This is a genomic window from Catenulispora sp. GP43, from assembly GCF_041260665.1.
GTDB lineage: Bacteria > Actinomycetota > Actinomycetes > Streptomycetales > Catenulisporaceae > Catenulispora.
On record NZ_JBGCCT010000042.1, the window covers coordinates 55,746 to 100,527 of the forward strand.

48 protein-coding genes and 1 pseudogene (1 of these 49 running past the window's edge) are annotated in these 44,782 nt (G+C 70.2%); 20 read left to right on the forward strand and 29 right to left on the reverse strand.

Annotation, left to right across the window (positions count from 1 at the left end):
* Positions 1-613 carry the 3' portion of a helix-turn-helix domain-containing protein gene (locus ABH926_RS48245; RefSeq protein WP_370374139.1) on the forward strand. The gene continues 239 nt to the left of window position 1, outside the view, so only the last 613 of its 852 coding nucleotides appear in the window; the start codon falls outside the window, past its left edge; its stop codon occupies positions 611-613.
* A gap of 129 nt (positions 614-742) precedes the next feature.
* Positions 743-2,278 carry a sugar porter family MFS transporter gene (locus tag ABH926_RS48250; RefSeq protein ID WP_370374140.1) on the forward strand — a complete coding sequence of 512 codons (1,536 nt, stop codon included), beginning with the start codon at positions 743-745 and terminating at the stop codon, positions 2,276-2,278.
* A 135-nt stretch (positions 2,279-2,413) separates the two neighbouring features.
* Here the strand turns inward: ABH926_RS48250 and ABH926_RS48255 are convergent.
* From ABH926_RS48255 to ABH926_RS48270, 4 genes and pseudogenes are all read right to left on the reverse strand, one after another.
* Positions 2,414-2,542: pseudogene (locus tag ABH926_RS48255) on the reverse strand (ion channel); the annotation flags it as partial.
* 88 nt (positions 2,543-2,630) lie between these two features.
* Positions 2,631-4,130 carry a glucose-6-phosphate dehydrogenase gene (gene zwf / locus ABH926_RS48260; RefSeq protein WP_370374141.1) on the reverse strand — a complete coding sequence of 500 codons (1,500 nt, stop codon included), beginning with the start codon at positions 4,128-4,130 and terminating at the stop codon, positions 2,631-2,633.
* A 48-nt stretch (positions 4,131-4,178) separates the two neighbouring features.
* The gene (locus tag ABH926_RS48265) at positions 4,179-5,090 is read right to left on the reverse strand and encodes an aldose 1-epimerase family protein (protein ID WP_370374142.1); all 912 of its coding nucleotides are present in this window, start codon (positions 5,088-5,090) and stop codon (positions 4,179-4,181) included.
* Between the two features lie 78 nt (positions 5,091-5,168).
* Positions 5,169-5,999, reverse strand: a complete 831-nt coding sequence (locus ABH926_RS48270) for an NAD(P)H-binding protein (protein WP_370374143.1) — start codon at positions 5,997-5,999, stop codon at positions 5,169-5,171.
* A gap of 91 nt (positions 6,000-6,090) precedes the next feature.
* On the opposite strand from ABH926_RS48270, the gene ABH926_RS48275 reads away from it, so the two are divergent.
* Positions 6,091-7,083 carry a cupin domain-containing protein gene (locus ABH926_RS48275; protein WP_370374144.1) on the forward strand — a complete coding sequence of 331 codons (993 nt, stop codon included), beginning with the start codon at positions 6,091-6,093 and terminating at the stop codon, positions 7,081-7,083.
* Here ABH926_RS48275 and ABH926_RS48280 read toward each other — a convergent pair.
* A complete protein-coding gene (locus ABH926_RS48280; RefSeq protein ID WP_370374145.1) occupies positions 7,058-7,888 on the reverse strand; it encodes a hypothetical protein in 831 nt (276 codons plus the stop codon). The genes ABH926_RS48275 and ABH926_RS48280 overlap by 26 nt on opposite strands.
* 68 nt (positions 7,889-7,956) lie before the next feature.
* Positions 7,957-8,646: a TetR/AcrR family transcriptional regulator gene (locus ABH926_RS48285; protein ID WP_370374146.1), complete on the reverse strand. Its 690-nt coding sequence runs from the start codon at positions 8,644-8,646 to the stop codon at positions 7,957-7,959.
* A 138-nt stretch (positions 8,647-8,784) separates the two neighbouring features.
* On the opposite strand from ABH926_RS48285, the gene ABH926_RS48290 reads away from it, so the two are divergent.
* Positions 8,785-10,386, forward strand: a complete 1,602-nt coding sequence (locus ABH926_RS48290; protein WP_370374147.1) for a CocE/NonD family hydrolase — start codon at positions 8,785-8,787, stop codon at positions 10,384-10,386.
* A gap of 2 nt (positions 10,387-10,388) precedes the next feature.
* Here the strand turns inward: ABH926_RS48290 and ABH926_RS48295 are convergent, their stop codons facing one another.
* Together ABH926_RS48295 and ABH926_RS48300 are read right to left on the reverse strand one after the other, a co-directional pair.
* Positions 10,389-10,979, reverse strand: a complete 591-nt coding sequence (locus tag ABH926_RS48295; protein ID WP_370374148.1) for an ArsR/SmtB family transcription factor — start codon at positions 10,977-10,979, stop codon at positions 10,389-10,391.
* Positions 10,980-11,077: 98 nt separating this feature from the next.
* Positions 11,078-11,608 carry a TetR/AcrR family transcriptional regulator gene (locus ABH926_RS48300; RefSeq protein ID WP_370374149.1) on the reverse strand — a complete coding sequence of 177 codons (531 nt, stop codon included), beginning with the start codon at positions 11,606-11,608 and terminating at the stop codon, positions 11,078-11,080.
* A 99-nt stretch (positions 11,609-11,707) separates the two neighbouring features.
* Here ABH926_RS48300 and ABH926_RS48305 point away from each other — a divergent pair, with 99 nt between their 5' ends.
* Positions 11,708-12,121: an organic hydroperoxide resistance protein gene (locus ABH926_RS48305; protein ID WP_370336351.1), complete on the forward strand. Its 414-nt coding sequence runs from the start codon at positions 11,708-11,710 to the stop codon at positions 12,119-12,121.
* Positions 12,122-12,141: 20 nt separating this feature from the next.
* Here the strand turns inward: ABH926_RS48305 and ABH926_RS48310 are convergent, their stop codons facing one another.
* Together ABH926_RS48310 and ABH926_RS48315 are read right to left on the reverse strand one after the other, a co-directional pair.
* Entirely contained in the window at positions 12,142-12,546 is a 405-nt protein-coding gene (locus ABH926_RS48310; protein WP_370374150.1) for a hypothetical protein, read from the reverse strand.
* Between the two features lie 156 nt (positions 12,547-12,702).
* Complete coding sequence (locus ABH926_RS48315; protein WP_370374151.1) at positions 12,703-14,226, reverse strand: MFS transporter; 1,524 nt, start codon at positions 14,224-14,226, stop codon at positions 12,703-12,705.
* A 117-nt stretch (positions 14,227-14,343) separates the two neighbouring features.
* On the opposite strand from ABH926_RS48315, the gene ABH926_RS48320 reads away from it, so the two are divergent.
* Together ABH926_RS48320 and ABH926_RS48325 are read left to right on the forward strand one after the other, a co-directional pair.
* The gene (locus ABH926_RS48320; RefSeq protein WP_370374152.1) at positions 14,344-14,811 is read left to right on the forward strand and encodes a MarR family transcriptional regulator; all 468 of its coding nucleotides are present in this window, start codon (positions 14,344-14,346) and stop codon (positions 14,809-14,811) included.
* Between the two features lie 173 nt (positions 14,812-14,984).
* Positions 14,985-15,527 carry a YbaK/EbsC family protein gene (locus tag ABH926_RS48325; protein ID WP_370374153.1) on the forward strand — a complete coding sequence of 181 codons (543 nt, stop codon included), beginning with the start codon at positions 14,985-14,987 and terminating at the stop codon, positions 15,525-15,527.
* 271 nt (positions 15,528-15,798) lie between these two features.
* On the opposite strand, the gene ABH926_RS48330 is transcribed toward ABH926_RS48325, so the two are convergent.
* Complete coding sequence (locus ABH926_RS48330) at positions 15,799-16,020, reverse strand: hypothetical protein (protein WP_370374154.1); 222 nt, start codon at positions 16,018-16,020, stop codon at positions 15,799-15,801.
* Between the two features lie 68 nt (positions 16,021-16,088).
* On the opposite strand from ABH926_RS48330, the gene ABH926_RS48335 reads away from it, so the two are divergent.
* Positions 16,089-16,688, forward strand: a complete 600-nt coding sequence (locus tag ABH926_RS48335; RefSeq protein ID WP_370374155.1) for a TetR/AcrR family transcriptional regulator — start codon at positions 16,089-16,091, stop codon at positions 16,686-16,688.
* Positions 16,689-16,701: 13 nt separating this feature from the next.
* Here the strand turns inward: ABH926_RS48335 and ABH926_RS48340 are convergent, their stop codons facing one another.
* From ABH926_RS48340 to ABH926_RS48350, 3 genes are all read right to left on the reverse strand, one after another.
* On the reverse strand, positions 16,702-17,409 hold the full coding sequence (locus ABH926_RS48340; protein WP_370374156.1) for a hypothetical protein: 708 nt from the start codon (positions 17,407-17,409) through the stop codon (positions 16,702-16,704).
* Between the two features lie 136 nt (positions 17,410-17,545).
* Complete coding sequence (locus tag ABH926_RS48345; RefSeq protein ID WP_370374157.1) at positions 17,546-17,833, reverse strand: type VII secretion target; 288 nt, start codon at positions 17,831-17,833, stop codon at positions 17,546-17,548.
* 95 nt (positions 17,834-17,928) lie between these two features.
* Positions 17,929-19,212: an amidohydrolase family protein gene (locus ABH926_RS48350; RefSeq protein WP_370374158.1), complete on the reverse strand. Its 1,284-nt coding sequence runs from the start codon at positions 19,210-19,212 to the stop codon at positions 17,929-17,931.
* Positions 19,213-19,275: 63 nt separating this feature from the next.
* Here ABH926_RS48350 and ABH926_RS48355 point away from each other — a divergent pair, with 63 nt between their 5' ends.
* From ABH926_RS48355 to ABH926_RS48365, 3 genes are all read left to right on the forward strand, one after another.
* Complete coding sequence (locus tag ABH926_RS48355) at positions 19,276-19,824, forward strand: MarR family winged helix-turn-helix transcriptional regulator (protein WP_370374159.1); 549 nt, start codon at positions 19,276-19,278, stop codon at positions 19,822-19,824.
* 127 nt (positions 19,825-19,951) lie between these two features.
* Positions 19,952-20,365 (forward strand): DUF6542 domain-containing protein, encoded by a 414-nt coding sequence (locus ABH926_RS48360; protein WP_370374160.1) that lies wholly within the window; start codon positions 19,952-19,954, stop codon positions 20,363-20,365.
* Positions 20,358-22,058 (forward strand): LCP family protein, encoded by a 1,701-nt coding sequence (locus tag ABH926_RS48365; protein WP_370374161.1) that lies wholly within the window; start codon positions 20,358-20,360, stop codon positions 22,056-22,058. The genes ABH926_RS48360 and ABH926_RS48365 overlap by 8 nt, the downstream gene beginning before the upstream one ends.
* Before the next feature lie 7 nt (positions 22,059-22,065).
* Here ABH926_RS48365 and ABH926_RS48370 read toward each other — a convergent pair whose 3' ends face one another.
* The gene (locus ABH926_RS48370; protein ID WP_370374162.1) at positions 22,066-22,713 is read right to left on the reverse strand and encodes a class I SAM-dependent methyltransferase; all 648 of its coding nucleotides are present in this window, start codon (positions 22,711-22,713) and stop codon (positions 22,066-22,068) included.
* Positions 22,714-22,810: 97 nt separating this feature from the next.
* On the opposite strand from ABH926_RS48370, the gene ABH926_RS48375 reads away from it, so the two are divergent.
* A complete protein-coding gene (locus ABH926_RS48375; RefSeq protein ID WP_370374163.1) occupies positions 22,811-23,383 on the forward strand; it encodes an XRE family transcriptional regulator in 573 nt (190 codons plus the stop codon).
* A gap of 265 nt (positions 23,384-23,648) precedes the next feature.
* On the opposite strand, the gene ABH926_RS48380 is transcribed toward ABH926_RS48375, so the two are convergent.
* On the reverse strand, positions 23,649-24,320 hold the full coding sequence (locus tag ABH926_RS48380; RefSeq protein ID WP_370374164.1) for a helix-turn-helix domain-containing protein: 672 nt from the start codon (positions 24,318-24,320) through the stop codon (positions 23,649-23,651).
* An 87-nt stretch (positions 24,321-24,407) separates the two neighbouring features.
* Here ABH926_RS48380 and ABH926_RS48385 point away from each other — a divergent pair, with 87 nt between their 5' ends.
* Positions 24,408-25,961 (forward strand): MFS transporter, encoded by a 1,554-nt coding sequence (locus tag ABH926_RS48385; RefSeq protein WP_370374165.1) that lies wholly within the window; start codon positions 24,408-24,410, stop codon positions 25,959-25,961.
* Here the strand turns inward: ABH926_RS48385 and ABH926_RS48390 are convergent.
* Positions 25,948-26,526 (reverse strand): TetR/AcrR family transcriptional regulator, encoded by a 579-nt coding sequence (locus ABH926_RS48390; protein WP_370374166.1) that lies wholly within the window; start codon positions 26,524-26,526, stop codon positions 25,948-25,950. The two genes, ABH926_RS48385 and ABH926_RS48390, sit on opposite strands and share 14 nt — an antisense overlap.
* A gap of 89 nt (positions 26,527-26,615) precedes the next feature.
* Here ABH926_RS48390 and ABH926_RS48395 point away from each other — a divergent pair, with 89 nt between their 5' ends.
* A complete protein-coding gene (locus ABH926_RS48395) occupies positions 26,616-27,062 on the forward strand; it encodes an anthrone oxygenase family protein (RefSeq protein WP_370374167.1) in 447 nt (148 codons plus the stop codon).
* An 85-nt stretch (positions 27,063-27,147) separates the two neighbouring features.
* Positions 27,148-27,534, forward strand: a complete 387-nt coding sequence (locus ABH926_RS48400; protein ID WP_370374168.1) for a VOC family protein — start codon at positions 27,148-27,150, stop codon at positions 27,532-27,534.
* A gap of 482 nt (positions 27,535-28,016) precedes the next feature.
* On the opposite strand, the gene ABH926_RS48405 is transcribed toward ABH926_RS48400, so the two are convergent.
* Complete coding sequence (locus tag ABH926_RS48405; RefSeq protein ID WP_370374169.1) at positions 28,017-28,889, reverse strand: universal stress protein; 873 nt, start codon at positions 28,887-28,889, stop codon at positions 28,017-28,019.
* A 201-nt stretch (positions 28,890-29,090) separates the two neighbouring features.
* Positions 29,091-29,345 carry a hypothetical protein gene (locus tag ABH926_RS48410; RefSeq protein ID WP_370374170.1) on the reverse strand — a complete coding sequence of 85 codons (255 nt, stop codon included), beginning with the start codon at positions 29,343-29,345 and terminating at the stop codon, positions 29,091-29,093.
* Between the two features lie 349 nt (positions 29,346-29,694).
* Between ABH926_RS48410 and ABH926_RS48415 the strand changes: the two genes are divergently transcribed.
* From ABH926_RS48415 to ABH926_RS48425, 3 genes are all read left to right on the forward strand, one after another.
* Positions 29,695-30,543 (forward strand): slipin family protein, encoded by an 849-nt coding sequence (locus tag ABH926_RS48415; RefSeq protein WP_370374171.1) that lies wholly within the window; start codon positions 29,695-29,697, stop codon positions 30,541-30,543.
* Between the two features lie 188 nt (positions 30,544-30,731).
* A complete protein-coding gene (locus ABH926_RS48420) occupies positions 30,732-31,016 on the forward strand; it encodes a hypothetical protein (protein WP_370374172.1) in 285 nt (94 codons plus the stop codon).
* Entirely contained in the window at positions 30,958-31,284 is a 327-nt protein-coding gene (locus ABH926_RS48425) for a hypothetical protein (RefSeq protein WP_370374173.1), read from the forward strand. The genes ABH926_RS48420 and ABH926_RS48425 overlap by 59 nt, the downstream gene beginning before the upstream one ends.
* Positions 31,285-31,908: 624 nt before the next feature.
* On the opposite strand, the gene ABH926_RS48430 is transcribed toward ABH926_RS48425, so the two are convergent.
* Positions 31,909-33,498, reverse strand: a complete 1,590-nt coding sequence (locus tag ABH926_RS48430) for an oleate hydratase (RefSeq protein WP_370374174.1) — start codon at positions 33,496-33,498, stop codon at positions 31,909-31,911.
* A gap of 309 nt (positions 33,499-33,807) precedes the next feature.
* Here ABH926_RS48430 and ABH926_RS48435 point away from each other — a divergent pair, with 309 nt between their 5' ends.
* Together ABH926_RS48435 and ABH926_RS48440 are read left to right on the forward strand one after the other, a co-directional pair.
* Positions 33,808-34,038, forward strand: coding sequence for an IS3 family transposase (locus tag ABH926_RS48435; protein ID WP_370374175.1), 231 nt, complete (start codon positions 33,808-33,810; stop codon positions 34,036-34,038).
* A 170-nt stretch (positions 34,039-34,208) separates the two neighbouring features.
* Positions 34,209-34,331, forward strand: coding sequence for a hypothetical protein (locus ABH926_RS48440; RefSeq protein ID WP_370374176.1), 123 nt, complete (start codon positions 34,209-34,211; stop codon positions 34,329-34,331).
* On the opposite strand, the gene ABH926_RS48445 is transcribed toward ABH926_RS48440, so the two are convergent.
* The 9 genes from ABH926_RS48445 to ABH926_RS48485 all read right to left on the reverse strand — a co-directional run bounded on the left by ABH926_RS48445 (position 34,325) and on the right by ABH926_RS48485 (position 44,168).
* Complete coding sequence (locus ABH926_RS48445; RefSeq protein ID WP_370374177.1) at positions 34,325-35,311, reverse strand: glutamate ABC transporter substrate-binding protein; 987 nt, start codon at positions 35,309-35,311, stop codon at positions 34,325-34,327. The two genes, ABH926_RS48440 and ABH926_RS48445, sit on opposite strands and share 7 nt — an antisense overlap.
* A 68-nt stretch (positions 35,312-35,379) precedes the next feature.
* Positions 35,380-36,690, reverse strand: coding sequence for a hypothetical protein (locus ABH926_RS48450; RefSeq protein ID WP_370374178.1), 1,311 nt, complete (start codon positions 36,688-36,690; stop codon positions 35,380-35,382).
* Positions 36,690-37,955: an MFS transporter gene (locus tag ABH926_RS48455; RefSeq protein WP_370374179.1), complete on the reverse strand. Its 1,266-nt coding sequence runs from the start codon at positions 37,953-37,955 to the stop codon at positions 36,690-36,692. The genes ABH926_RS48450 and ABH926_RS48455 overlap by 1 nt, the downstream gene beginning before the upstream one ends.
* Before the next feature lie 203 nt (positions 37,956-38,158).
* Positions 38,159-38,974, reverse strand: coding sequence for a putative hydro-lyase (locus ABH926_RS48460; protein WP_370374180.1), 816 nt, complete (start codon positions 38,972-38,974; stop codon positions 38,159-38,161).
* A gap of 278 nt (positions 38,975-39,252) precedes the next feature.
* Positions 39,253-40,002: a GntR family transcriptional regulator gene (locus ABH926_RS48465; RefSeq protein ID WP_370374181.1), complete on the reverse strand. Its 750-nt coding sequence runs from the start codon at positions 40,000-40,002 to the stop codon at positions 39,253-39,255.
* A gap of 61 nt (positions 40,003-40,063) precedes the next feature.
* Positions 40,064-40,924, reverse strand: coding sequence for a biotin-dependent carboxyltransferase family protein (locus tag ABH926_RS48470; protein ID WP_370374182.1), 861 nt, complete (start codon positions 40,922-40,924; stop codon positions 40,064-40,066).
* Complete coding sequence (locus ABH926_RS48475; RefSeq protein WP_370374183.1) at positions 40,921-41,577, reverse strand: allophanate hydrolase subunit 1; 657 nt, start codon at positions 41,575-41,577, stop codon at positions 40,921-40,923. Before ABH926_RS48475 ends, ABH926_RS48470 begins: the two co-directional genes overlap by 4 nt.
* Positions 41,578-41,821: 244 nt before the next feature.
* Positions 41,822-42,355, reverse strand: coding sequence for a tyrosine-type recombinase/integrase (locus ABH926_RS48480; RefSeq protein ID WP_370374184.1), 534 nt, complete (start codon positions 42,353-42,355; stop codon positions 41,822-41,824).
* Between the two features lie 751 nt (positions 42,356-43,106).
* Complete coding sequence (locus tag ABH926_RS48485) at positions 43,107-44,168, reverse strand: methyltransferase domain-containing protein (protein ID WP_370374187.1); 1,062 nt, start codon at positions 44,166-44,168, stop codon at positions 43,107-43,109.
* Positions 44,169-44,782 lie beyond the last annotated feature (614 nt).

Sequence of the window (44,782 nt, forward strand, 5' to 3'; positions counted from 1 at the left end):
GTTCACGGCCGGCTACGCCCCGGCGTACGAGGAGACCCGCTACGACGCGCCGGAGTTCGCTCCGGTGCGGGAGGCGATGGAGCGGGTGATCGAGGGGCACCTGCCGTATCCGGCGTTGGTGCTGCGGCGGCCGGGACGGGTGATCACGGCGAACCGGGCGTTCTCCGTGTTCTTGGAAGGCTGCGCCCCGCATCTGCTTGAGCCGCCGATCGACCTGCTGCGCGTCATGCTGCACCCGGACGGCATCGCGCCGCGGATCGGCAACCTCGCGCAGTGGGGCCGGCACGTGCTCGACAACCTGCGGCTGCTGGCGTCACAGAGTCCTGACCGCGGGTTGGACTCGCTGGTGGAGGAGCTGGCCGGCTATGTCCCGGAGGCTCCCATGGACCAGACGTATCTCGGGTTCGCGGTGCCGATGCGGCTGCGCGCGCCTGAGGGCGAACTGCGGCTGATGACGGCGCTGACCTCGTTCGCCACGGCGGTGGACGTCACGGTCGCGGAGTCGGTGCTCGAATCGTTCCTGCCGGCGGACGCCGAGAGCGCCGAGATCCTGGCGGCCCGGGACCGGCTGGCCGCCGGGCGGGACGAGCCGCGGCTGCTCGCGGGACTCTGAACCCGGATCCCCCATCCGGCCGCTCGCGACCACCATTCGGGTCACCACGCGTGCCGTCGCTCCCGGGCCCGCCCACCATGGCAGAGGCGACCGCCGCCCCGCCCTGGGCACGCGAGAATGCGAGCGACGATGCAAGGCTTCTCCCGGGAACCCGGCACCACCGGCCCGATCACCATCACCCTGCCCAAGGCCGGGGAGCGGCGGGTCTGGGGCTGGGCGGTCATCATCGCCGTCGGCGGCTTCCTGTTCGGGTACGACACCGGTGTGGTGTCCGGCGCGCTGCTGTACATCACGCAGGACTTCCACCTGTCGAGCTCCGAGAAGAGCAGCGTGGTCAGCGTCCTGCTGATCGGCGCGATGATCGGCGCGCTGGCGGCCGGCCGGATCTCCGACGGTCTGGGCCGCAAGAAGGCGGTCACCATCTTCGGCCTGGTGTTCGCGCTCGGGACGCTGATCGCGGTCGTCGCACAGAACTACGGGACGCTGCTGGTCGCCCGCTTCGTCCTCGGTCTGGCCGTCGGCGGCGCCTCGGCGCAGGTCCCGGTCTACCTCGGCGAGATCTCGCCGGCGAACATCCGGGGCCGCATCCTGTCGCTGAACCAGCTGCTGATCACCGTCGGCATCCTGTGCTCGTACCTGATCGACCTGGCGTTCTCGCACAGCGGGAACTGGCGGGCGATGTTCGCCTTCGGCGCGATCCCGGCGCTGGTCCTGAGCCTGGGCGTGTGGTTCGTGGTGCCGGAGTCGCCGACCTGGCTGTACACGCGGGGACGCGTCGAACAGCTCCGCGAGGGCCTGCTGATGGTCACCGACGCCGAACAGGCCGACGAGATCATCGAGGTCTACGGGGAGCGCCAGAAGCAGGCGGCGCGGATGGAGGCGACGCGCGGCGCGGACGAGAAGGGCTGGCGCATCCTGCTCACCCCGGCCGTGCGCCCGGCCATGATCGTCGGCCTGACGATGGCCGCGCTGCAGCAGTTCGGCGGTATCAACACGATCATCTACTACGCCCCGACGATCATCGAGCAGACCGGCCGCAGCGCCAGCAACTCGATCGTCTACTCGGTCTACATCGGCATCATCAACTTCGTGATGACGGTCCTCGCCATCAACACCATCGACCGCCTGGGCCGGCGCCAGCTGCTGCTGATCTCGCTGGCCGGGATGGCGGGCTTCGTGGCGCTGCTGGGCTTCAGCTTCATCTGGAGCTGGAACTCCAACCTGACGCTGCTGTTCATGGTCGCCTACATCGCGGCCTTCGCCGGCGGCCTGGGCCCGGTCTTCTGGGTGCTGGTCGGCGAGATCTTCCCGACCCGGGCCAAGGCCGACGGCTCCAGCGCGGCGACCACCGTGAACTGGCTGTCGAACTTCATCGTCAGCCAGTCCTTCCTGACCGTGGCCAACGGCATCGGCCAGGGCCAGACGTTCCTGATCTTCGCCGGGGTCTGCGTCGCCGGGCTGGCGTTCGTCGGACGCTTCGTGCCGGAGACCAAGAACCGCGACACGAACGAGGTCCAGAAGGCGCTGTTCGAGCGGTTCGGGAAGAAGCCGATTCCGGAGGCGCGGACGTCCACCGGGGCCTACGACGCCGGGCGCGCCGACGCGGGGCACACCGACGCCGGCTCGGCGGTCAAGCCTGCGGATCGTCGACGGGATCGCCGGTGAACCGCAGCCGCCGCAGCCGCCGTCCACCACCCGCAGGTCCAGTCCGCCGGAGAGCATGTCCTCCATCACCACGCCGGCCATCGGGTTCAGCGCGGCCGTCCCGACCAGCTGCCCGGCCACCTCCGAGGAGCGGAACAGCAGCGCGTCCACCGCCGCCCGGCCCTTGGTGCCGTAGCCGATGACCAGGGTGTTGACCAGGCGCGCGGTGTTGCCGACCGGGACCACGTCGCCGTAACCGATCGTGGTCAGAGTGACCGTCGAGTACGGCGCCCGCCACGGACGGGTATCAGGGAGCGAACCGCCGCGCACCGGCTGCGGGCTCGCGGCGGCCGCGCGCTCCCTCCGAGCCTCGCTACTTCTCCTCTGCCGCGTCCTTCGTGGTGGGGTTGTGCTTGGGCTCGGGCGTTCCCTTGCCGATGTACGTCACGTAGAACAGCTCCTCGGCAGGGTTGTGCCACCCGTCCGCACCGACCAGCTCCGCCGCCGCCTCCGGTCCCCAGGTACCGGTCTTGTAGACGGTCGGGTTGGAGCTCTCCAGGATGTCGCCGACGATGCGCCAGCTCTCCTCGATGGCCGGGAAGAACGCGAAGCCGCTGGAGTCGCCGACGATCGCCGCGTGCAGGATGTTCTCGTAGGGCTTGGCCTGGCCGCCGAGCACCTTCTCGAAGTCGATGCCCATCGGGAAGGCCACCGGCAGCTGACCGCGATCCCCCCTCCGCGCCATCAGCTCGAAGGCGATCCCGGCGCCGGGCTCCAGCCGGATCCGGATCAGGTTCGGCGGGACGTCCGCGGCCAGGCCCCGGAAGAGCTCCGACGGCGGGCGCCGCAGCTGCACGCACACCTCGGTCGCGGTCACCGCGAGCGCCTTGCCGCTGCGGATGTAGAAGGGCACCCCGGCCCAGCGCCAGTTGTCGATCCACAGCCGCAGCGCGATGAAGGTCTCGGTCTGCGAGTCCTTCTTCACGCCCTTCACCTCTTGGTAGCCCTCGTACTGCCCGCGCACGACGTCGGCCGGGTCGACGGTGCGCACGGCGTGCAGCAGCCGCCACTTCTCCAACGACAGCGCCTGCGGGTCGCCGACGTTCGGCGGGTCCATCGCCAGCAGCGTCATGACCTGGAACAGGTGGTTCTGGACGACGTCGCGCAGCGCCCCGACGGCGTCGTAGAACGAGCCGCGGTCGGCGACGTCGAAGTCCTCGGCCAGGGTGATCTGCACGTTGTCGATGGAGGAGCGGTCCCACACCGGGGCCAGCAGGGTGTTGGCGAACCGGAAGGTGCCCAGGCCCTCGACCGACTCGTCACCCAGGAAGTGGTCGACGCGCAGCAGGTGGTCGCGGTCGAAGTACTGCTCCAGCACCGCCTCCAGCTCGCGCGCCGAGGCCAGGTCGTGGCCGAAGGGCTTCTCCACCACCAGCCGCGCGTTCTTGTTCAGGCCGGCCTCGGCCAGGCCCGCGGCGACCTTGTCGAACAGCGAGGGCGGGATGGCCAGGTAGTGAGCGGCGAAGCCCTTCCCGGCGACCGCCTTCCCGATCTTCGCGTAGATCGCCGGGTCGGTGAAGTCGCCGGTGACGATGCTCAGCCCGTCGGCGAACTCCGTGAACACCTTCTCGTCGATGGGGTAGCCGGCCTCGATCACCGACTGCCGGGCGTGTGCGCGCAGCGCCGCGTCGTCGAAATCGGAGTAGGCCACGCCGACCACCGGGACGGTGAGCAGGCCGCGCTCGGTGAGCTTGTACAGCGCCGGCAGCAGCATCTTCTTGGCCAGGTCGCCGGTGATGCCGTAGAGGACCAGGACGTCGGCGCCCTCCAGGTCGGTGTTGTGGGTCGAGGTCACGCTGGAGGACAGCGGCATGGTGCGGGCTCCCTTGCTGATGGTGTCGGCGCGCGGTCGGGTGGCCGGTCAGCCGGCCGCGATCCCCCACGATCCCCGGTACTCGGCCCCCGGTTCCAGGCGGGTGAGGTCGACGCCGCTGGCGAAGGCGTTCGGCGGGCCGGTCATGGGCTCGCAGCCCAGGCCGAGGCGCCGGGATTGAGCAGGGACGTTGTCGGCCGTGTAGACCTCCAGCCAGGGCTGCGCCCCGTCGAGCCAGAACGACGTGCTGCGCCGGCTGCCGGCCAGCCGGACCCGCGCCAGGCCGTCGGCGCCCCGCCGCAGACCGGTGTAGGCGATGTCGATCTTCTGCGGGCCCAGCACCCGGCCGTCGCGCAGGTCGTACTCACTGCCCGCGACGTCCTTCGGGCCGCCGACCGGGATCATCCGGTCGTCCACCGGCTGGTAGAGGCTGCCGGGGATTCGGACGGTGCAGGCGTCGAGCGGCTCGCCCACCGTGATGTAGGGGTGCATGCCGTGCGCGTAGGGCAGCGCGCGGGTGCCGGGGTTGGCGGCCGAGAGGGTGACCGTCAGGCCGCTCTCGACGTCCAGGCGGTACTCGGCCTGGACGTCGAGGCGGAAGGGGTAGCCGGTCGAGCCGTGCAGCGAGCAGGCCAGCACGACGGTGTCCGGCCGCTGCTCCACCGGCGACCAGGCGGCCCAGCGCGTCAGGCCGTGGATGGCGTTGTCCAGCTCCGGCTCGGACAGGTCGAGCTGGTACTCGCGGCCGTCGAAGGTGTAACGGCCGCGGTCCACCCGGTTCGGCCACGGGATCAGGAGCTGCCCGAACGCCGCCGGCGCCGGCTCGTCGGCGTCATAGGACAGGACGAGGGGCTCCCCGTCGTGGGTCAGCTCTCTGAGCCCGGCGCCTTCTTCCGTGATCACCGCGCGGTAGGGACCGGCGGTGAGCTCGTACTGCTCGCCGGTGAGGAAGTCGGACATGCGTCCTTCGTAGCCGGGGTGTGGCGTGAGCGCGCCCCGGACGGCGCGGGCTGCCGCCATCCGGTCAACGGCGCGCGGTCAGCTCCAGCACCCGGTTGCCGCGGCGGCGACGACGAAGTCCTCGAACCGGCGCGGGGACCGGCCGAGCGCCTTCTCGACGCCGTCGCTCAGACCTTCGACGGAGCCGTCGGCGCCGCGCGCCACCAGACCGGCCATGCGCTCAGCCGTCGTCCGCGGGACACCATGGGCGAGTTGCTGCTCCACGAAGGCCTCCGGGGTGACCGCCAGGTACTGGAGCGGCCTCCCGGACGCCGCGGCGATCAGCTCGGCCGCCTCGCCGAAGCCGAGCGCCCGCGGGCCGGTGAGCTCGTAGACCTGGCCGGCGTGCCGGTCCTCGGTGAGCGCGGCGGCCGCCACGTCGGCGATGTCCTCGGCGTCGATGAAGGGGATCTTGCCTTCGCCCGCGGGCAGGGCCAGGGTCCCGCTGCGGACCGCCGGGAGCCAGAAGTCCTCGCTGAAGTTCTGTGAGAACCAGCCCGGGCGCACGACGGTCCATTCGAGACCTGACCCGCGGACCGCCTGCTCGGTGGCGTGGAGCGGATGGTGCTCGCTGTCCGCGCCGGGGGCGGAGAGCAGTACCAGGCGACGGACTCCGGCCGCCACCGCCGCGTCGACCAGGGCGGCCATGCGCGGCGGGTTGTTGTCGCCGGAGACGCTCCCCGGTTCGATGAGGTAGGCGGCGGTGATCCCGGCCAGGGCCGGGGTGTGGGTCGCGGGGTCGTCGAGATCGAGGCGGACGTCACCGCCGGTGCGGCTGGCGGTGCGGACCTGGTGGCCGGCGGCGGTGAGGCGGGAAGCGATACGGCGGCCGGTCTTGCCGGTGCCGCCGAGGATGAGGAAGTTCTCCATGACTCGAGGGAACCGTGATCGACCTGGACTCTCCATGGGAGAACGTCGCCGAAACCTTTGTGATCGTCTGGCACTCGTCTAACCTGGATCTATGGACACGCTCAGCGACCTGCTCCGCCGCGCCGGGGCGGGGGACGCGCAGGTCCGGCAGCTGATCCAGCGGCCGCCGTGGTCGATGACCTACGCCGACGCCCCTGCGCTCACGCTGTTCGCCACCCTCGGCGGGCACGCGGCGCTGCGGCTGGAGGACGTGCCCTCGGCGGCACCGGCCCACCTCGCCGCCGGGGCCATCGCGCTGGTCGCGCACAGCACCCGGCACACCATCTCCGACGACCTGGCGACCCCGCCGCAGGTGGTGATCAGCGGCGGCCGCAAACAGTTTCTCGGCGATCCGGACAAGCACGCCGAGCTGGCGGCGCACCTGGCGCCGCGCACCTGGGGCGACGGCCTGCCGGGCGCGACCACCGTCCTGCGCGGCATGTTCAAGCTCCGCGGCGAGGCCGGCCGCCGACTGCTGGCGATCCTCCCGCCGCTGGTCGTGATCCCGGCCGGGCCGCGTACCGGCGCCGCCTTGGACCTGCTGGCCTCCGAGGCCGCGCGCGACGAACCCGGCCAGGAGGCCGTCCTGCACCGCTCGCTGGACCTGGTGCTGGTCCTCGCGATGCGGTCGTGGTGCGCGGGCTTCGGCCCGGCCGACCCGTCCTGGTACAGCGCCCTCGCCGACCCCGCGATCGGCACCGCCCTGGACCACCTGCACACCGATCCGGCGCGGCGCTGGACGGTCGCCGGCCTCGCGGCCACCGCCGGCCTGTCCCGCGCCGCCTTCGCGGCCCGCTTCACGCAGCTGGTCGGGCAGCCGCCGATGGCATACCTGGCCGGATGGCGGATGACGCTGGCCGCCGACCTGCTGCGCGAGGACAGCGGGACGACGGTCGCCGCGGCCGCGCAGGCGGTCGGGTATCAGGACGCGTTCGCGTTCAGCGTGGCGTTCAAGCGGGCGAAGGGGGTGAGCCCTTCGCAGTGGGGGCGGGAGGGCGCCGACGAACCCGACGCGCAGCTCAGCGCGACCCCGCGTACAAGGTAGCCAGCTTCCCGGCGGCGACCTTCACATCATGCTGCACCGAGCTCACCCCCGGGTCCTGCGACGTGGACGGCCCGGACACGTTCACCACGGTCAGGCTGTTGCCGCGCAGGATGACCGCCATGTAGTCGATGCCCTGGGCGCCCGCGGCCGAGGCCGGCGCGCCCGGTGCGCTGATGGCGACCCGGATGCCGTAGCTGTTGGCCACGCCGTTGGGCGCCATGTTCGAGATCGAATACGTCGCCGGCGCGTCGGTCCACTGGAAGCGGCTCGCGCAGCCCGCGATCCAGCCGCGGTGCTTGGCGAAGTCCGCACTGGCGGCGGCAGCGGTCGCGTAAGTGATCACCGTCTCGCCGACCTGTGAATTGCTCGGGGCCGACCATGACATGTTGCGCGTCTTCACCCAGGCGGGATTGCGCGGGTAGGCGGGGTCGACGAACTGCGGACGCACGACGGGGTCGCAGTTGTCCGGGTCGACGCTCTGGGAGGCGGCGACGGCCGGATTGCTGTACTGCTTCCACGCTCCGGTCGACGACGGCGCCAGGTCGACCAGCGAGAGCATCGCGATGTCGGGGATGTCGGGCTGGGCCGAGGTCTGCCTCGTGGGCGCGGCCGGGTTCGACGGGGAGGCCGGCGTGGCCGGATCCGAGGAGGAGGTCGTCGCCGGCGAAGCCGCGGTCGTCGATGCCGGTCCGGCGGCCTCGCCCGACCCCGCCGCCCCGGCCTTGGAAGCCGAAGACGCGCAGGCGCTGAGCCCGACCGTCGCCGCAGCCAGGACGACCGCGGCGACCGATGCCTTGATGTTCATGCGTTTCCTCCCCGGAATCACGTGCCTCTCGACCACAAAGACGTCCCATCCACGGGGAGGTTGCGTCTCTATCCCAGCCCGCTGATCACCCGGGCCAGCATCCGTTCGAAGGTCTCGTCGGCGTCCGGGGGCTCCACCCCGTCGCTCATCGCGAACGCCTGCGCGAGGTGCGGATAGGCGCCGGACCCGACAGCGGCGGCCAGATACCGCGCGTTCGAGGCGACGAACTCGTGCACGTCGTCGGTCCGGCCAAGCGCCTGCTGCTGCGCCACCTCGTAGCCGACGTGGCTCGCCACGAACCCGCTGACCAGCGCGAAGGCCTCCGTGCAGGCCCGCGGCGCCAGGCCCGAGGGCGCGAGCAGGGCCAGCGCGTGGTCCAGGGCCCGCAGGGTGTTGGGCCCCAGCGTGCGGCGGCCGGTGAGGGCGACCGGCAGCCAGGGGTGGCGGTGCATCAGGGCCCGCTGTTCACGGGCGAAGGCGGCCAGGTCGGCGCGCCAGTCGCCGGTCGGCGGGGGCAGCGGCTGCTCGCCGGTCACGGCGTCGATCATCAGCTCCAGGAGCGCGTCGCGCTCGGACACGTACGTGTAGAGCGACATCGTGCCCGAGCCGAGCGCGGTGGCCACCCGGCGCATGGTCAGCGCCGACAGGCCTTCGGCGTCCGCCACGCCGACGGCGGTGGCGACCACCGCCTCCCGGGTGTGCGCGGGCGGGCGGCCCCGGTGGTGGCGGCGCTCGGACCACAGTGTTTCGGGATCCACGCCTTGATTCCCCTGGTTCCTTCGGCTTCTGACATAGCGATCTGCCAGATCGGTTGCGCAGTCAATCTTGCCAGTCCTATTCTCGTACACAGTACGATAACTCTTCAAGAACAGCCTCGAGAACAAGGAGCCACCACGATGAAGCCGCCGCTCAGCACCCGTATCGCGCGCCGGACCCTCGGCGGACTGCCCGCGCCGCGGTTCGCCGTGTCCTATGAACCCCGCCTCCCGGTGCCGATGGCCGACGGCGTGGAGCTGCTGGCCGACCACTACTTCCCGGAAGCCGCCGAGCCGCAGGACTTCCCGACCCTGCTCGTGCGCTCGCCGTACGGCCGCGGCTTCCCGTGGGCCGCGCTGTACGGCACCGCCCTCGCCGAGCAGGGATTCCATGTCCTGATCCAGAGCGCCCGGGGCACCGCCGGCTCGGGCGGGGTCTTCCAGCCCTGGCGCGACGACGGTCCCGACGGCCGCGCGACGCTGGTCTGGCTGCGCCGCCAGGCCTGGTTCGACGGCCGGCTCGGCCTGGTCGGGCCCAGCGCGATGGCCTACGCGCAGTGGGCCCTGGCCGCGGATCCGCCGCCGGAGCTGAAGGCAATGGTCGTGCACGTCCCGCTCCACAACCCGCACGGCTTCTTCCACCGGAACGGCTTGTTCGCCCTCGAAGACGCGCTGATCGCGACCACGGCGGTGCAGACCCAGCACCTCGGGGCGCGCCGGTTCCTCGGCGCCACGCTGCGGCTGGCCAGGGCGATGAAGGGCATCGTCCGGTCCGGGGCGCCGCTCGAGGCGTACGCGCGGGCCATGGGCGGCAGCCCCACCTTCCTGACCGGCGCCGCAGCCCATCCCGATCCTGGCGACGGCTACTGGCAGGGCACGGACCTGCTGGACGCGGCCGACGGCCTCACGGTCCCGACCCTGGTGGTCAGCGGCTGGGCCGATGTGGCTCTGGACCAGGCGCTCCAGCAGTACGGCAGGCTGCCCGCCGGGCACCGCTCGCTGCTGGTCGGGCCGTGGACCCACACCACGGCGTTCCAGCGGGGCGTCGCCATGGTCCTCGCCGAGTCAGCGGCCTGGCTGCGCGGACACCTCGCCGATCCTGTCCCGCCGAAGGAACGGGTCCAGGTGGCCCTCGGCGGGACCGGAGAGTGGCGCGACCTGTCGGCCTGGCCGCCTGCCGCCGTGCCGGTGTCCTGGTATCCGCATCCCGACGGCAGCCTGGTCCGTGAGCCGCCGCCCACGGACACCACGGCCGACTCCACGGCCGGGACGGTGCGTCACGACCCGGCCGATCCGACCCCGTCGATCGGCGGCAGCGGTCTGGGACACAAGGCCGGGGTCCGCGACAACACGGCGCTGGAACGACGCGACGACGTCCTCGTCTTCACCGGTGCGCCGTTGACCGAGGCGGTCGAGGTGATCGGATCGGTGGCGGCCGAGATGCTGGTCGATCCCGGTGCCGGGGCGGCTTGCGCGACGCTGTTCGTCCGGCTCTGCGACGTCGACGAACGCGGTCGCTCCTGGAACGTGTGCGACGGCGTCACGCGCGTCACCGGCGCCGACGCGGCACACCGGCCGGTCGCCGTCACCGTCGCGATGTCCTCGACGGCCCACCGCTTCCTGCCCGGCCACCGAATACGCGTCCAGATCAGCGGCGGCGCGCATCCGCGCTTCGCCGCCACCCAAGAAGCCTTCCGCGTCGAGGTCCGTTCCGGATCCGCGATCGTCCTGCCCGTGGTCTGATCTCACGCCGCCGGCGGTTCCTCCGGCGGTTCCGGGACCACGAACACCCGCAAGGCCATCATCCGTGCGCCCTCCGGCGCCTCGTGCTGATCAACGTGCCCGTACTTCCACTGCAGTTCTTTGTACTCGCGGAGGAAGCCCGCCAGTTCTTCCTTGCTCATCCAGAACCCGCCGCGGAACGTTTGAGCCCACCCTTCGGGCCCCTCGTATTGCGTGAGCACCCGGTAGTACAGGTCGATGTCGTGCTTCGCCTGCTCCTTCACCCGATCGGCGAGCGCGGCGAACTCGGCGGGATCCATCGTCGCCGGATCCGGCGCCTCGACCTGGATCGGCAGCGCCCGCCACCAGCGCTCGCGGCCGGCGGAGCGCTCCGGGATCTCCTCGACGAACCGCAGCTCGGCGAGCTTGCGCAGGTGGTAGCTGGTGGTGCCGGTGCTCTCGCCGAGCGCCTTGGCCAGGCTCGTGGAGTTGGCCTCCTGGTGCTGCTGCAGGTAGGCGAGCATCCGGCGGCGCAGCGGATTGGCCAGCACGCGGAAGATGGTGGAGCGGTCGCCGTCCGGGCCGCCGACCGGTTCCGGAGGGGTTTGGGGCACGGCGTCACCCTACCTCGGGGGCGCCGGACTGCCGAGGGTTCTGCAAAGGGGTTTGCAGAGTCGGTCTGCAAGGTGGCCGCGCACGCTGCGCGGAACCGTCACACCACAGCGAGCGCGGTCCGCACCCCGGCCTGCACGGCGTCCTGGTCCCCCAGGCCGCCGGCCACGGCGATGCCGTCGCGCACCAGCAGGAGCAGGTCGGCCTTCCGGTCGGCGTCCGGGCGGTCGGCCGCGACGAGGCTGTCGCGCATCAGGCCGCGGTACCAGGCGCGGTAGTCGTCGACCACGTGCCGCACCGGGTGGCCGGGGTCGGAGAACTCGGCGGCCGCGTTCAGGAACGGGCAGCCGCGGAACCCGGGGCCGGCGCTGACCTCGGCCAGCTTGGCCAGGATCGCCTCGATGCGCTCGACGCCGCTGCCGGGGGCGCCCTCCAGCAGCGCCCGCTGACGCTCGTACTCGGTCGTCAGGTAGGCCAGGACCAGGTCTTCCTTGGACTTGAAGTGGTGGTAGAAGGTCGCCTTCGCGACGGCGGCCTCGGCGATCACCCGGTCGACGCCGACCGTGTGGATGCCCTCGGCGTAGAAGAGCCGGGTGGCGGTTTCGAGGATGCGGGCACGGGCTTGACTCACGCACTTGACGGTACCAGACAGATCTGTCTACTGTAAGCAGCGAACCAGACAGACAGATCTGTCTAGTCGCCCGATCGTCCCGTGCCTTGGAGGCCCGCCATGAAGCCCATCTACACCGCCGTCGCCACCTCCGTCGGCCGCGAAGGCCGTTCCTTCACCGACGACGGCAAGCTCGACCTGAACATGTCGTTCCCGGAGTCGCTGGGCGGCAACGGCCAGGGCACCAACCCCGAGCAGCTGTTCGCCGCGGGCTACTCCGCGTGCTTCGCCAGCGCCATGCAGCTGGTCGCCAAGCAGCAGGGGCTGGACGTCTCCGAGGCGTCGGTGACCGCCGAGGTCACGCTGAACTCCCTGGACGGCGGCGCCTTCGGCCTGTCGGTGGTGCTGCGCGCCGAGCTCCCGGAGGCGCTGCACGGCGAGAAGGGCCAGGCCCTGCTGGAGGCCACCCACCAGGTCTGCCCGTACTCCAACGCCACCCGCGGCAACATCCCGGTCGAGATCGTCGTCGAGTAACGTCCCGCGGCGACCGCGCGTCAGTTCTTGGTGCCGCCCTTGAACGGTTCCTCGCCCGGCTTGTCCGCGCGGAACCGCAGGGCGGACCAGACCTCGTCGATCGCCACCTGGCCGTTCGGCCGCATGCCGAAGGCCACGACGATCGGCCAGAGGCTGTCGCGGTTGATGTCGGTCCGGTTCGCCTTCGGGTAGGCGATCCAGACCACCGGCGGCTTGGTGATGTCGTCCTGGTTCGCGGTCAGCAGGGCCCGCACGGAATCGGCGTCGTCGGCGTAGAGGACCGCGACGTCGGCCGAGGCCAGGTCGTCGGTGCGGTCCGCACCCGCCGGGAGCTCGCCGACCTCGGCGAACCGGTCGGGGTGCGAGGTCCACACGGAACGGCCCGGCTTGATGGCGAGCTTCTCGGCGACGGTCTTGGCAGGCATGGGTTCCTCCGGCGGTTCTGTCGAGTCCTCGGTGAGCGGCGTTCGCGCTCTCAGCACAACAGACGACGCCGCTCCGCGAAACTCATCGGCGCCGGCCCCCTTGTCGGGGACCGGCGCCGATGAGCGCTCAGGCGTCCGTGACGCCGGCTGGTGACCTCAGCCGACCATCATGTCCTTCTCCCGCAGGACCAGGACGTCGAGCTCGTCTTCGAGTTCCTCGGCGAGCGTGGACTCCACCGCGGTGCGGCGCCCGCGCAGCAGCCCGCCGGCCAGGATCAGAAGTCCGCCGACCGTGGCCACGGCCACGAACACCAGGACCGGCCGGTAGCTGGCGAGCACCTGCGCGTTGGTGTGGGCGGCGTTCCCGCCGTTGGCGGCGATGATCGCGGTCGAGGCGGCCAGCACCACCGTGATGCCGACCTGCAGGGCGGTGTTCAGCAGCCCGGAGACCAGGCCCTGCTCCTCGTCGGCGATGCCGGAGGCGGCCTGCACGTTGATCGCCGGGAAGGCCATCCCGAAGCCCAGGCCCAGCAGCACGATCGAGGGCAGGATCACCCACCAGCTCGGGGTCTGGCCGATGCGCAGGAACTGCAGGTAGCCCAGCGACAGGGCGGCGAAGCCGGCGACGCCGACCCGGGCCGTGCCGTACTTGTTGAGCACGTCGGCGATCTTGAAACTGGCGACCAGGACGATCAGGCCGGCCGGCAGGAACGCCAGGGCCGTGTGCAGCGCGCTCCACTTGGACAGCGTCTGCAGGTACTGCGTCACCACGAACTGGAACGAGGCGTACCCGCCGAACATCAGGCCGCCGCCGATCAGGGCCCGGATCAGCGACGGGGAGCGCAGCACACCCAGCCGCACCAGCGGATTGGGCACCCGCTGCTCGGTCGCCACGAAGCCCGCCGCCAGCACGGCCGCGCCCAGGAAGGTCCCGATCGTGACCGGCGCGAGCCAGCCGACCTGCGGGGCCCGGACGATGCCGAAGACCAGCAGCAGCACCGAGCCGGTACTGGTCACCGCGCCCAGGATGTCGTACCCGCCGCGTTGCTCCCGGGCGACCGGCTGGTCGCGGTGGATCAGCTTCGCGCCGACGGCCAGGATCAGCGCCGCCACCGGCGCCGGCACCAGCAGCGTCCAGCGCCAGCCGGCCTCGGTGAGCAGGCCGGACAGCACCAGGCCGAGCGAGAACCCGGCGGCACCGCAGGTGGTGTAGATGCTCAGGGCCCGGTTGCGGTCCGGCCCCTCGGCGAAGGTGGTGGTGATGATGGACAGACCCGCCGGGGCGGTGAACGCGGCGCTGATCCCCTTCACGAACCGGGTCGCGATCAGCAGGCTGCCGTCGTCGACCAGGCCGGACAGCAGCGAGGCCACGGCGAAGACGGCCAGCGCGGTCAGGAACACCCGCCGCCGGCCGAGCAGGTCCGCCGCACGTCCGCCGAGCAGCAGGAATCCGCCGTAGCCGAGGACGTAACCGCTGACGACCCACTGCAACGACGAGGTGGACAGGTTCAGGGACTCACGGATCGACGGCAGCGCCACGCCGACCATCGAGGTGTCGAGGGCATCGAGGAACAAGGCGCCGCACAGGACTATCAGGGCGCCCCACAAGCGGAGCGGCCAGCGTCCCGACGCGGCGGACTCGCCGGGACGCAGGGTTGTTGAGGTGTCGCTGTGGCTCATGGGTTGGAGATTACATGCACGTGCACTTAATGCGCAAGCAATTTATGCCAAAGCACTTTGTGCGACAGAACCTTGTGCAGTGGAACCTTGTGCGCTCGCACGTGTTATCATGTGGCCATGGAGTCCGAGTCCCTCCTTGAGCAAAACCTCGTCGAACAGTGGCGAGAGCTCGTCGCGCGCAAGACCCGCGTGTGGAACGCCTTGGAGCTGGAGCTCGACCGACGGCACGGCCTGTCGGCCAGCGAGTTCGAGGTGCTGGACACACTGTCGGAGTACGACTGCGCCGCCCCCCCGCGCGTCCAGGAACTGGCCGGCCACGTCCCGATCACGCAGAGCGCGCTGTCCCGGATGATCGGCCGCCTGGAGACGCAGAACCTGGTCACCCGCACCCTGTGCCACTCCGACCGGCGCGGCGTCTTCGTCGTGCTGACCGACGAGGGTATGCAGCGCCTGGCCGAGGCCCGACCGACGCACCGCGCAGTTCTGGCCGCGGAGCTGAACGCGGCCCCCGCGCCCGGTCAGGACACCGCGGACGTGGCGAGCGCCGACGCGGTGCTGGTCGAGAGCGGGATGCACGGGGCGTAGGCCGCTGGATCGCGCCGAAATCGCCGCCCAGCCTGCCCGACCTGCCCAACCTGGCTGGCCTGGCCGCGCACGGCTGCCGAGCAGCATCCCTCCGGCGATCTCTCCGGCGACCTCTCCGCCGAGCTCCCTGACCGGCCACCGCGCCGCCCCCGCCCTCGGCGTAGATTCGGTCCATGCCCACCGAAGCCGTTGTCCGCACCCCCGCCCTGGACCGTCCCGAACTGCTCGCCGCGCCGGTCGCGGCCGCGCTGCGCACGCTGCCGGCGCTGGCGCCGCTGGTCGAGGTGGCGCAGATCGATCCGGAGTTGGCCGACACCGAGGCCTTCTGCGCCGCGTATGGCGTCCTGCCCGAGGAGTCCGCCAACTGCGTGATCGTGGCGGCCCGCCGGGGCGAGCAGACCTCTTACGCCGCATGCATGGTCCTGGCGACCACGAAGGCTGATGTCAACTCCCTGGTGCGCAAGCACCTCGGGGCGCGCAAGGCGTCGTTCGCGCCGATGGACGTCGCGGTGGAGCTCAGCGGCATGGAGTACGGCGGCATCACGCCGATCGGGCTCCCGGAGGACTGGCCGGTCCTGGTCGACGCGGCGGTGGCCGCGGCGCCGGTGGCCGTGGTCGGCTCCGGGATCCGCGGGTCGAAGCTGTGGCTGCCGGGTGCGGCGATCGCCGGACTGCCCGGTGCGCAGGTGCTCGAAGGGCTCGGCGTCGCACGCTGAGCGGCCGCCGCACCGCGGTCCAGGACGAAGAGGGGTTCCGGATCGCCCCACGGCCCGGAACCCCTCTATCCAATACGACGCCACAGGCACCGCATTACGTTGCTGCCGGAATCAGCCGATCGGCCGCAGCGGTCGGCGGCCGATGATCTGAGGCGTTCGCCACACCCCGGATCCCCCGAGGAATGTTGCGGCGCAGGGTGCTGTTTCCCCACCATGGACGAGCCGGGTCGACGACCCGGCCTCCGGTCCGCCGGGCCGGCCGACCCCGCCATCACCGGGGCCGGTCGGCCCGGTGCCGTGTCAGCCGCAGTGCCTCGGTCACGACGAAGCCGACGATCAGCACCACGAAGAACAACCCCACCGTCGCCAGGCTCCCCACCCGCGACGGCGGGAACAGGATCTGGCGCACCACGTTCAGGCCGCCGACCACGAGCACATAGAGCCACCAGGGCCCCCGTCGAGTCCACTTGCCAGTCATCACTTTGCCAGTCATCGCTGCCTCCCGTTTTTTAACACAGCGGTATCAAAAACAATCTAACACACGCGTGCGAGAATGGCGCCGTGCCGAAAGTCGTCGACCACGAGCGCCGCCGCGCCGAGCTCAGCGAAGCCCTGTGGCGGGTCGCACTGCGCGACGGCTTCGACGCCGTGACGGTGCGCTCGGTCGCGCAGGAAGCCGGCTGGTCGGCCGGAGCATTGCGGCACTACTTCCCGGACAAGGCGGAGATGGTCCTGTTCGCCGTGGACCTGATCGTCGGCATGGCGCAGGACCGGGTGCGGGAAGTACACGAAGGCGTCGGCGGCGTACCCACGCCGAAGTCGCTCCAGGAGCACCTAGAGCAGCTGCTCCCCCTGGACCCGCCCCGGCGCGTCGAATCCGAGGTCTGGTTCGCCCTGGTCACACTGGCCCGCTCCGACGCCCGCCTGTCCCGGCGCCGCCAGGAGATCGACGACACCATCCGGGGCTCGGTCGAGAGCGTCGTGATGGTGCTGGACGAGATCGGCCGCCTGGAACCCGGCCGGGACCAGGCCCTCGAGGCCCGCCGCCTGCACGCTCTACTGGACGGCCTGGTGATCCAACTGACAGCCGAACCCCCGCGGCTGACACCGGACGAGGCGCGGGCGATCATGGCCGCGCACCTGACGGATCTGGCCGGCTAGAACCGCCGGACACTCACCAGTCGAGCAGCTGCACGACCGCGGCGAGACCCTCGAAGGTGTTCCGCACATTCCTGTTCAGCCGGACCCAGTACGGCCCGGTCCACAGCGGCGGGAACTTGGGATACAGCGGCTGGAACAGCCGGTACTTCGAGCCGCCCGAGGCCAGGACCTTCACCAGCGAGAACCAGATCAGGCCCAGGCCGCAGAGCACGAAGTGGACGATCAGCGCGACCGGGGTCAGCAGCCAGCACAGGACCCAGTAGACCGCGTACGCCACGAAGGCCAGGGCGATGAACGGGCTGAACAGGACGATGAAGAAGGTCCACCAGCCGCTGCGCTTCTTCTTCGGCTTCGGCTGGTTCTGCTCCTGGGCCTGCGGCGGTTGGCCGGGGCCCTGCGGCGGCTGACCATAGGGCGGTTGGCCCGGGAACTGCTGGCCGGGGTACTGCTGCGGCGGGTAGGGCTGGCCTTGATACTGCGGCTGGCCCTGCCACTGCTGGCCTTGCCCCTGTTGTTGGCCGGGAGGCTGCTGTTGACCTTGCCACTGCGGCTGACCAGCAGGCTGCTGTCCCTGGTACTGCTGCGGCGGGACCTGCGAGAACGGCTGCTGCTGATAGGCCGGCTGCTGCCCATACGGATTCGGGTAAGACCGCGGCGGCGGCGGACCCTGATACCCCGGCGGCTGCAGGTTCGGCTGACCGTGATTCGGCTGCTCGGTCATCGGTTCCCTCCCCGTACGTCTGACAAGCAGCTGACAGAGTACCGTCAACTCCTCTGATGTCCCCGGGGCACCCGACCCGCCGAAGGCGCCGACAGGAGAACCGTCGGCGCCGTACTGCTCCCGGCCGCTATGACCGCTACGACTGCTGCGTCAGCGGCTTGGCCATGTCCTGGTCGGTCTTCCGGAAGTTGTCCGCCGCGTTCTTCAGCATGTCGGACAGGGCCTTCAGCGAGCCGTCGATCTCCGTGCGGCCGTCCTTCCAGCCCGACGAGAACGAGTGCAGCGCGTCCTCGACCTGCGAGGCGCCCATCTGTCCGTCGTACTGGTGGGTCCAGTCACGCGCGGCGTTCATCCGGGTGCGGATGGACTCCAGCTGGCCGCTGAAGTTCTCCAGCGCATCGACGTCTACCGCAAGATCTGCCATTGCACGCCCCCCTCGTGTTCAAGCCCACGCCTTACGAGCCAGTGTATAAAAGCACGGATGACTGCGGAAAGCCCATAAGTTCGCAGGTACCGATCTCAGTGGACGATACGGTACGCGACTTCCAGCAGGGCCTCGCGTGCTCCCTTCACCCCGTCTGCGAGCAGTATCCCGTCCCGCTTCACCACCCGGCCGTCCACGACGACCGTGTCGACGTTGCCGGCGTGCGCCGACGAGACGACCGTGCCGACCGGATCGTGGTGCAGCGGAACCAGGTTCGGCGCGTCGGCGCGGAGGAACACGAGGTCGGCGCGCTTGCCGGGACGCAGTGAGCCGACGCGGTCGGCCAGGCCGAGGGTCTCGGCGCCGCCGAGCGTCGCGGCGCGGAGCACGTCGGCCGGACTGGGGCGCGAGCCCTCCCCCAGGTAGCCGGTGACCAGGGCCGCGCGCATCAGCGTGAACATGTCGCCGGCGGTCGCGGTGACCACGTCGACCCCGAGCCCGTGGCCGACCCCGGCCGCCCGGAGCCGGCCGATCATCGGCGCGCCGTGGCCCATCTGCGCTTCGACCGCCGGGGCGATCGCGACCGCCCCGCCCGAGGACGCGATCAGCCGCAGTTCCTCGTCGGGCAGCGAGTTGCCGTGGACGTAGACCGTGCCGGGGAGGAGCAGCCCCTCACGCTCCAGCGTCTCGATCGGGCGCTCGGCGACCGGGCCGGCGCCGACGTGGACCGCGATCGGGATGTCCAGTTCGCGCGCCAGCCGCCAGTCCTCGCGCACCGTCTCGATCGGCGAGTACGACGGACCCATCGGCGACAGGGCCATGGTCAGCAACCCGGCGTCCGAGGCGGAAAAGCGCTCCCGGACGCGGCGGATATCGGCGAGGTCCCGCGAGGTGCTGAAGACCGGGAAGCCGTAGCCGAACACCGCACGGATGCCGGAGGCCTCCAACGCGGAGACCGCGGCGTCGGCATGGTCGGGGGACCACATCGCGTGCGCATAGTCCTGCACCGTGGTGACACCGGCGTCGAGGCATTCGAGCGCGCCGAAGTAAGTGCTCGCGCGGAGGTCCTCCGGCGTGAACCGCGGACCGAACCGGCCGGCGACCAGCTCCAGGTAGCCGCCGAGATCGGCCTCCGTGGTCAACGCCCGTAGAGCGGTGAGCCACAGGTGGCGGTGAGTGTCGACGAAGCCGGGCAGGACCACGTGCCCGGAGGCGTCGACGACCTCGGCGTCGCCGGCCGGCAGGCCGACGCCGGTCTGCACCACCCGACCGTCCTCGATCAGCAGGTCGACCCCGGAACGCACGGTCGGCGCCGGGTCCGCGTCGTCGAAGTCGATGAGCCAGGCGATGCCCGAGACGAGCAGGCGAGAAGCGCTCACGGAAAATCCCTCCCTAGAAAGCTTTATTAAAAGCTATCTGGGAAGGGGTCTACGCTGTCAAGCGTGACCAGCACCCCGGACCGCGCCGAGCAGCTGATAGCCGCCTGGCGTGCCGAGCTGCCGGAGATCCTGGGCCCCGCCACCGAGCTCACCAAGCGGGTCCTGATCCTGGCCGGCCGCCTGGACGCCGCCACCCGCGCCGAACTCCCGGCCCTGGGCCTGACCGTCGCGGCCTACGACGTCCTGCTCACCCTGCGCCGCGCCGGCGCCCCCTACCGCCTGCGCTCCAACGAACTCACCCAGGACCTCCTGCTCAGCACCGGCGGCACCAGCAACGTCATCAACCGCCTGGCCGCCGACGGCCTCGTCCACCGCGAGCCGGATCCCGCCGACGGCCGCAGCACCCTGATCCGCCTCACGCCGGAGGGCGTCGCGCTCGCCGAGCGCGCGGTCCGCGCCACCAGCGCGGCGCACGAGGCCGTGTTCGCCGGACTCGCGCCCGAGGCCGTCGAGGCCGCGACGGCGGCCCTGCGCGCGATCCCCGTCGCGCCGCCGCCCGGCGCGGCCCAGCCGGCGGTCGCCCGCGTGCGCCGGCAGAGCACTCAGGCCTGAAGCCCGACCCGAACCCTGGTCGGGCGGCCCGAGAGGCCCATGTCACAGATTCGTCCCACACGGAACCGGCCCGAACATCCATGCGTCCCCCTGGAGTGAGCATCCTCCGACAGATCGGGGTGGAGACATGGCGGGGCTCGACGAACGATGGCGGGCGGGGCTGACAGCCCTGGTGGCAGTGGGTGTCCCGATGGCGGCGGGCATCGCGGCGGGGGTCCATGGCAACGGAGACGGTCCCATCTTCCAGGCCGGCGCGGTCCTCGGCGCATGCGTCGCGACCCTGATGGCGACCCGCCGCGGACTGTGGTGGCTGGTGCCGGCGCAGCCGATGATCGTGGTTCCCTCGGCCGTGCTGGGGATGCTGCTGGCCGAACCCGCCGGCACCAGCCGGACGAAGATGGGCACGGACACCGTGAGCGCGCTGCACCATGCCTTCGTCATCACGCTCGTAGCACTTGGGGCCGTGGTGGTCGTGGCCGCGGTCAAGGCGGCGGCCGGCCGGGGCGAGGCGCTCCACACCGCCGGGGCGCACCGTGGCTGAGAGCAAGCGGACCCCGGCGAAGCGGACGCCGACCGGGCGGACCTCCCCGGCGGTCATCGCTGCGCGCGGCGTCTTCGCGCTGACCGGGGCGGCCGTCCTGGCCGGGTCGGGGGTGGCCTGGTACGGCGTGCACAAGCTGGACGCCGGCGTGCAGTCGGTGGACACCAGCCACGTGCACCTGGCCGACGGGGCCCCGGCCCCCAAGCACACGGGCCTGGACAAATCCGTCAACGTCCTGCTGATCGGCCTCGACTCGCGCTACGCGATGAACGGCGACCCGCTGCCTGACAGCGTCGTGCACGACGAACTGCACGCCGGCTCCGCCTCCGACCTGCTCGGCGGGGAGAACGCCAACAGCGAGATCATCCTGCACATCCCGGCCGGCAACGGGACCCCGACCGCCGTGTCGATACCCCGGGACGACTGGGTGGACGCGCAGGACGGCGACGGCAACTCGATGGGCACGATGAAGGTGAAGGAGGCGTACGGCAACGCCTACGCCTTCGCGACCGACAAGGCCGCGGCGTCCGGCACCCACGACACCCACGCGCTGGCGAAGATCGGCCACGCGGCCGGCGTCAAGGCGCAGATCGCCACCCTGGAGAACCTGCTCGACATCCCCATCGACCACTTCGCCGAGGTGAACCTGATGGGCTTCTACGACGTCGCCGGCGATGTCGGCCCGGTCCAGGTCTGCCTGAAGAAGGCCAGGAAGGAAGAGAACTCCGGCGCGGACTTCCCCGCCGGCGTGTTCACCCTCCAGACCCAGACCCAGGCGCTGGCCTTCGTCCGCGAGCGCGAGGACCTGCCCAACGGCGACCTGGACCGCACGCACCGCCAGCAGGCCTACATCACCGCGGTGCTGAAGAAGCTCAAGGACGAGGGCCTGCTCAGCGACGTGTCGAAGATGGACAGCCTGATCGGCACCGCCGAGAAGGACGTGATCATCGACAGCGGCTGGGACCTGCTGGACTTCGCCGGCAACGCCTCCAGCCTGTCCGACGGCGGCACCTCGTTCCGCACCGCGCCGATCGTCACCGACTCGCAGTGGAAGTGGATCGGCAAGAACCACGAGGTCGGCAACCAGATCGACATCCCCACGGTGCGGGCCTTCGTGCAGAACGCCTTCGCCGGCAGCGACGCCACCACCCCGGCTCCGTCGACGCCGTCCAGCTCGACGCCGGCCCCGGCGCCCACCTCCAGCGCGACCAGCACCGCGCCCGCGCGCGTCACCGGCACGGCCAAGGTCATCAACGCCTCGGGGGCGAACGGCGCCGCGGCCAAGGAAGCCACGGCCCTGACCGGGCTCGGCCTGACCGCCACCGTCGACGGCAACATCCGCCCCTACCACCAGCACACGACGGTGCTCTACGGGACCGGCGCGAGTACCGCCGCCCAGGCCGTCGCCGCGCAGCTCGGCGGCGTGACCCCGACGGCCGACAACTCGGTGAAGGCCGGCTCGGTCGAGGTCGTCATCGGCATGGACAAGGGCGACGCGATCGTGGCCGGGACGCTGGCGACGGCGCCGAGTTCGACGGGCTCGACGGGCTCGACCGGCTCGACCGGCTCGACGGCGAGCAGTTCCGCGCCGACGGGTTCGCCGACGACCAGCGGTTCCGGCAACGGTGAGAACGGCGGGACCATCGCCGGCGACGGCCCTGATTCGGTGAATGGGATTCCTTGCATCAACTGACCCTGGCTCAGTCCGGCATGGCGATCCGGCGCACCACGATGACGTTCTCCGTAACCGGCGCCTTCTGACCCTGCGGCCCGGTGGCCGTCCGCTGGGGCGCGTCGCACCGTTCGACGCGCCATCCCTCGCCGAGCTCCAGCGAGGCCAGCACCTCGTCCGGGGCGGGGAAGCGCACATCCTGCCCCGCCTGCCAAGACCAGGGCGCGACCGAAGCGTGCTCCACCACGATCAGCAGCCCGCCCGGCGCCACCGCCCGGGCGGCGCGGCGAAGCACCTCGGTGCGCGGGATCTCGATCGGGGTGTGGAAGTAGGTCGCGCAGATCAGGTCGAAGTCGCCGGCGGGGAAGGTCTGGGCCAGGTCGTGGCGGACGGGGTGGACCCGGTGGGCGACGCTGACCGCCCAGGCGCCCTCGGCGACCCGGTCCAGGGCGGTCTGGGAGACGTCGACGGCGGTGACGTCCCAGCCGAGGCCGGCGAGCCAGATCGCGTCGCCGCCGTGGCCGCACCCCAGGTCCAGCGCGGTCCCCGGGGTCGGCGCGAAGGCCGCGACGAGGTCCTTCAGCGCGACGTTCGGCTTGGTGCCCCAGTGGGGATCGAAGCGGGAGTAGTGCTTCTCCCAGAAGGTGGCGGATTCGGTCTCGAAGTCGCTGTGCACGGGAAGTCCTCTTCGCAGTCTCGGCATGGCACTACCGACCTTGCGACGCCCTCTGCCGGACTTGCAATCTCTCATGCCAATTCAGCAACCTGCCCCCATGCCGAACGCGAAGCAGCATGTCCTGGACGCCGTCGGACCCCGCCTGCGCGAGCTGCGCCGCCGCCGCGGGCTGACCCTGGCCGACCTGGCCGAGCGCACGGGCATCAGCGAGAGCACGCTGTCCCGGCTGGAGGGCGGCGGCCGCAAACCGACTCTGGAGCTCCTGCTCCCGCTCGCGGAGGTCTACGCCGTCCCGCTCGACGAACTCGTCGGCGCGCCGCACACCGGCGACCCGCGCATCCATCCGCGTCCGGTGACCCGGCACGGGATGACCCACATCCCGCTGAGCCACCCCGGCGGGGTCCAGGCCCACAAGCTCCTCATCCCGCCCCGCCCCGATGCCGAGCCGGACCTGAAGACCCACGAGGGATTCGAATGGCTCTACGTCATCAGCGGCCGGCTGCGCCTCCTACTCGGCGACCAGGATCTGGTGCTCAAGCCGGGCGAGGCCGCCGAGTTCGACACCCGGGTCCCGCACTGGCTCGGCGCCGACGGCGACCGGACCGTCGAGCTCCTGATCCTGTTCGGGAAGCAGGGCGAGCGCGCGCATCTCAAGGTGCGTACGGCCTGATCACAGCACACCTCAACGCAGCGGCTCCGGCGTCGTCACGGTCACATCGGCTCGCCAAAAGCAGTACATCCGAAGCTTGATACAGCTTGTGTTCCAGCACGACACGCAGGAGTTCCCATGACTCGGCTGTTGCTCAACCGGGAGCTGATCCCCGGACGCGGCACGGTGGTGCTGCTGCGCGAAGCCATCGGGTTCTGATGCACCGGAGTCCCGATCTGCCGAGGTCCCGATCCACCAGGATCCCGATCCACCGAAAACCCGTCGCCTACCTGCTCACCGCCCGGATGTGCGCACGCTCGCCCTGCCGCCCGATGAGGCTCAGGTACTCAACGGGCCCGGCCTCCGTGGCCCCGAACCAGTGCGGGGTCCGCGTGTCGAACTCCGCGGCCTCCCCCGCCTTGAGCAGCAGATCGTGCTCGCCGAGCACCAGCCGGAGCGTCCCGTTCAGCACGTAGACCCAGTCGAAGCCCTCGTGGGTGCGCAGGTCGGGGGCGTCGTCGTCGCGGCCGGCCGGCAGCACGAACTTGTACGCCTGGATCCCGCCGGGCCTGCGGGTCAGCGGCAGGACCACCGAGCCGTCGCCGCAGGAGATGGGACGCAGGTGCAGGCGCGGGTCGCCGGTCGGCGGCGCGTCGACGAGCTCGTCGAGGGTGACGCCGTGCGCGCGGGCCAGCGGGAGCAGCTGCTCCAGGGTCGGGCGGCGCAGTCCCGCTTCGAGCCGGGACAGGGTGCTGGCCGAGATGCCGGTCTTCTTCGCCAGGTCGGTGAGGGTGATGTCGCTGCGCTGGCGGAGCCGTTTCAGCCTCGGTCCGACGGCGTCCAGGGTGCGGTCGATCTCCTCGTGGGCTTCCAGATCTTCCTGGGCTTCCAGATCTTCCTGAGCGTCCAGGTCTTCCGGGGTGTCGTGCTCTTCGCGCTGTTCGCGGACGTGCTCCATGCCGCCATTTTGCCATTTGGCAACAAGGTTTGCGTTTCCGCCGCGCGGTTCGCACTCTGGCGGCGTACCGCTCGCGAAAGGGAACCCATGCCGACCCAGCAGTCATCGCCCCCACAGGCTCTCGACACCGCCGTCCACGACCCCCGGCAGCGCCGCACGATCCTGGCCGCCGTCTGCACAGCGCTCATGGCGGTCATCGCCTCGGTCTCCGGGCTGAGCGTCGCGCAGCCGGAGCTGTCCGCGTCCTTCGGCGCCTCGCAGTCCGAGGTCTTGTGGATCATCAACATCTACACCCTCACCCTGGCCGCGCTGCTGCTGCCGCTCGGCGCGCTCGGCGACCGGCTGGGCCGTCGGCCGATGCTGCTGGCCGGCCTGCTCGCCTTCGGCGTCGCCAGCGCCGCGGCCGGTCTGGCCGGCTCGCCGGAGGTCATGCTCGGCGCCCGCTTCCTGAGCGGCGTCGGCGCGGCGATGATCATGCCGGTCACGCTCGCCGTCATCACCTCGACCTTCCCGGAGCAGGAGCGCGCCAAGGCGATCGGCGTCTGGACCGGCGTCGCCGGCGGCGGGGGCATCCTCGGCATGTTCCTGTCCGCGGCCCTGGTCGACCTCGCCAGCTGGCGGTGGCTGTTCGTGCTGCCGGTCGTGCTGGTCGCGGTGGCCGGCGCGCTGACGCTGCGGTCGATCCCGAACTCCCGCCAGAGCTCGGCGCACCGCTTCGACACGGTCGGCGCGCTGACCTCGATGGTCGCCGTGGTCGGGCTCGTGTACTTCCTGCACCAGGGCCCGGACAGCGGCTGGACCGCGCCCGCGACGCTGGTAAGCGCGCTGGTCGGGGTCGTCGGCGGTGCCGCGTTCGTGGTCTGGGAACTGCGGAGCGCGGCTCCCCTGCTCGACGTCCGCCTGTTCCGCCGGCGCGGACTGGCCGGCGGCTCGGTGTCGCTGCTGGCCACCTTCGGGGTGCAGGCGGGCATCTTCGTGGTACTCTTCCCCTTCTTCCAGGCCGTCCTGGGCTGGTCGGGGCTGCGCTCCACGCTGGCGATGATGCCGATGGCCCTGCTGATGATGGCCGCCTCCGGCCTCGCGCCCCGCCTGGCCCCGCGGATCGGCGGCCGCGCGACCATGGCCGCGGGCATCCTGGTGGGCGGCGGGGGCCTGGCCCTCATGGCCGCCCTGGTGTCGGTCGGCGGCGGCTACCTGTCGATCCTGCCCGGCATGCTCGCGATGGGCCTGGGCATGGGCCTGACGATGACCCCGGCGACCGAGGCCATCACCAGCTCCCTGCCGCGCGAGAGCCAGGGCGTCGGCTCCGCGCTCAACGACGTCACCCGCGAATTCGGGACGGCACTCGGCGTCGCCCTGCTCGGCGCGCTGGTCACCGACGGCTACCAGAGCGCCATCGGCCCCCGCCTCCACGCGGTTCCGGCGCACATCGCGGACACCGCACGCCAAGGCATCGCCAACGCCCTCGCCACCGCGCACGAAGCCGGCCCGCAAGCACAAGCGCTGACTCTCGCGGCCCGCGAGTCCTTCGTCAGCGGTTGGCAGAACGCGATGTGGGCCGGCGCGGCCGTGATGGGGATCGTGTTCCTGGTCATCGCGGTGCCGGGTTCGCGGCGGCGGTCCCGTATCAGAGCACGGTGAGCCGATCCACCACCAACTCCACCCTGCGCTCGACGTCCTCCGGCAGCAGCCGTCCGGCCCGGGTCAGGGTCACCAGACCGTGCAGCGCCGCCCAGAAGACCTCGGTGAACAGTCCCGGTTCGACGCCTTCCCCGGCGACCTCGCCGAGGCTTTCCAGCAGGGCGGCGAAGGCGTCCTTGAGCGGCGCCGGGGTCTCCTCGCTGGCGTAGGTCAGGCCGCCGTCGAGCTGGAACAGGGCGTCGTAGACCGCCGGGTTGCGTTCGGCGAAATCGAGATAGGCATAGGCCAGGGCGGTCACCCGGGCGCGCGGGCCGTCCACGGCGGCGGTCGCGGCGCGGATCGCCACGGCCATCTCGGTGGCCCCCTCGAGGGCGACGGCGCCGATGATCTCGCGCTTGCCCCGAAAGTGGCTGTAGAGGACCGGCTGGCTGTACTCGATGCGCTCGGCGAGCTGGCGGGTGGTGACCGCGTCCCAGCCCTGTTTTTCAGCGAGCTCGCGGGCTGTCGCGACGATGAGGCGTTCGCGCTGCGCCCGCTCGCGCTGCTTGCGTTCCTGGACCGACATGCCTCGATTCTAGCACCGCTAGACAATCGAGCAGCAGCAGTACTAGCGTTGCCTCATCAGCTAGCAACGCTAGATCCGGGGAGGATCCCATGTTCCACGCACTCGAGGTGTTCACGACCGTGGCCGTCGGCCTGATGGTGGGGGTGGAGTTCGCCGTCGCCGTCATCTTCAAGCGGATCCTCGACGCGCTGCCCGGCAACGCCGGCCAACTCGGCCACGCCCACGGGGGCCGGATGCTCGGCGCGGTGATGCCGTTCTGGTACATCGGCTCGGTCGTGCTCGTCGGGATCTGGGCCGCGGGCCACTGGCACCACCACGGCACCGGCCTGGTCGTCGCCGCCGGCGTGCTGCTGATCGTCAGCGTGATCATGTCGATCCTGCTGCTCGTCCCGATCAACAACCGGAACAAGACCTGGACGCCCGAGAACCGCCCCGCGGACTGGCAGCAGCAGTTGGACCGCTGGAACCGCTTCCACTACGTCCGCGTCGCCGACATCGTCGTCGCCTTCACCCTGCTGGTCGCCGCCCTGGTCTGAGCCGACGCGGACCCCGCCGGCCCGGGCCGACATCACCGAATCAACCCACGAACAACAGATCAGCCCACAAACTAAGGAGTCACCGATGACCGTGTACCTGAACCACACCATCGTCCCCGCCCGCGACCCGCAGGTCTCCGCGCATTTCCTGGCCGGGATCCTGGGCCTGGGCGTCAGCCCCCGGGTGGCGCACTTCACCCCGGTCACGCTGGGCAACGAAGTCAGCCTGGATTACGACCAGATGGAGGACTTCGAGCCACACCACTACGCGTTCATGGTCAGCGACGAGGAGTTCGACGCCGCGCTCGCCCGCATACAAAGCGGCGGGGTCACCCACTACGGCGACCCCCAATGCCGAGAGATCGGGCAGATCTACCGCAGCAAGCACATCGCGGGCCGCAGAGGCGTCTACTTCCGCGACCCCGACGGGCACCTCATGGAGATCCTCACCCCGGGTGCCACCGAGTCGTAAGGCCATGCAGGTCAAACACAAGACGACCTTGTAGGGCGCGTGGGGCAGGAAACGTAGTTCGAGTAGTCGTACCCTGAGCTGGGGCGTAGTGCCCGAGTCGGCGGCTCAGCGCCTGATTCGGACAGGCATCGGTCACGACCGTGGAACTGCTATGCAACACGTAGCTCCGTGGCGTGGCCTCGGCCGCGGGGTGCGGAGGCTCTGGCGCTCAATGCGGCGGCGGGCGGAGCAGGTCCTCGATTCAGTTCCCAGGCCGTGATCGTTGGGGAGGCTCCGTGGAACGCCCGCCTTCGCTGTCATGTTGGGCGTGCGGCCGGTTCACAGCCGCGACCGGCAACCCTCGGCCATCGGCTCACTGCGGGAAGCGGCAGCCGTGCTTGCCGGTACGTCCGGAACCACCATCCTGGCTTGAGGGCACCACGACGCGACGCCCGCCACCTGGCTGTACCGGGTGACGGGCGCGGCGTTCGCAGCAGGCGTGCTCAATCTCGCGGGACGATGACGACGGGGCAGTCCGCGTGCTGCACCAGGGCGTGCGCGACGGGGCCGATCCGCATGCCGTGCCGGCCGTCGCCGTGACGGCGGGCTCCGGCGACGATCAGGTCGGCGTGGCTGGTGGCGGCGATCAGCTCGGCGGCGGGGTTGCCCTCGGCGACCCGGTGGCTGACGCGGACGTCGGAGTACTTGCCGTGCCAGGTGTGCACGACGGCTTCCAGGGCGGCGTCGAGGTCGACCCTGGCCTGGGCGGCCGCACTTTGGATCTCGGCGGCTTCGTCGGCGTATTCGGTGACCCAGGACATGTCCCAGACGGTGACGGCCTCCAGGCGGGCGCCACGGCGGGCGGCTTCGTTGAAGGCGAAGTCCAGCAGGTCGTCGGCGGGGTCGTCGAGGTCCACGGCGACGAGGACGGCGTCGTGCGGATCGCGGTGCGGGCCACGCACCACCATGGTGGGAACGCAAGAGGCGGTGAGCGCGCGCATGGACACCGAGCCGAGCAGCAGGCCGGCGAAGCCGCCGCGGCCGCGGTTTCCGACGACGAGCAGGTCGGCGCCGCGGGCCGCAGTGGCCAAGGCCTCGGCGGCGCCGCCTGGTCCAGTCTTGGCTTCGACGTGCATGCCGGGGAAGAGGGAGCGCGCCGCCGCCGCCCCGTGCTCGGCGATCTTCTCGGCCGTCTGCTGGATAGCGAGCTCGACGCTGCCCGGGATGTAGGTCATCGGGGTCGTCGGGGGTATCCAGTCGAAGGCGTGGACGACGGTGAGCGAAGCGCCGCGCCAGGCGGCTTCACGCGCGGCGAGGATGAGGGCGCGTTCGCTGTGCGGCGTCTGGTCGTAGCCGACGACGACGGTGGACTTCATGACTCCTCCAAGAGTGACCAAGGTCTGTGGTTCCTCCGCTCTACGATCTCGCCGCGGACGTACCGGGATCAGAGCACGAGGACCTGCGAAAGCCCGGGTCCGAAGGCAGGTTCGGGCCCGGGCCGAAGGGCCCGGTTCAAAGCCGTCGGCGAAGGTGATCCGGGAGTCGATCCCGAGCTGCGTGTTGCCCACCCGTGGCGGTCAGGACCACGTCCATTCACGGATCTCGGGGAGATCCTCGCCGTGCTCGACGATCCAGACGCGGTGCCGCGCGCGGACGTCAACCATGAGCCGGAAGTACTCGTCGGCGAGCTGTTCCCGCGCCTGATCCGAGCTGGCTTGCTCGCGCTCAGCCTCGATCTCGGTCAGGCGCTGCCGGACATCGCTCAGCATCTCCTGGTGGCGGTTCCAGGCATACGCGTACGCCTCCTGCGGGCCCTCCAGGTGATCGAGCACATGCCCGAACCTGGACCGGACCGCATCGACGACATGGCCCAGCGAACTCTTGACGACACCGCCTCCCTGAACTCCGGCCCCGTATCACCCCGGCGAGGTGCGTTCACCGCGGGATACGGCCTCTCGCATTCAGCATCGCGGCGCGGTGCCTGGTGGATCAGGGCCGAACGACACGTGCTTGCCGGAGCTATCAGCGGATCCTGATGTGGTGGTGCCACGGCCCCGAGGCGTGCAGGGCTTTCGCCTCTGACGCGCACGCCGGATGTGTATGACCGTTGTGCCGAAGACACAAAGAATCTCGCCGGTCGGCGCTAGTCGACGCCCGGCCTGCCGTGGATGGAGCACTTTCATGAAGGCCTTGGTCATCGTCACGGTCGCCGTCGTCCTGCTGGCCCTGTTGGGGCTGGCCATGGCCCTGAAGATCGTCAGGCAGTACGAGCGCGGCGTGCTGTTCCGGTTCGGCCGGCTGAAGGGGACGAGGGAGCCGGGGCTGCGGGTCATCATCCCGTTCGTGGACGTCCTGCACCGGGTCTCCCTGCGCATCGTCACCATGCCGATCCAGTCCCAGGGCATCATCACCCGGGACAACGTCAGCGTGGACGTTTCGGCCGTGGCCTACTTCAGGGTCGTGGACGCGGTGAAGTCGGTCGTGGCGATCGAGAACGTGCACGCGGCGATCGACCAGATAGCCCAGACCACCCTGCGCAAGGTCGTCGGGCAGCACACCTTGGACCAGACTCTGTCGGAGACCGATCAGATCAACGTGGACATCCGCCAGATCCTGGACGTCAGCACCGCCGAGTGGGGCGTGGAGGTCACTCTCGTGGAGCTCAAGGACATCCAGCTGCCGGAGAGCATGAAGCGGGCGATGGCCAAGCAGGCCGAGGCCGAGCGGGAGAAGCGGGCGAAGATCATCAACGCCGAGGGCGAATCCCTCGCGGCCGCCGCGCTCGGGGAGGCCTCCGACGTCATGATGGCCCACCCGCTGGCCCTCCAACTGCGCAACCTACAAAGCCTGGTCGAGATCGGCGTGGATAAGAACAGCACCGTCGTCTTCCCCGCCCCGCTGATGACCACCATCGCCGAACTCGGCACCTTCCTCGCCCGCGAGACCGCCGCCGCCGGCCCCGCGCCGGCTCTGGTGCCGAGCCCCCGTGCGGCTGACACCACGGACGCTCTCACCACCGCCGCCGGGTAAGCGAAGCCCGGCGGAAGCCTGAAGGGAGTGGAGACGGAGATGGCTACCGGCGAATCCATAGAAGACGCTCCTCACGGCAGCGCTCCTGGCCGACGGCGCATCTATCTCGGCACGGCGCCGGTGTCTGGGTCTGGGTCTGGGTCTGGGTCTGGGTCTGGGTCTGGGTCTGGGTCAGCAAGACCTACGCGATGCCGGCCGAGGGGCAGCACCGCCGGGCCCGCGGCGCCGACGTCGGCATCGGCCTCGTCGAGCCACACGGACGGCGCCTGACCATGGTCATGGCCGACGGCCTGGAGGTGGTGCCGCGCCGCACGATGACGCACCGAAGCGCCACGGTCGAGGAGATGGACTTGGATCCGCTGTTGGCACACGCCCCTGCAGGCGGCACTCATCGGCGAACTCGCCCACACCGACATGCCCGGATGCCGGAACGCCAAGCGCTGGCAAGACGTCCAGGAGATCCTGGCCGCTGATATCGACGTGGTCACGACGCTGAACATCCGGCACTTGGAGTCCCTCGCGGACGTCGTATGGCCCGATCACCGGGATCCGGGCAGCAGGAGCGCCTGCTGGCCCGAGTGTGCGCACCAACCTCGCGGCTCAGGCCACGCGCCGCAGCCCGGCCGAACAGGCGCCGCGGATCAGCACCGCGGCGGTCGGAGCCAAGGTGGAGTTCGAGGCCCGCGACGCCGGCGGCGCGGCCGGAAGCCGACAGCACGCTACCGCTCACCCGCGCCCTGATCGAGGCCGTGGGCGGTATGCTCCGCAGCGCGCAATCCCAGGACGGAGACTTGACCGCCACCGTGGTACTTCCGTCCGCGGTTCCAACGCTGTCTGCCAAGCGATCTGAAACGCCGACCGGATCCAGGTTCACCGTGTCCCGAACGCCCCGACGTCGTGAGTCGCGATCAGTGACCTCGATGCATGCCAGGGCCCTGCCTGCGCGGTGCGCCACCGCCACCGTGGCACCGGCGGTGGCGCCGTCAGTGCCGTCAATAAAGCGGGTGCGAAAGGAACGCCGATGGCTTCACTGATTCCGATCTTCCTGGTCCTGTTGCTCGCCGCGACGTCGGTGTGGGGTGTACCAGGACGCCTCGGCCCACGTGGGGCGTGGTACCCCCGTCCGCTTCACCGCCGACTCCTTTGAAGTGAGCACGCCGATCGTGTGGGCGGTGGGGTGTCTGGTCCTGTGGGTGATCTTCATGCCCCTCTACCTCACGCGCCGGCAGCAAGTCGGCTGACCCGCGCTGGGCCGACACGAGGATGTCGGGATGTGCCTCGGCTACCCGGGCGACGGACTCGACGGCCTTCTCCAGGCCTCCGCCCGGCGACACCAGGCCGAACGTACTGGAAGTCGTCCAGGTGTCAGGCGAACGCGGTCTTCAGCGCCGCCCAGGCCACCTTCGGGTCCAGCATGCCCCGGTACATCGCCGGGATCTCCTTGTCCACGCCGAAGTGCCGATAGACGGCCGTCATCGCAGCGCGCACCGAATACTCGACGGTGAACACGACTCCTTCGGGGATCTCGACGAACTGTCCCAGGAAGGCGAAGTTCTGCGCGCCGTTCGGGACCACCTTGGGCCGGTCGGCGACGACCCGGCGCTGGAACTGCGCGTCGATGTACGGCATCTGGACCGTGGTGACCTTGGTGGTGGCGCGCACGTGGTCGGCGATGTCGTCGAAGCCCAGCTGGCCCAGCAACTCGTCCAGGACCTCGGCACCGGTGCAGGTGTCCATCGGCTTGGCCACGTAGTCGCCGTCCACACCGCCGAACAGCGCGTAGCCCCAGATCGTATAGGTGTCCGGGTCCTGGTTACGGAAGTGAGGCTGTGCCGGGACCACAATCGACAGCAACCACTTGGAGTCCTTGAACGTCATCAGCCCGCCTGTGCCGGGCTCGTTGCCGCTGTACTCAGCAATGCGGTCGATCAAGGTGCGGTCGGACATCGTGAGGGTAAAAGACTCCCACTTGGACTCCTCGATCGTCCCGCAGAACGCGACCGGCCGGCCGAAATCGGGGGCCTTCTTCGCCAGCGCCTCCCACAGCCGCCAGGATCCGTCGCGCCTTTCGCGAATCAGCTCCGGCACGGTGGTGCGGTCGCCGTAGGTCGCATCGGCGGTCATCGACCCGATGGTGAAGAACGCGTAGTCCTCCGGCCCCAGCTCGATCGTTTCCTCTCGGCCGTCACGCTCAACGTGGAGCGCGGTGACGCGGCGCGCCGTGGCGTCGGCGAAGTCCGCGTCGAGGACGGTGACGCCGTGCTCGAAGGTGACGCCGCGGGCTTCCAGCCAGGCCTGGATCGGCGCGACGATGGAGTCGTACTGGTTGTAGCGGGTCCGCCGGACGCCGGCCAGGGTGTGGATGCGGTCGAACTCCTGGATGAAGGCCAGGAAGTAGCGCTTGAGCTCGATCGCCGAGTGCCAGTTCTGGAACGCGAATGTGGTGCGCCACATCGCCCAGAAGTTGGTGTCGAAGAACCTGGGCTGGAAGAAGTCCTCGATGCGCTTGGCACCGATGAGCTTCTCTGGCAGCGCCAGCAGCCGGGTCAGGTCCGCCCGGTCGCGGGCGGTCAGGCCGAGGTCGGTGGCGTCGATGATGGAGTGGTCGGCGGCTATCAGACGGGCCTTGGAGTCCGAGGGGTGCTCGGCGTTGAAGGCGTGCATGTCCTCGCGGATGGTGACGTCCGGGTCATCCAGGGTCGGGATGGATTCCAGGAGGTTCCACAGGCAGACGTAGTGCTCGTCTTCCAGCATGCGGCCGCCGCGGGTGACGTAGCCGCCATCCGCGGTCGGCGCGTGCGCGCCGTCCAGCGACCCGCCGAGCAGCGGAAGCTGCTCGAGGATGTGGATGTTCTCCCCCGGCATTCCAGCGTCGCGGATCAGGAAGACCGCGGCGGACAGCGAAGCGATCCCGCCTCCGACCAGGTGGATCTGAGAGTTCGGACGTGCGGTCATAAACGGTCCTCCGGATCTGTTCGGACCGCCGCGTGTCAGGAATGAAGATCCGCGGCGGTGTCCTTGAACGCTAGATCGGCGAACAGCACGCGGTTCAGAGGCGGAGGACCGATCATGGCGGAACCTGAAGGCCCGGGCGGACCAGGGCCATTGGGCCCACCCTCCTTCGGGAGGATCGGCGGCCGCCGGAGCACGCGCCTGGTCAGCTCTGGTCCGAAACACCATGATCCGGGGATCTTCGGGGAACTCCTTGCAACCCGAGAGGGCGCCTTCGGTCAGCGCCTGCGCACCGCCGGGCTGCTCGGATCGATGGGCACGATCGGGGACTGCTTCGACAATTCGATGGTCGAGTCCTTCTTCAGCACCCTGCAACCGGAACTGCTCGACCGGCAGGCCCGGGCCACCCGCCAGGAACTCGCCAACGCGATCTTCGAGTACATCGAAGCCCGGTACAACCCACACCGCCGACACTCCACCATCGGAATGCTCAGCCCCGTACAGTTCGAACAAGCACACCTCGCTCACGCCATCGCGGCGTGAGCCACCGCAACCGTCCGGAAACCGGGGCAAGCTCAGTGAGGCGGCGGTGCATGGGCGGTACGGTCAGTGCGCCCACCATGCCGTCGGCGCCGTAGATGCCGAACATCAGACCGATCTGAGCCGGGGCGGCGCCGTGGCCGACCCCGTACGCTACAACCGGCCCGCTGGCCATGGGGCGCGCTCAGTTCGACGGCAAGGCGACCGACTGGTTCCACGGCGCACGGTCGAATGCGGAGGTGTTCAACCAGGTGCTGAACGCCGCGCAGATCAATGCGATCCCGGTGGCTCACTGATACACAGCCGGCGGCGGAGTGGGCACCGGCCCGAGCCGGTCGCCGATCCAGCGGGTGTAGATCGTCGTCCAGGTGCCGTTCGCCTTCATCTGCTCGAGCACGGCGTTGACGAAGCGGATGAAGTCGCCCTTGTTCTTCGGGAAGCCCAGGCCATGGCGTTCGTAAGTAAAGCGGGGGCCGACGATCTTTGTGTACGGGTCCTGAGACTGGATGCCGAGCAGGATCAGGTCCGTGGTGGAGATCGCGTCGATCTGGCCCTGCTGGAGCATCACCAGGCAGTCGGCCCAGTTGACCGCGCTGATCGGGATCACCCGGTACTTCGGGTCGGCGAGGGTCTGGATCGAGGTGGTGCCGGCCGCCGCGCAGACCTTCTTGCCGGTGAGGTCGCCGATGCCCTGGACCATCGAGGCCTGATTCACCAGCACACGCTGGCCGGCGTCGAAGTAGTCGGCGCTGAAGTCGGCCTGCTGCGCACGCTGGCAGTCGACGGTCAGGATGTCGGCGAGCAGGTCGACCGAGCCCTGTTGCAGCGCCGTCAACCGCTCGGCCTTGGTCAGCACCTTGTAGCGCACATGGCCCGGCGCTCCGAAGATCGACGTGGCGACCTGCTGGACGAAGTCGATGTCGAAGCCGACCAGCGGCGGGGCCGAGGGGTCGGCGGAGGGATTACGGTAGCCGAACAGGTAGCTGTCCTCATCGACGCCTGCGATCAGGTAGCCGCGCTGCTGGATCTTCGCCATCGTCGAGCCCGCCGGCATGGCGCCCGCGGCGGGCAACGGGCCCGTAGGACGCAGGGACGCGTCGCAGCCGGTCAGGGGCGGCGCCGGACTTTCGGTCATGGTCATGACGCCGTCGGGGATCGGGACGTCGGCCGGCGAGGCGGCACTGGCGGTGGCACCGGCACCGGCACCGGCACCGGCAGAAGTCGTCGGTGTTCCCGACCCGCAAGCCGCAACGCCGAGCGCCAGGCTCATCACCATCGCGGCGAGCGAAAGCCGCAATGGGGTCCGTCCCGTGTACCATGATCGACCCGGCTTTCTCATGCCCCTCACCGGTACTCCCTCAGCCGCTGATCCATGCCGAACGCACCCGTCGCGAAGGCGACCACTATCAAGGCCGCGGTCCCCGTCGCCAGCCCGCGCAGGTCCGATCCGGCCGTGTCGATCGCGGCGCGGTAGTCGGCCTCCTGCACGGCGATCGCTCCTTGCACATCGCCGTCAACACGCATGAACAACGTCCCGGTGCCCGGCTGCGCCCCTGTCGCCTGCGCGAGCGCCCGGACGTTCGCCGTGTTGTCTGCCTGCGGGCTGCTCGCTGCCTGCGCCAAGGCGCCGTGCGCGGCCTTCCAGTCCCGGTAGCCGGCTGTGGCGTCGGTGATGCCAGGGCCCTGGTCCGCGGCGAGCAGCGAGCCCAGCCGGGCGCCGACCGTCTGGTAGTCGCCCTCGTACGAGCCGACGTCCTCGCCGCGTGCGGCAAGGCTGAGCAGTTCGTCGCCGTGCGCCTGGAGCACGGCCAGATCGGTCGTGACCAGCGCGTTCGCCGACTGCCGATGCGTTCGGGCCGCGGCGGTGGCGCTGGTCGCGGCCGTCGAGACCGCCGTGGCCCAGATCGTGACGATGCCGACCAGCACGGTCGTCGCCACGAGCCCGAGGTTGAACCTGCGCCGGGTACGCCGCGCCACGAACAGCTGCGCTGGGACGAGGACGGCAAACGTGACTGCCGCGACGGCGAGCACGGTTTCGGGTCCGCGTACCGCAGCCGCGTCGGCCGCCAAGCGATCGTCCTCTATCCGGTGGACGGTCTGCGCGCCGGGCAGTAGATCGGTCCGCATCAAGGCGGAGGCCTCACGCAGGTACGCCGCGCCGACCGGCAGATCTTGGCGGGCGTCAGCCTGTGCGGTGCCGACGAGACCGGTGTAGACCGGGACGTCGGCGAGCAGGCGGCTCACTGCTGAGCGCAGGGTCGGCGGCGTATTTGACGGCGACGCACCAGAGGATTGCGATGCGCCAGCTGGCGGTGCTTCAGCGGACGTTGCAGTAGCCTGCGAGGCGCCGGCCTGGCCCCCGATCGCCGCCAGCCCGCTCGACACCTCGCGGATGTCCTGGTCGTATCGCTGAACGCCGCTGGCCTGCACCTGCGATCCGGACAGGAACACCATGGCGGCCGTCGCGTCGGCGTCGGACAGCGCGCGGTACACGTTCTCGGCGGCGACGGCCAACGGCTCGGCCGTCGTCCCGGCGTGGCCGATCGCGTCGGCGGCGGCGGCCGTCCCGAGATAAGTCGTCGTGCCGAGCGCCACGACGACCACCGCGACAGCCGCCGCGTACCAGCGCAACCCGGAGCGGGTACCCAGGCGCATCAGGCGAGTTCCGAACCCTGTGTCTCGGGCAGCCCGACGAGAGCCACGACCGCCAGCGCGTAGCCGACAGTGCCGTAGACCAGAGCGCCGCCGAGACCCCCGCTCCCGGCGGCGAATCCCACGGCGGTCGGGAAGAACGCGCCGACCGCACGGCCGACGTTGTACGTGAAGCTTTGGCCGGTACCGCGGATCGTCCGCGGATACAGCTCGGCGAGGTAGGCGCCGAACCCGCTGAAGATGGCCGAGAAACAGAACCCGAGCGGGAAGCCGAGGATCAGCAGCACGTGGTTCGCGCTCGTCGGGATGTGGATGTAGCTGTAGAGGATGGTGCCGCTGAGCACGCCGAACAGCCCGATGGCCCTGCGCCGCCCGATCAGGTCGGTCAGGTAGCCGCCGCACAGGTAGCCGAGGAAGGCACCGGCGATCAGCAGGCTGAGATAGGAGCCGGTGCCGACGACGGTCAGGTGCCGCTCGGTCTTGAGGTAGGTGGGCAGCCAGGTCGCGATCGTGTAGTAGCCACCTTGCACGCCGGTCGACATGAGCGTGGCGAACAGGGTGATGCGACCGCTGCGGCCCTCGAATATGCGCCAGAACGGAACGCGTGCCGCGGGCTCGGTCTTGCCCACCGGCGCGTCGACCACGTGGCGGCGGATGTAGAGCAGCGTCAGGCCCGGCAGCGCGCCGGTCCAGAACACGACGCGCCAGGACAGGCCGTGGCCCAGGTGGTCCAGCGAGAGCGTGGCCACGACCACGGCGACGGCCCAGCCGACCGCCCAGGAGGCCTGGACGAAGGCGACAGTGCGGCCCCGATACCGGGCCGAGGCGTATTCGGCCACGAGGACGGCTCCGGCTGCCCACTCCCCACCGAATCCGAGCCCTTGCAAAGCCCGGAAGGTCAGCAGCATCGGATAGCTGGAGGCGAATCCGCACAGCGCGGTGAACAGCGCGTACGTACCGACGGTGATCATCAGGGTTCGAGTACGGCCGATCCGGTCGATCAGCATCCCGGCCAGGATTCCGCCTATCGCCGAGACCACGAGCGTGACGGTGGTCAGCAGGCCGGACTGACCCTTGGTCAGGTGGAAGTACGCGGCGATCGCGGTCAGGCTCAGCGGCAGCACTTGGAAGTCGTAGGCGTCCAGGGCGTAGCCGCCGAACGCCCCGACGAAAGCGCGACGGCCGGGGACCGGCAGGGACCGGTACCAGGCGAACGGTCCATCCTCGGCTTCGCGGACGGTGGATGGTGCGGTGGGAAGTGCGGTCATGGAGCACCTCGTTGGCGGGAGGAGTCGATGGTGCGTTCCTGGGCTGTGCAGCGCGGTGCTCCACAATCTAAGGATTGTTCAACAATCATGCAAGAGTTCGAGCAGACAATATTCGGGCTCGGATTCGCTGATGCACGGCTGCACGGCTGCACGACTGCACGACTGCACGACTGCACGACTGCACGACTGCACCGAATCGCCGCTCAGGCGATCCGGTACTCCAGGTCGCGGGCGTCGGTGATGAACATGTGGCCGGGCTCGTGCGTGATCGCGAACGACGGGGCGGCCCTCATGACAGTGGTCTGCGACGTGACGCCGCAGGCCCAGAACACCGGGACGTCGCCGTCGGCGAGCTCCACCGGGTTGCCGAAGTCCGGCTTGCCCAGATCGGCGATGCCCAGCGCCTCGGGCGCGCCGATGTGCACCGGCGCTCCGTGCACCGCGGGCATCAGCGCCGTGACGGCGGCAGCCACGGCGACCGAGGCAGCGGGGATCGGACGCATCGAGACGACCAGCGGCCCGCTGAAACGGCCGGCACGCGCGCACTCGCGGTTCGTGACGTACATCGGCACGGTGACGTCCTGCTCCACGTGTCGCAACGGAATCCCCGCCTCCGACAACAGGGTCTCGAAGCTGAAGCTGCACCCGATCAGGAAGCTGACGAGGTCGTTGCGCCACAGGTCGACGACGTCGCGCGGGGTCGCCACCAGCAGCCCGTTCTGCCAGACCCGGTAGCCGGGCAGGTCGGTACGCAGGTCCGCGCCGGGCGCGAGCGCCGAGGTCCAGGAGCCGGGCTCGGTGACCTCCAGCAGCGGACAGGGCTTGGGATTGCGCTGCGCGAAAAGCAGCAGATCGTAGGCGCAGTCGCGGGGCAGGCACACGAGGTTCGCCTGGGTGTGCCCGGCGGCGAGACCGCTGGTCGGGCGCCGGTCGCCGGCGCGGAAGGCGGCTCGCCAGTGTGCGGGTGACGCGTCGGTGAGCAGTGGCGGTGGGAGTGGGACGAGTGGCGTAGTCGTCATAAGGGGCAATGTAAGTATTGTTCAACAATCCGGCAAGAGATACTCGGAGCGACACCGACAACGCAGAGGCAGTAGCGGCGGCGGGAGCAACTGCGCGCGAGTGAGCGAGGCCTACCTAGCGCGCAGGCGGGCAGGCACGCGGGCGCAGGCAAGCGCACGAACAGGCGCGGCCGGGCGGGCAGGCGAACAAACGGCCCGGCGAGCGGGCAGGGGGGCGGGCAGGCGAGCGCGAAGGCAGGCAGAAGCGAAGGCGAGGTCCGCGCCCAGCACCCACGCGCCTACTTCCGCTCGTCCCGCTCCAGCACGCCGGCGTAGGCGCCGACGAGTTCGGCCTCGGCGTCGTCGAGGTAGGTGGCCAGGTTGCGTTCAGCCGCTTCGAAGTCGCTGGCGTCGAGGAGGGCCACCAGTGCACGGTTGCCGGAGAGGTAGGGCTCGTGGAAGACGCGGGGGTTCGCCATCACGTGGAAGACCAGGCGGAGCTCGGCGAGGATGCCGTCCATGAACTCGTCCACGCGCTCGCTGCCCGCCAGGGAGGCCAGTGCCTTGTGGAAGCGGATGTTCGCGGTGCCGACGGCGTCCCAGCGGCCCTCGTGTGCGGCCTGTTCGCCGTCGGAGACCGCCTGACGTGCGCGGGTCAGGGCCTCGGTGGGGTCGCCGACGGGGCGGCGGACGGCCGCGCACTCCACGATCCGGCGGACGCGGTAGATCTCGGTGACGTCGTCGGCGGTCAGGGTGCGGACGAACACGCCGCGGTTGAGTTCGTGGACCAGCAGCCGTTCGTGGGTGAGCAGGCGGAAGGCCTCACGCAGCGTGTTGCGCGACACCGCCAGCGCCGCGCCGATCGCCTCCTCGGCCAGCCGCGTTCCCGGCGGCAGCTGCCCCTCGGCGATGCGGCCGCGCAGAATGCCGGCCACGAGGTCCGCGGTGCTGGTCCGCCCGAGCAGATGCCGGTCGTTGGCGAGATCGGAGAAGGCCGTCGCTGTTATGTCGGCGGACACCGCACCCCCAGTTCGTGCTTCATCGGTCATCGGATCTCGATTCGGATCCGGTCCGGATTCGAATCGCCGGATCGTTCTACGATATCCCCGTTCACCGCACCCGGAACCGCACCCGATCACCGGGCCGCAGTTGCCCCGCGCGATCGACGTCCTCGTCGACCACGACGGCGATCACCGGATACCCGCCGGTCACCGGGTGATCGGCGAGCAGCAGCACGGGCCGGCCCGACGGCGGCACCTGCAACGCGCCGCGCACCATGCCTTCCGGCGGCAGCTCCGCGGTCTCGGTGCGCCGCAGTTCGGGGCCGTCGAGCCGCACACCGATCCGGTTGGCCTCGGCGGTGACCAGGTACGGATCGGCGCCGAGAGTCCGCAACGCGTCCGGATCGAACCAGTCGGCACGCGGACCGGGCACGAGGCGCAGCACGACGTCTCCGTCAAGCCTGCGCACAGGGGCCTGATCCACCACCGGGAAACCCGTCGTCTCGCTCCCGATCGGAAGCACCGTCCCGGCGCGGACGGGCTCCGGCCCGAGCCCGCTGAGCGTGTCGGTGCTGCGCGCCCCCAGCACGGGCGGTACCGCCACGCCGCCGCGCACGGCGAGATACGTCCGCACGCCCTCGGCCGGCGTGCCGACGACGATCACCTCGCCGGGCCGCACAGCGATCGGCCCGTTCATCCCCATAGAACGTCCGCCGACGGTCACCGGGCACGGCGCCCCGGTCAGCGCGACGATGGCGGCGCCGTCAACGCGGAGACGTAAGCCGCCGAGAGTGAGTTCGAGGCCTGCGGCGCCCTCGGCGTTGCCGACGAGACGGTTGGCGAGCTGCAGACTCCCGCGATCAGCGGCCCCCGACGCCCCGACGCCCAGCGCGGCCAGCCCGCAGCGGCCGAGGTCCTGCACCGTGGTGAGCGGGCCGGGCGCGAGGATCACCAGTTCCGACTGGGTCATTGACGAAACTCCGACTCCGCAACGAAGCGCACCCTGACCCCGGGAGCGAACATCGCGGGAGGCTGACGCGCCGAATCCCACACCGCGACATCCGTGCGCCCCAACAGGTTCCAGCCGCCAGGCGACGCCTGGGGATAGACGGCCGCGTACCGGTCCGCGATAGCGACCGAACCGGCCGGCACCCGTATCCGCGGCACCGCACGCCGCGGCAACCACAACGCGTCGTCCAGACCGGTCAGATACCCGAACCCCGGCGCGAACCCGCAGAATGCAACCGTGTAAACAGGAGCGCAGTGCCGGGCGACGACCTCTGCGACACTCAGCCCCGCCAGCCGCGCGACGTCGTCCAGATCCTCGCCGTCGTAGCGCACCGGGATCTCCAGGACGTCGGCGTCCCCCACGCCCCCGGACCCGTCAGCCTCGTCGTCCATCGCCCGCGCGACCTCCCCGATCCGCTCGGCGAGCAGCCCCGACGAGGTGAGCGCGGGATCGAAACGAACCAGCACGGTCCGCGCGGCCGGAACGAACCCCAGCGCACCGGCCGGTTTGTCGCGCATCAGGGCCCGATAAAGCCGCGCGGGCTCGGGCGCCGCCTGCGCCGCCAGGTCGAGCTCGACCAACAGCGCTCGATCCCCCGCGTTCAGAAAGCGCATCGACCCTGCCCGTCCCGCAATGATGATGGACGCGACGAGCTCACACACACCTCACTGGGTCTCGGGACGCGACTGCGACACCACGAACCCTAACTATTGTTCAACAATCCTTCAAGGTACGTCACCGGCACAACGGCCACCGATGACCGGACCGCTCTGACCGGTGTGCCGGTCCAAGCAGGGGTGCCGTTAACGGATCGCCCACCTGACCCAAATGGCAGTGATCTCGCCGTGTGGCCTGCGGCTATTCGTCGACGGTGAGGTGTTCCAGGGCTTTGACCTTGTCGGCCTGGGTGGGTTTGCTGTAGATACGGACGGTCTCGACACGGGAGTGTCCGAGAAGTTCGGCGACGGTGACGAGGCCGGCGCCGCCTCGGACGAGCGAGGTGCCGAAGGTATGGCGAAGTACATGGGCGGTGGCCGGGTCCTCGAACCGGGCCGGAGCGGTGATCGCCGTGATGATCTCGCTCGCCCCGGTGGCCGACAGTCGTCGACCCGCGCGGTTGAGAAACAGCGCCGGACCGTCGGCGCCGACCCAACTGGCCCTTGCCTCAATCCACGTCGCGAGGGCCATTCGCAGCTGCGGCTTGAGCGGCACGGTGCGCACCTTGGCGCCCTTGCCGTACAGCCGTAGCTCCCCAATCCGCCGGGACATGCGCACGTCCTCAACGTCCAGCGCAACCACCTCGGAGATCCTGGCCCCGGCGTAAAACGGCACCCGTGCCAGCGCCTGGTCGCGCGGGGCGGGCCAACGCTCGACCTCGCGCAGGAACGCCACCCGGTCCGCGGGTTCCAGCGCCCGGGCGCCGAGTCCGGCAGTTCGGCACGCTTGGCATCCGCCGGGCCGAGTCCGAGTCGGGTGTAGAAGTCGTCGATGGCGGCCAGGGCGTTGTTCACGGTGGCCGGCTCGCGCTTGGCTACCGCCAGCAGGTGGGTGCGGTAGTCGCGGACCGCCCAGTCCCGGGCCGGCTTCTCGCCGAGCGGGTCGCCCTTGGCAGGGTAGGCGTCGAGCCACACCAGAAACTGGCACACCTTCGACAGGTACGTGCGTCGGGTCTGCGCCGAAAGCGGCACCAGGTCCAACTGCTCGGCGTACGCCTGGAGCACCGTGCCGAAGCGGCCCGGGACCACAGTCGGCTGCCGGCCGCGGCGAGGCGCAAGGACCAGCCCCCTGTTCTCTAAACCTGATTCCGGGCCCTGCGGACCGCTCGTGAGCGTGTTCTCTAAACCCATAGCAGGAGTCCGCTTTGGAGAATCAGTATTCTCTAAACCTTGTTGAAGCGCAGAGTCTTTCGCCTCGCGGCCGGTTCTGGCCTTCGCGCAGCCCGTCCGGGGCGGGCGGGCTGCGCAGGCGGGGCCGTCACACGTTGAGAGTGTCGGTTGCCTGGGGCTCGTGATGGGGGTCGGTCGTGGTGGCGGCTGGGCGCAGTCCGGCCGGAGCATGGTGGTCGCGCGATGTTCCCGCGCCATGGTGCCCCCGTCCCGGGCGACGACCTTCGCGGTCACCCGGGCCCCGATCGCTTCCTTGTTCAGCTCCGCAGCTCGTAGATCAGGTTGAATGGGGTCTCGATCGCCCGGCGGAAGTGCTTGTAGCCCGCCTCGACGGCTACTTCACGGGTCCGCGCCTCGCCTGCTCCGGCGCCGAGCGCTCGACCGACCGGCTGCGCCTGCGAGGCGGGCACGCAGATCAGCGAAGAGGCTCCGTAGAAGGCCCGGCCGAGCGGGTTCAGGTTGTCGGCGAGGCTATCCTCCGCGTGCGGTTCGACCAGCATCACCACGCCCCCTTCCGCCAGCCGCGTCCGGCAGTGGGAGAGCACCCCGACCGGGTCGCCCATGTCGTGCAGGCAGTCGAAGAAGGTGATCAGGTCGTACGGGCCGCCGCCGAAGTCAGCTGCCCCGGCCACTTCGAAGTCGGTCCGTTTGGCCAGGCCGTCCCCCTTCGCCAGATCGCTGGCCTTCTCGATCGAGGGCGGGTGGGAGTCGAAGCCGGTGAACTGGGAGGCGGGAAAGGCCTGCGCCATCAGCATCGTGGAGTAGCCGAACCCGCAGCCGATGTCGGCGACGCTGGCCCCGGTGCGCAAACGCTCCACCGTGCCGTCCAGGGCCGGCAGCCATTCCTGCACCAGGTGCGCCGCGTAGCCGGGCCGGAAGAATCGGGCGGTGCCGGCGAACAGGTCCGGTTGGTGCTGCTCCCAGCCGACGCCGCCGCCCTCGACGAAGGCACGCTCCAGCTTCTCGCGGGTCTCGTGCTGAGCTGCCGCCATGAATGACTGGAAGCCACCGAGCATGAAGAAGGGGCTGTCTTCGTCGCAGAAGGCTGCCACCTGCTCCGGGGTGAGCCGGAATCGCCCGTCCTGTTCGAGGGCGACGTAGCCGCTGGCTGCCATCGCAGCCAGCCACTCGCGCACGTTGCGCTCCTGCGTGCCGGTCTTCCCGGCCAGCTCCGTGGTGGTGAGGGGTTTTCCGTCGGCCATTGCCCGGAAGAGCCCAAGGTGGTCCCCGATGGCGAGCAGCGGCGCGATAGTCACCGCGCCCAGGTCGATGATGACCCGGCCGAGCAGGCTCTCCAGCGCGTTCTCGTCGAGCGTCATATCCCGGACGACGTCCAGGTTGACGAAGCGCGGCGCCCCGATGCATGCCTCCTGCATCTCCTCGGCGAGGTGCCGGGTCTCGGGCAGGTCGCTGTTCTTCATCGCCTCCTCATAGGAGGCAAACTCCACAATCTGCATGTAGTGCGAGGGCTTCTCGCGGTCCTTGCCGATCGTGGCGTGGTGGGCGGTCCGCTTGCCCTGGGTGATCCGCAGCCACTCGTCCATGATCCGGTCGACGTGGTCGGACTCGGTGGTTTCGTATTCAATGACCTGCATGAATGTCATGCTGATCAACCCCTTTCGGAGGTACAGGAACAGCGTCCCGTTCGCACCGAATTACCACAACTCGACGAGTCTGGGGGCTCCTGCTTGGGGCAGAGGCTCGCGCCGTCGTCACGCACATAATGACCAACGACCGTTGCTTCGTCTCTTCGGCCACCCCAGTCACACCGGCAACGATCTACGGCTGCCGTACCTGTGACTTCAAAATAAGGAAAGGTCACAGTGGGCTCGGCGGTTTAGTACTGCAGCCGCACTTGTTGTGACGTGTGGCGTTGCTGCTCGTTAGCGGTGTGTGGATCACGTTGCGGTTGCTGCCGACGTCCTGGAGCGCA

Bases quoted from the DNA above. Each gene is read 5' to 3' on its own strand.
- ABH926_RS48460 (WP_370374180.1), bottom strand. From the start codon at position 38,974: ATGACGACTACGCCACTCGTCCCACTCCCACCGCCACTGCTCACCGAC.
- ABH926_RS48290 (WP_370374147.1), top strand. From the start codon at position 8,785: ATGAAGCCGCCGCTCAGCACCCGTATCGCGCGCCGGACCCTCGGCGGA.
- ABH926_RS48400 (WP_370374168.1), top strand. From the start codon at position 27,148: ATGACCGTGTACCTGAACCACACCATCGTCCCCGCCCGCGACCCGCAG.
- ABH926_RS48320 (WP_370374152.1), top strand. From the start codon at position 14,344: ATGGAGTCCGAGTCCCTCCTTGAGCAAAACCTCGTCGAACAGTGGCGA.
- ABH926_RS48345 (WP_370374157.1), bottom strand. From the start codon at position 17,833: ATGGCAGATCTTGCGGTAGACGTCGATGCGCTGGAGAACTTCAGCGGC.
- ABH926_RS48270 (WP_370374143.1), bottom strand. From the start codon at position 5,999: ATGGAGAACTTCCTCATCCTCGGCGGCACCGGCAAGACCGGCCGCCGT.
- ABH926_RS48415 (WP_370374171.1), top strand. From the start codon at position 29,695: ATGAAGGCCTTGGTCATCGTCACGGTCGCCGTCGTCCTGCTGGCCCTG.
- ABH926_RS48395 (WP_370374167.1), top strand. From the start codon at position 26,616: ATGTTCCACGCACTCGAGGTGTTCACGACCGTGGCCGTCGGCCTGATG.
- ABH926_RS48430 (WP_370374174.1), bottom strand. From the start codon at position 33,498: ATGACCGCACGTCCGAACTCTCAGATCCACCTGGTCGGAGGCGGGATC.
- ABH926_RS48380 (WP_370374164.1), bottom strand. From the start codon at position 24,320: ATGGAGCACGTCCGCGAACAGCGCGAAGAGCACGACACCCCGGAAGAC.
- ABH926_RS48375 (WP_370374163.1), top strand. From the start codon at position 22,811: ATGCCGAACGCGAAGCAGCATGTCCTGGACGCCGTCGGACCCCGCCTG.
- ABH926_RS48340 (WP_370374156.1), bottom strand. From the start codon at position 17,409: ATGACCGAGCAGCCGAATCACGGTCAGCCGAACCTGCAGCCGCCGGGG.
- ABH926_RS48385 (WP_370374165.1), top strand. From the start codon at position 24,408: ATGCCGACCCAGCAGTCATCGCCCCCACAGGCTCTCGACACCGCCGTC.
- ABH926_RS48470 (WP_370374182.1), bottom strand. From the start codon at position 40,924: ATGACCCAGTCGGAACTGGTGATCCTCGCGCCCGGCCCGCTCACCACG.
- ABH926_RS48390 (WP_370374166.1), bottom strand. From the start codon at position 26,526: ATGTCGGTCCAGGAACGCAAGCAGCGCGAGCGGGCGCAGCGCGAACGC.
- ABH926_RS48475 (WP_370374183.1), bottom strand. From the start codon at position 41,577: ATGCGCTTTCTGAACGCGGGGGATCGAGCGCTGTTGGTCGAGCTCGAC.
- ABH926_RS48330 (WP_370374154.1), bottom strand. From the start codon at position 16,020: ATGACTGGCAAAGTGATGACTGGCAAGTGGACTCGACGGGGGCCCTGG.
- ABH926_RS48315 (WP_370374151.1), bottom strand. From the start codon at position 14,226: ATGAGCCACAGCGACACCTCAACAACCCTGCGTCCCGGCGAGTCCGCC.
- ABH926_RS48405 (WP_370374169.1), bottom strand. From the start codon at position 28,889: ATGAAGTCCACCGTCGTCGTCGGCTACGACCAGACGCCGCACAGCGAA.
- ABH926_RS48455 (WP_370374179.1), bottom strand. From the start codon at position 37,955: ATGACCGCACTTCCCACCGCACCATCCACCGTCCGCGAAGCCGAGGAT.
- ABH926_RS48465 (WP_370374181.1), bottom strand. From the start codon at position 40,002: ATGACCGATGAAGCACGAACTGGGGGTGCGGTGTCCGCCGACATAACA.
- ABH926_RS48425 (WP_370374173.1), top strand. From the start codon at position 30,958: ATGCCCGGATGCCGGAACGCCAAGCGCTGGCAAGACGTCCAGGAGATC.
- ABH926_RS48360 (WP_370374160.1), top strand. From the start codon at position 19,952: ATGGCGGGGCTCGACGAACGATGGCGGGCGGGGCTGACAGCCCTGGTG.
- ABH926_RS48310 (WP_370374150.1), bottom strand. From the start codon at position 12,546: ATGCCTGCCAAGACCGTCGCCGAGAAGCTCGCCATCAAGCCGGGCCGT.
- ABH926_RS48280 (WP_370374145.1), bottom strand. From the start codon at position 7,888: ATGAACATCAAGGCATCGGTCGCCGCGGTCGTCCTGGCTGCGGCGACG.
- ABH926_RS48325 (WP_370374153.1), top strand. From the start codon at position 14,985: ATGCCCACCGAAGCCGTTGTCCGCACCCCCGCCCTGGACCGTCCCGAA.
- ABH926_RS48435 (WP_370374175.1), top strand. From the start codon at position 33,808: ATGGGCACGATCGGGGACTGCTTCGACAATTCGATGGTCGAGTCCTTC.
- ABH926_RS48420 (WP_370374172.1), top strand. From the start codon at position 30,732: ATGCCGGCCGAGGGGCAGCACCGCCGGGCCCGCGGCGCCGACGTCGGC.
- ABH926_RS48485 (WP_370374187.1), bottom strand. From the start codon at position 44,168: ATGACGCTCGACGAGAACGCGCTGGAGAGCCTGCTCGGCCGGGTCATC.
- ABH926_RS48305 (WP_370336351.1), top strand. From the start codon at position 11,708: ATGAAGCCCATCTACACCGCCGTCGCCACCTCCGTCGGCCGCGAAGGC.
- ABH926_RS48275 (WP_370374144.1), top strand. From the start codon at position 6,091: ATGGACACGCTCAGCGACCTGCTCCGCCGCGCCGGGGCGGGGGACGCG.
- zwf (WP_370374141.1), bottom strand. From the start codon at position 4,130: ATGCCGCTGTCCTCCAGCGTGACCTCGACCCACAACACCGACCTGGAG.
- ABH926_RS48445 (WP_370374177.1), bottom strand. From the start codon at position 35,311: ATGGTGATGAGCCTGGCGCTCGGCGTTGCGGCTTGCGGGTCGGGAACA.
- ABH926_RS48440 (WP_370374176.1), top strand. From the start codon at position 34,209: ATGGGGCGCGCTCAGTTCGACGGCAAGGCGACCGACTGGTTCCACGGC.
- ABH926_RS48450 (WP_370374178.1), bottom strand. From the start codon at position 36,690: ATGCGCCTGGGTACCCGCTCCGGGTTGCGCTGGTACGCGGCGGCTGTC.
- ABH926_RS48250 (WP_370374140.1), top strand. From the start codon at position 743: ATGCAAGGCTTCTCCCGGGAACCCGGCACCACCGGCCCGATCACCATC.
- ABH926_RS48265 (WP_370374142.1), bottom strand. From the start codon at position 5,090: ATGTCCGACTTCCTCACCGGCGAGCAGTACGAGCTCACCGCCGGTCCC.